The organism is Alteromonas sp. MmMcT2-2 (assembly GCF_022348305.1).
In the GTDB taxonomy this organism is placed as follows: Bacteria; Pseudomonadota; Gammaproteobacteria; order Enterobacterales; family Alteromonadaceae; genus Alteromonas; species Alteromonas macleodii.
Genome location: NZ_JAKRFA010000009.1, coordinates 1 through 57671 on the forward strand (window position 1 = coordinate 1; position 57671 = coordinate 57671).

General features: G+C 45.7%; 50 protein-coding genes and 1 riboswitch (1 of these 51 running past the window's edge). Of the genes, 27 read left to right on the plus strand and 23 right to left on the minus strand.

The window, feature by feature from the left end; genetic code table 11:
* Positions 1 to 96 precede the first annotated feature (96 nt).
* From MHM99_RS07540 to MHM99_RS07560, 5 genes are all read right to left on the minus strand, one after another.
* A complete protein-coding gene (locus MHM99_RS07540) occupies positions 97 to 600 on the minus strand; it encodes a hypothetical protein (protein WP_239218778.1) in 504 nt (167 codons plus the stop codon).
* 351 nt (positions 601 to 951) lie between these two features.
* Entirely contained in the window at positions 952 to 1620 is a 669-nt protein-coding gene (locus MHM99_RS07545) for a hypothetical protein (RefSeq protein ID WP_239218780.1), read from the minus strand.
* A gap of 604 nt (positions 1621 to 2224) precedes the next feature.
* On the minus strand, positions 2225 to 3103 hold the full coding sequence (locus MHM99_RS07550; RefSeq protein WP_239218782.1) for a nuclease-related domain-containing protein: 879 nt from the start codon (positions 3101 to 3103) through the stop codon (positions 2225 to 2227).
* Between the two features lie 87 nt (positions 3104 to 3190).
* Positions 3191 to 6484: a DUF3427 domain-containing protein gene (locus MHM99_RS07555; protein ID WP_239218784.1), complete on the minus strand. Its 3294-nt coding sequence runs from the start codon at positions 6482 to 6484 to the stop codon at positions 3191 to 3193.
* Positions 6484 to 7098, minus strand: coding sequence for a class I SAM-dependent methyltransferase (locus MHM99_RS07560; protein WP_239218786.1), 615 nt, complete (start codon positions 7096 to 7098; stop codon positions 6484 to 6486). Before MHM99_RS07560 ends, MHM99_RS07555 begins: the two co-directional genes overlap by 1 nt.
* 191 nt (positions 7099 to 7289) lie before the next feature.
* On the opposite strand from MHM99_RS07560, the gene MHM99_RS07565 reads away from it, so the two are divergent.
* Positions 7290 to 9383, plus strand: a complete 2094-nt coding sequence (locus MHM99_RS07565; RefSeq protein WP_239218788.1) for a TonB-dependent siderophore receptor — start codon at positions 7290 to 7292, stop codon at positions 9381 to 9383.
* A 167-nt stretch (positions 9384 to 9550) separates the two neighbouring features.
* Positions 9551 to 10072 carry a hypothetical protein gene (locus MHM99_RS07570; protein ID WP_239218790.1) on the plus strand — a complete coding sequence of 174 codons (522 nt, stop codon included), beginning with the start codon at positions 9551 to 9553 and terminating at the stop codon, positions 10070 to 10072.
* Positions 10073 to 10145: 73 nt separating this feature from the next.
* Here MHM99_RS07570 and MHM99_RS07575 read toward each other — a convergent pair whose 3' ends face one another.
* Positions 10146 to 11366 carry an acyl-CoA dehydrogenase family protein gene (locus MHM99_RS07575; protein ID WP_187446326.1) on the minus strand — a complete coding sequence of 407 codons (1221 nt, stop codon included), beginning with the start codon at positions 11364 to 11366 and terminating at the stop codon, positions 10146 to 10148.
* A 213-nt stretch (positions 11367 to 11579) separates the two neighbouring features.
* Here MHM99_RS07575 and MHM99_RS07580 point away from each other — a divergent pair, with 213 nt between their 5' ends.
* The 4 genes from MHM99_RS07580 (at position 11580) to MHM99_RS07595 (ending at position 16115) form a co-directional block, all read left to right on the plus strand.
* Entirely contained in the window at positions 11580 to 12503 is a 924-nt protein-coding gene (locus MHM99_RS07580) for a LysR family transcriptional regulator (RefSeq protein ID WP_075177690.1), read from the plus strand.
* A gap of 137 nt (positions 12504 to 12640) precedes the next feature.
* The gene (locus MHM99_RS07585) at positions 12641 to 13402 is read left to right on the plus strand and encodes an MBL fold metallo-hydrolase (RefSeq protein WP_239218792.1); all 762 of its coding nucleotides are present in this window, start codon (positions 12641 to 12643) and stop codon (positions 13400 to 13402) included.
* 212 nt (positions 13403 to 13614) lie between these two features.
* Entirely contained in the window at positions 13615 to 15000 is a 1386-nt protein-coding gene (locus MHM99_RS07590; protein ID WP_239218794.1) for a YcjX family protein, read from the plus strand.
* A 2-nt stretch (positions 15001 to 15002) separates the two neighbouring features.
* Positions 15003 to 16115, plus strand: a complete 1113-nt coding sequence (locus MHM99_RS07595) for a YcjF family protein (protein ID WP_239218796.1) — start codon at positions 15003 to 15005, stop codon at positions 16113 to 16115.
* Between the two features lie 99 nt (positions 16116 to 16214).
* Here MHM99_RS07595 and MHM99_RS07600 read toward each other — a convergent pair whose 3' ends face one another.
* The 11 genes from MHM99_RS07600 to hemC all read right to left on the minus strand — a co-directional run bounded on the left by MHM99_RS07600 (position 16215) and on the right by hemC (position 28650).
* The gene (locus MHM99_RS07600; protein WP_014947791.1) at positions 16215 to 17441 is read right to left on the minus strand and encodes a threonine/serine exporter family protein; all 1227 of its coding nucleotides are present in this window, start codon (positions 17439 to 17441) and stop codon (positions 16215 to 16217) included.
* A 229-nt stretch (positions 17442 to 17670) separates the two neighbouring features.
* Positions 17671 to 18804: a 2-iminoacetate synthase ThiH gene (thiH, locus tag MHM99_RS07605; protein ID WP_239218798.1), complete on the minus strand. Its 1134-nt coding sequence runs from the start codon at positions 18802 to 18804 to the stop codon at positions 17671 to 17673.
* A complete protein-coding gene (locus tag MHM99_RS07610) occupies positions 18801 to 19571 on the minus strand; it encodes a thiazole synthase (protein WP_239218800.1) in 771 nt (256 codons plus the stop codon). Before MHM99_RS07610 ends, thiH begins: the two co-directional genes overlap by 4 nt.
* 1 nt (position 19572) lies before the next feature.
* Positions 19573 to 19782, minus strand: a complete 210-nt coding sequence (gene thiS / locus MHM99_RS07615) for a sulfur carrier protein ThiS (protein WP_239218802.1) — start codon at positions 19780 to 19782, stop codon at positions 19573 to 19575.
* Positions 19779 to 20573 (minus strand): HesA/MoeB/ThiF family protein, encoded by a 795-nt coding sequence (locus tag MHM99_RS07620; RefSeq protein ID WP_239218804.1) that lies wholly within the window; start codon positions 20571 to 20573, stop codon positions 19779 to 19781. The genes thiS and MHM99_RS07620 overlap by 4 nt, the downstream gene beginning before the upstream one ends.
* Positions 20566 to 22167, minus strand: a complete 1602-nt coding sequence (gene thiE / locus MHM99_RS07625) for a thiamine phosphate synthase (RefSeq protein ID WP_239218806.1) — start codon at positions 22165 to 22167, stop codon at positions 20566 to 20568. Before thiE ends, MHM99_RS07620 begins: the two co-directional genes overlap by 8 nt.
* The gene (gene thiC / locus MHM99_RS07630; protein WP_239218808.1) at positions 22164 to 24074 is read right to left on the minus strand and encodes a phosphomethylpyrimidine synthase ThiC; all 1911 of its coding nucleotides are present in this window, start codon (positions 24072 to 24074) and stop codon (positions 22164 to 22166) included. Before thiC ends, thiE begins: the two co-directional genes overlap by 4 nt.
* A 274-nt stretch (positions 24075 to 24348) precedes the next feature.
* Positions 24349 to 24460, minus strand: a riboswitch (TPP riboswitch).
* A 111-nt stretch (positions 24461 to 24571) separates the two neighbouring features.
* Positions 24572 to 25747, minus strand: a complete 1176-nt coding sequence (locus MHM99_RS07635) for a heme biosynthesis HemY N-terminal domain-containing protein (protein ID WP_061438950.1) — start codon at positions 25745 to 25747, stop codon at positions 24572 to 24574.
* Positions 25744 to 26916, minus strand: coding sequence for a uroporphyrinogen-III C-methyltransferase (locus MHM99_RS07640; protein ID WP_061093914.1), 1173 nt, complete (start codon positions 26914 to 26916; stop codon positions 25744 to 25746). The genes MHM99_RS07635 and MHM99_RS07640 overlap by 4 nt, the downstream gene beginning before the upstream one ends.
* A complete protein-coding gene (locus MHM99_RS07645) occupies positions 26917 to 27648 on the minus strand; it encodes a uroporphyrinogen-III synthase (protein WP_061093915.1) in 732 nt (243 codons plus the stop codon). It abuts the gene before it with no gap.
* Between the two features lie 63 nt (positions 27649 to 27711).
* Positions 27712 to 28650: a hydroxymethylbilane synthase gene (gene hemC / locus MHM99_RS07650; protein ID WP_061093916.1), complete on the minus strand. Its 939-nt coding sequence runs from the start codon at positions 28648 to 28650 to the stop codon at positions 27712 to 27714.
* 196 nt (positions 28651 to 28846) lie between these two features.
* Between hemC and MHM99_RS07655 the strand changes: the two genes are divergently transcribed.
* Complete coding sequence (locus MHM99_RS07655) at positions 28847 to 29908, plus strand: GGDEF domain-containing protein (RefSeq protein WP_049587575.1); 1062 nt, start codon at positions 28847 to 28849, stop codon at positions 29906 to 29908.
* A 194-nt stretch (positions 29909 to 30102) separates the two neighbouring features.
* Here the strand turns inward: MHM99_RS07655 and MHM99_RS07660 are convergent, their stop codons facing one another.
* The gene (locus MHM99_RS07660; protein ID WP_061093917.1) at positions 30103 to 30774 is read right to left on the minus strand and encodes an alpha/beta fold hydrolase; all 672 of its coding nucleotides are present in this window, start codon (positions 30772 to 30774) and stop codon (positions 30103 to 30105) included.
* Between the two features lie 207 nt (positions 30775 to 30981).
* On the opposite strand from MHM99_RS07660, the gene gmk reads away from it, so the two are divergent.
* The 13 genes from gmk to MHM99_RS07725 all read left to right on the plus strand — a co-directional run bounded on the left by gmk (position 30982) and on the right by MHM99_RS07725 (position 44957).
* A complete protein-coding gene (gene gmk / locus MHM99_RS07665) occupies positions 30982 to 31623 on the plus strand; it encodes a guanylate kinase (protein ID WP_014947804.1) in 642 nt (213 codons plus the stop codon).
* Between the two features lie 169 nt (positions 31624 to 31792).
* Positions 31793 to 32065, plus strand: coding sequence for a DNA-directed RNA polymerase subunit omega (gene rpoZ / locus MHM99_RS07670; protein WP_014947805.1), 273 nt, complete (start codon positions 31793 to 31795; stop codon positions 32063 to 32065).
* A gap of 142 nt (positions 32066 to 32207) precedes the next feature.
* On the plus strand, positions 32208 to 34319 hold the full coding sequence (gene spoT, locus MHM99_RS07675; RefSeq protein ID WP_061093918.1) for a bifunctional GTP diphosphokinase/guanosine-3',5'-bis pyrophosphate 3'-pyrophosphohydrolase: 2112 nt from the start codon (positions 32208 to 32210) through the stop codon (positions 34317 to 34319).
* Positions 34320 to 34343: 24 nt separating this feature from the next.
* On the plus strand, positions 34344 to 34730 hold the full coding sequence (locus tag MHM99_RS07680; RefSeq protein WP_014975316.1) for a RidA family protein: 387 nt from the start codon (positions 34344 to 34346) through the stop codon (positions 34728 to 34730).
* Positions 34731 to 34733: 3 nt separating this feature from the next.
* Complete coding sequence (gene trmH / locus MHM99_RS07685; protein ID WP_168462689.1) at positions 34734 to 35441, plus strand: tRNA (guanosine(18)-2'-O)-methyltransferase TrmH; 708 nt, start codon at positions 34734 to 34736, stop codon at positions 35439 to 35441.
* Between the two features lie 194 nt (positions 35442 to 35635).
* Positions 35636 to 37708 carry an ATP-dependent DNA helicase RecG gene (gene recG / locus MHM99_RS07690; RefSeq protein ID WP_168462727.1) on the plus strand — a complete coding sequence of 691 codons (2073 nt, stop codon included), beginning with the start codon at positions 35636 to 35638 and terminating at the stop codon, positions 37706 to 37708.
* On the plus strand, positions 37701 to 38477 hold the full coding sequence (locus tag MHM99_RS07695) for a class I SAM-dependent methyltransferase (RefSeq protein WP_168462690.1): 777 nt from the start codon (positions 37701 to 37703) through the stop codon (positions 38475 to 38477). The genes recG and MHM99_RS07695 overlap by 8 nt, the downstream gene beginning before the upstream one ends.
* Before the next feature lie 9 nt (positions 38478 to 38486).
* On the plus strand, positions 38487 to 38960 hold the full coding sequence (locus MHM99_RS07700) for a peroxiredoxin (protein ID WP_061093922.1): 474 nt from the start codon (positions 38487 to 38489) through the stop codon (positions 38958 to 38960).
* A gap of 411 nt (positions 38961 to 39371) precedes the next feature.
* On the plus strand, positions 39372 to 40181 hold the full coding sequence (locus MHM99_RS07705) for a hypothetical protein (RefSeq protein WP_014947811.1): 810 nt from the start codon (positions 39372 to 39374) through the stop codon (positions 40179 to 40181).
* A gap of 9 nt (positions 40182 to 40190) precedes the next feature.
* Entirely contained in the window at positions 40191 to 41225 is a 1035-nt protein-coding gene (locus MHM99_RS07710) for an extracellular solute-binding protein (protein WP_168462691.1), read from the plus strand.
* Positions 41222 to 42742 (plus strand): iron ABC transporter permease, encoded by a 1521-nt coding sequence (locus tag MHM99_RS07715; protein ID WP_014975321.1) that lies wholly within the window; start codon positions 41222 to 41224, stop codon positions 42740 to 42742. The genes MHM99_RS07710 and MHM99_RS07715 overlap by 4 nt, the downstream gene beginning before the upstream one ends.
* Positions 42742 to 43773, plus strand: a complete 1032-nt coding sequence (locus MHM99_RS07720) for an ABC transporter ATP-binding protein (RefSeq protein ID WP_168462692.1) — start codon at positions 42742 to 42744, stop codon at positions 43771 to 43773. Before MHM99_RS07715 ends, MHM99_RS07720 begins: the two co-directional genes overlap by 1 nt.
* A 2-nt stretch (positions 43774 to 43775) precedes the next feature.
* A complete protein-coding gene (locus MHM99_RS07725; protein ID WP_061093925.1) occupies positions 43776 to 44957 on the plus strand; it encodes an NAD(P)/FAD-dependent oxidoreductase in 1182 nt (393 codons plus the stop codon).
* Between the two features lie 182 nt (positions 44958 to 45139).
* Here MHM99_RS07725 and MHM99_RS07730 read toward each other — a convergent pair whose 3' ends face one another.
* On the minus strand, positions 45140 to 46168 hold the full coding sequence (locus tag MHM99_RS07730; protein ID WP_049587122.1) for an Abi family protein: 1029 nt from the start codon (positions 46166 to 46168) through the stop codon (positions 45140 to 45142).
* 870 nt (positions 46169 to 47038) lie between these two features.
* On the opposite strand from MHM99_RS07730, the gene MHM99_RS07735 reads away from it, so the two are divergent.
* Together MHM99_RS07735 and MHM99_RS07740 are read left to right on the plus strand one after the other, a co-directional pair.
* Positions 47039 to 47326 carry a hypothetical protein gene (locus MHM99_RS07735; RefSeq protein ID WP_049587119.1) on the plus strand — a complete coding sequence of 96 codons (288 nt, stop codon included), beginning with the start codon at positions 47039 to 47041 and terminating at the stop codon, positions 47324 to 47326.
* 10 nt (positions 47327 to 47336) lie between these two features.
* Entirely contained in the window at positions 47337 to 47537 is a 201-nt protein-coding gene (locus MHM99_RS07740; protein WP_152910877.1) for a hypothetical protein, read from the plus strand.
* 89 nt (positions 47538 to 47626) lie between these two features.
* Here MHM99_RS07740 and MHM99_RS07745 read toward each other — a convergent pair whose 3' ends face one another.
* The 3 genes from MHM99_RS07745 to MHM99_RS07755 all read right to left on the minus strand — a co-directional run bounded on the left by MHM99_RS07745 (position 47627) and on the right by MHM99_RS07755 (position 51991).
* Positions 47627 to 50017, minus strand: a complete 2391-nt coding sequence (locus MHM99_RS07745) for a DEAD/DEAH box helicase family protein (protein WP_049587117.1) — start codon at positions 50015 to 50017, stop codon at positions 47627 to 47629.
* Positions 50018 to 50714: 697 nt separating this feature from the next.
* A complete protein-coding gene (locus MHM99_RS07750; RefSeq protein ID WP_239218810.1) occupies positions 50715 to 51386 on the minus strand; it encodes an OmpW family outer membrane protein in 672 nt (223 codons plus the stop codon).
* A 137-nt stretch (positions 51387 to 51523) separates the two neighbouring features.
* Positions 51524 to 51991, minus strand: coding sequence for a hypothetical protein (locus MHM99_RS07755; RefSeq protein ID WP_168462695.1), 468 nt, complete (start codon positions 51989 to 51991; stop codon positions 51524 to 51526).
* Positions 51992 to 52215: 224 nt separating this feature from the next.
* On the opposite strand from MHM99_RS07755, the gene MHM99_RS07760 reads away from it, so the two are divergent.
* From MHM99_RS07760 to MHM99_RS07770, 3 genes are all read left to right on the plus strand, one after another.
* A complete protein-coding gene (locus tag MHM99_RS07760; protein WP_061093934.1) occupies positions 52216 to 52524 on the plus strand; it encodes a hypothetical protein in 309 nt (102 codons plus the stop codon).
* Positions 52525 to 52674: 150 nt separating this feature from the next.
* On the plus strand, positions 52675 to 53862 hold the full coding sequence (locus MHM99_RS07765) for a diguanylate phosphodiesterase (protein ID WP_239218812.1): 1188 nt from the start codon (positions 52675 to 52677) through the stop codon (positions 53860 to 53862).
* Positions 53863 to 54058: 196 nt separating this feature from the next.
* The gene (locus tag MHM99_RS07770) at positions 54059 to 55618 is read left to right on the plus strand and encodes a diguanylate cyclase (RefSeq protein ID WP_168462697.1); all 1560 of its coding nucleotides are present in this window, start codon (positions 54059 to 54061) and stop codon (positions 55616 to 55618) included.
* A gap of 41 nt (positions 55619 to 55659) precedes the next feature.
* Here MHM99_RS07770 and MHM99_RS07775 read toward each other — a convergent pair whose 3' ends face one another.
* A complete protein-coding gene (locus MHM99_RS07775; protein ID WP_187446599.1) occupies positions 55660 to 56544 on the minus strand; it encodes an ArgP/LysG family DNA-binding transcriptional regulator in 885 nt (294 codons plus the stop codon).
* 177 nt (positions 56545 to 56721) lie between these two features.
* On the opposite strand from MHM99_RS07775, the gene MHM99_RS07780 reads away from it, so the two are divergent.
* Both MHM99_RS07780 and MHM99_RS07785 read left to right on the plus strand, forming a co-directional pair.
* Positions 56722 to 57324: a LysE family transporter gene (locus tag MHM99_RS07780; RefSeq protein ID WP_239218814.1), complete on the plus strand. Its 603-nt coding sequence runs from the start codon at positions 56722 to 56724 to the stop codon at positions 57322 to 57324.
* 115 nt (positions 57325 to 57439) lie between these two features.
* Positions 57440 to 57671: the 5' portion of a multidrug efflux SMR transporter gene (locus MHM99_RS07785; RefSeq protein ID WP_014947823.1), read on the plus strand. It continues 86 nt past the right edge of the window; 232 of the gene's 318 nt are visible here — the first part of the coding sequence; the start codon lies at positions 57440 to 57442; its stop codon lies off the right edge, out of view.

A 57671-nucleotide genomic window follows, 5' to 3' on the forward strand; every position in this document is an offset into this window, starting at 1 on the left:
AGTTTGAATTCTTTCGAGTAGCTTTTTCGGGTTTTCATATACACTCCAGTTGAGATAATTATCTCTTAACTGGGTGTGTGAATCTATTGGAGCACGTCACGAGCCGTTGCGCTTCTTCAGGTGTCTCCGGATGGTATTTCTATCCGCGCCAAGTAACTTTGTAACTTTGGCTGTCGGGGAGGTGATAGTGGGCAGTTCTAATAAACCATCTTGTAAGTGAGGTGGGCAGTTAAGAGCAAAAGCATAAGCCGCACTCAAAACCGATGAATATTCAGTGCTAGTCAGCAACTTGAATAAGATGTATTCCCAAGATAATTCTGTAATAAGACTGTCAGCTACATCGTCAACGGAGAGTAAATGGATTTTCGCATCGCGAGGGCAAGTTTCTATATATGACCAGCCTGAGAACAGTGCAAAACGGCCTTGTGGTAACTTGGTTGCATAAGGTAGTTCTTGGAAAGCGGTCGTCATTCTGGAATAGAATTTTCGCGAACCGATATAGCGACAAATGGCTAAACAATCATACGCACCCAAAGCAAGATCGTGTATCTGAAGCTTGCTGACACTGACATGCTTTACAGCCCCGACAATTCCATTCATAAGTGACTCTCCAACAGCGTAATAAACACTATTGTAAGGAGTTTTAACTCAAGAAAGCCGGACTGAAGAGAAGCATAACTTCACTTTCTTTTTTGCTCAGAAGAAACTAGGTATTTTTAAGGGGTTTTTTATCTTAATTTGGGTAAAAAAGTTTTGAAAACGTCTTGGTCTTAGAAGGTATATGACTTTTGCCTTCTCGCTTCGTCGCCTTGAATGTGATGAAAAATAATGTGTCATTTTTTCGTCTGAAGATAATAGTGCCCTTCGCAGTGCGTTAAATGTTTATGCAAATTTGTCCCTTGAGTAAAGGTGGATGGAGGCGCTTTGTTAGAATTTAACGGGCTGTTCAATTCAAGGCGGTAGACCAACTTTTGCACGAACCATAGCTTCCAGGTCGAAGAGCGATGCATCAGGCATACATGGATATGTTTTAGCTTTTGAGCATAACAAAGCTAACTGTTCTTCTATTGTCTCGTAGTCTCTCTTAAAATCAAGATTAATGCCAAATGGAGCTTGCGTGATAATTTTTTGTACACGAGAATCAAGAGGTATGGTCCAAACTGAGTAACCTCGATATTGCCAAAAATTTCTACTTTGCTTCGGGCCAATCCCTCGTATATCAGTTAATAATTTTGCTGCAGAACGTTCGATTTTCAATCGCTCCTCTCTCTGATCAACGTCTACAGATAAAATTTTACGTTGGTACAACTTAATCCTATGCCAGTTTGTCTCGTCAGAAAGCCATTCAAAAGCTTCGAGTAAAAATTGTACTTTTTTGCGATTATCAGTGAAGCCCTGAACGTACTTCGCAATATTAGTTTCGTTTGAACAAACCTCGCTCCACTTAAGGTATGGTGAGCCTAAAGCAATTTTAGTTCTATTATTACCGCCAGTTGACCTTTGCCGAGTCGATAAAATTGAGACCATTAAACCTTGCCAAGCCCCATCAATATTTTTTCTTCTCTTTCTTCCTTCAGTATTTCTCAAATAGCGGGTCTTGAAGAAGGAGTTATCTGGCAAAGAATGCCCCATCTTTTGTAGTTCTTAACAACTCTTACTGAATCTTTCATTTGATAATTGCACCCTAATAGAAAATTGTACACAAACATTTTGTCACTTCGGAAAAATACATCTTTCACATACTACTGCACGGATAAAAATTTAATTTATATGAGTCCTTCAGACGACGGGACTAAAGCCAAGCTCACCGTTAGTTTGAAAAGTTAATCAAGCAAACTGTTGCCGGCGTAGACTTTGAGTACAGACTAAAAAAGCAGATCGAAGGATGAAGCTTTCTGAGCCAAAAATAAAACTTAACAAGCATGAAAACTACTCTAAATAAGTTGTTCGGAAACATCCCGCGAACGGTTCGGGTGGTCGATATATGTTCAATTTGAACATATATTTTGGACGACTTGTTGTGACTTGACCGTGACCACCGGGGTTAATTGTTGTAAATTGAACTCAGGCTTAATGGGGGTTAAGTTATTGATTAATTGTGTGAAGTCTGTTTTCGCCGGTTATCCCCGAACTATGCCGTTTGGCGTTAATGCTCTCCGGAGGCAAAGGTCATAGGCTCAAGTTTGTAGCAAGTATCTCTAGAGGTAAAATGACCAGTTACGTATCAAAATAGATCCGACCCTCGCATTGTTAAAGCTTCAAGTTGATGGTTAATACGATCTAGAGATGAATTGTCTAATACGGTTTTTTTAGACAAAGCATAGTGTTTGGTTAATGAGTTATGATTCATAATTGGAATAACAGGCTTTTGTTTATATTCTATGAACCAGCCAGGAATAACTACTACGGGACTAGCTACCACACTCATACCGGTGCTTTGAGTTAACTGCTTACTTAGCCAATCTGCTTGTCGCTTTGCTTGCTCAACCGTCGACGTATCTGTGTAATGTGGGAACTGAATTTTTTCGCCCTCTACGGTTAGTTTGTGAGAACTCTTAGAGTTTTTTACGTTTGGTTTCCGCCTTCCTTTAGTTTCGATAGCTAACACACCTCCAGGGAACGTTAGTACATGGTCAATATTGAAATTAGGTGCCTGTACGTCGTGAAAAACTCGTACTCTATTGTCTGATATTTTCGACAAAGCGAATGAAACTGCCCACTCGGCTTCTATTCCTAATCTGGCGATTCTAATTTTACTGAAGGCTCTTAATGCTTTGGACAGCGAATAAATAGCGGCTGCAAAAAAGATAATGCCGTATATCAACCAGTTCTTTGATACGTCCACGAAACCTAGCAGCTCAGCAATTGTTGGTAATGAAAAAGGCAGTTGGAAATATAAGGTTGAGAGTAGTGCATATACCAACATGTCTAGCGAAGAGTCTCTATGCTGCTGCAACAATGTAAAGGCAGGGATTCGTGCCGTACGTGCATAGTCAAAAGGTATACGTGATTTTTTATCTGTAATCTTGTTGTAGCAAGCGGCGAAAAGTATCACTAACGCGAAGGGGAAAAGAGATATCGTCATTACGAAAAATATTTCCATGTACAGTCCTTGTTTCAAAGTACTTTAAAATTTTAAGTTGAAATGATGAGTCCGCGAACCTTTGCATTTACCTAGATTATTCACAATTCAACTCAATAACTCCCAAGTCACATTCATCGGTTTTTCACTCTCATGACTTATATATTTCACCTCGCCATAGAACATAAAAGGTGAGGCTGTTCTCCCTCTCAATTTACTCTCTCGAACGAAAAGATAAACGCGGCTACCCAATTTCTGATGTTGAATTATTTCTCTGCCACGCTTATTACTTGGTGAAGTGCTGTTTTGCGACTGCCAATGAAAATGTTTATCGTCAATAAAGTAATCATGGTATTGATGTTCGCTGCCTTTCCCTTGTTTGTTTAGGGTAACCAACAAAATTTGAACACTCTTTTCTTTGAGTACGACATGACCCGATTGCCAATTTCCAGGGTTAAAATCTTCATTAAACAGTGGTGGGATCTCTTCACGCATTAGTTCTTGACCTACAAAAAGCTCAAGCGGGTCGACTTTTCCTTTTAGACGCGCGAAAGTCACCATTTCTTCACTTGCCATGAGATCATCATAATCTGGATTAGCTGCTCTCAATATATAAGAGCCATCTGGATTTTTGAGTACTTTTCTCAGCAAGTACTGATTGTCGCCAGTTTCATCCTGCCTTTCGATGGCGACTATTGTATTGCTAATACTACCAGCATTATTTGGTGTAATTTGCTCTAAAAGCAGGTAGTCACCATCATAAATAGGGTTCTTACCGCCGTTCATGGAATTACCAGATGCACGAGCGATGAAATGTCGAGAGTTGTCTATATTTCCATAGCCATATGGTGCATTTACAAGTTCGGACGCCTCCGCGTTGCCCGTTTTGAAATGCCCGCAAGCTATTTTGATGTCAGGGAAAAAGGGAAGCTGCACTTTCTCGTGAAACTGAACGATATTATTGGAAGAAGGGGCCGTTATAGCTAACTTCTTATGTCTGTATTTGGCAAGACGTTGGTTATTAATCTCAACGGTCATTGCTAAAAACAAATCATGTTGAATTGCTGTGATACTTTGTTTGAAATGAAATTGCTGATTGCTAATGTTAAACCATGAAACCTTCGATTCAGGCTCTTCAGTACACCAAAACTTAATCGGATTACTGCGCCAATGGGCTCGCCATTCTGATTTATTTAACGACGCCAATTGTTGTTTGCTTCCCGGTAAATCTAAAATCCATTCTGGGTTATCTAAAAACCACTGTCGTGCCCACTCTGCTAAATCATCAACACTTACCTGAGATTGAAAAGCTTTATGCTCAATTAACGTGGCGATTAATACTAACTTGTAGCACTTCGAAGTACGAGTAACAGCTAGATCTTTAAACCACTGTAGGTGCTCTTCAAGCACTTCCAGTTCGTCAGCTTTGAGGTCGCCCTTGCTATCAACAAACTCCCACCATGATCCCCTATTTCGTCTAAGCTTTTCTAAGCTCGCGCCTGACTGATAGAGCTCTGTATAAGTAGGCCTTCTACCTAAGGTTTCTTTTAACTTATCGTATTGGATATCAAGCTCGTCTTCAGATAGGCTTGTTAGGAAATCGATAAATTCTAAGTCAAAGTTTACGTAACAACCGGCTGGAAGTAGTTTATTGGCATTTTTTGCAAGGTCGACCATTTTTTTACGGCCTTGCGAGCCATCTATAATGCTAGCTAATAACATTTCTGGGCGGTTTAAAAAGCTATGGTGATTACCCACAAAGTCTAAAATAATAAGCCTATCCTTTCCTTCGCTTTTACGAAGGCCGCGCCCCATTTGCTGTAGAAAAAGTATCTTCGATTCAGTAGGCCTGAGCATTAATACGGTATCTATCTTCGGTAAATCGACGCCTTCATTGAATAGGTCTACCGAAAATAATATTTTAATTTTACCGTTGTTAAGTTTCTCTAAGGCTTCGCTGCGCGTAAGTGAAGAGTCCGAGTGAACACTCGCTGCTGCTACACCTTGTTGATTAAAGTAATCTGCCATGTAATCGGCGTGTTTGCGCGATACGCAAAAAGCCAGTGATACATCTTGAGACTTTGACTTCCACTCAGTGAAAACATGTTTTGCGCGGCCTTTGGTCGCTAATTTATTAGATAGCTTTTCGGGGTCGAATTTACCATTGCGCCAGGGCAGGTGCTCGTAATCTACTTCTTTGTCGAAAATACCGAAATAAGAAAAAGGGCATAGCACATCTGCTTTTACGCCATCGAACAGGTCTTGCTGGTAAATAAGATTGTTGTCACATAGTTCGAGGATATCGCTACCGTCAGTCCTATTCGGTGTTGCGGTTAAACCTAACAAAAATGACGGCGTGAAATGCTCTAATAATCGTTGATAACCACCCGCAGCGGCATGATGAAACTCATCCACAACGATATAATCAAAAGCAACAGCTGGAAACTTAGCTAGATGAGACGACTGTCCAATTGTTTGGATAGAGGCAAATAGAAAGTCATATTCTTCATCCTTTTGCCCTCCACTGTATCGACCTACCTTTTTGTTTGGGTGTATCTTAAGAAAGCTAGCCTCTGCTTGAAGTAATATCTCTTCTCGATGTGCTACAAAAAGTACTTTTTTTGCATTTATCTGCGCAACATCAAAAGCCGCTAAGTATGTTTTACCCATACCTGTTGCTAGTACCACTAGACCTTTCTGAATCCCTCCTTCTCGAGCCTGCTCTAGTGCTGCTAGTGCTGTTACTTGGTGCACTCTTGGCTCCGGAATTTCATGCTCTTTTTCATCTGGTAAAGATGCAGCAGAGTGAGTTGGTGTAACAACTCTTGCAGTGTTGTACCTAATTTCGTAATCAGCTATTAGGTCATAAGTTAATGGCTTAACTTGAGGCAAAGTGAAGAGGTAGCGATACTGCTCTCGAATTTCCTCAATTCTAGCTATCGCTTCTCTATCGTTGTCGTTTGGATAGTCAATTCGGTAGTTCCACTCAATACCGTCGGTAAGTGCAGTTTTACTGATGTTGCTAGAGCCAACAAACGCTCTGGCTGAGGTTAACGTTTTGCCACTATTTTTGACAAAAATATATGACTTTAAATGAAAGCTGGTGGCTTGCTTACTTTCAAAGATTTGAATTTCAGCACCTCGTTCCTTAAGCAACATTAAACGCTTCAAGGCTTGTGGTTCAGTTATGTTCATATAGTCTGAAGTCAGCAATGACAACTTTACATTGCGCTCTTCCGAATTCATCGCATCTTCAATGTCTTGAATGATAAGGCTCAGGCCCGACATACGAATAAACGAAACTGCGATTTCTATACTTGTCGCATTTTTTAGGGCGTCGCGAATTTCATGTAGAAGGTACTGCTTGTTTCTACCGGTAACCAGATAATTTGAGGCAGTCATTATCCCCTCACCACTTCAACCGTAACCCACTTTACATCATCACGCTGCAAGCCATCTTGGCTTGGAACAGGGTTTAAATTGCGTGCAGTTAGTCCGTTGCTTTGCGCTAAAGTCGCCAATTCCTCATAACTGACAGGGTGCATGGGCCTTGCATCATCATTGGAGCCGAAACGAAGGCTTATATACATGATTCCATTTTCTGAAAGTAAATCAGCTAAACGGTTTAACGCGAGTGGCCTTTCAGATTCTGGTAAATGCATCCAAACAGCAGAAAGCAGTATTAGGTCGTATGTTTTTGGCGCTTGGGGTAGGGTGGTAAGCGCAGGTAAGCTGGCGTTACACCATGTAACACTGTTATGTGAATTGGCTTGTGCTAGGTTTCTTAGCTCATTTGCAGGCTCTACAGCTATTACTTTCCATCCTTTTTCGGCTAACCAATTTGCATCGCGGCCACCCCCAGCGCCTACGTCTAACGCAAAGCCTGCTTCAGCTTGCTGTAAAAATGCTTTCCAATCAGTGTGCACACTTTCTGCATCAACCGAATTGTATAAGTCGAAGTAATGCTGCGCTTTTTCACTGTAATGCTTAATGGTGTTTTTTGTACTGCTAGTCAAAATGTCGATGCCTCCCTGATCTGAGGTACAGATTATCGCATTCCCACAAACGCAGCTACCTTTACCATTTTGTGAAATCTCTTTTTAGAAACTTAAATAGCAATAATTATCATTCAAATTAGCTTTAATTTATCTTATACTCCCCCGCCGTAAAGTTCTTAACCCTTCATAACCAAATAACAGAGAAAACCATGAAACTAAGCAGTTTATTTGCACTAACGCCTATCGCGTTTGCTTTGTCGGTAAATGCGCAAACAACTCAAAGCGATACAGTAGAAGTTAAAGAAGCAGACGTAGAAAAAATTCGTATTGTAGGTGTTCGCCAAAACCGTGTTAGCCGCGGTGCAACTGGCTTAACCATGGAAATCAGTGAAACGCCTCAGTCTATCAGTATTCTTTCTGAAGACCTTATGCAGTCGTTCGGTGCGTTCAACATTAATGACGCACTAAAGCTAGCGCCTGGTATTAACGTAGAAGAGTGGGAAACTAACCGTACTAACTACACAGCACGTGGTTTTGAAATTAAAAATACCCAAATTGATGGTGTAGGCCTGCCTAACGACTGGGGTATTGTTACCGGTTCGGTTGAAGCTTACGGCTACGAAGAAATTGAAGTTATTCGTGGTGCGAACGGCCTGCTTACTGGTGTAGGTAACGCGTCAGGTACCATCAACTATGTGCGCAAACGCCCTACTAACGAAGAAGGCGGCGAAGTGGGTGCAAGCGTTGGCTCTTACAACTTCAAGCGTGTTCAAGGCGATTACTCTATGCTGCTTACAGAAGACGGCAGCTGGGCGGCGCGTGTAGTAGGTAGCTTTGAAGATAAAGAGTCTCACCTAGATGGTCTAGAAAACGATCGCGGCTTTGTATACGGCGTTATTGACGGTCAGCTAACGGATAACGCAACGATAACCTTCGGTTTGTCATACCAAGACGCCAATACCGACGGCAACACGTGGGGCGGGCTAGTATTCAACTATACCGACGGTACGCAAGCTGAGTGGGATATTAATGACACCACTACGCAAGAATGGACCAAGTGGGATACTGAAACCACTAACGCCTTTGTTGAACTAGACTATGAGTTCGACAACGATTGGCAATTGCTACTTAGCTATAACTTCCGTGGTTACGAAGATGAAAGTAAGCTGTTTTATGCTTACGGTGCCATTGATAAAGAGACTGGCCTTGGTTTAGTTGGCTGGCCAGGTCGTTACGATTCTGAAATTGACTCTCACCTGTTAGAAGGCCGTGTATTCGGTGATTTCGAGCTGTTTGGTCGCAGCCATGAAGTTAACTTTGGTGTAAGTCACGCTACTAGCGACGACGTGTCTTTTGTTCATGCGTTTGACTACGCTACTACTCCTGCATACGGCCCAACACCAGCATTCCCATACGGCTTGGATGCGATTGCTGAGCCAGAGTGGTTAGGTGTGTCTGAGTACTCAAATATTGAGCAAACACTAACACGTTACTTCGGCTCTGCTCGATTCAGCGTAACAGACGCAATGCACATCATTGCTGGTTTTAACGCGATCGACTTCGAGCGTACTGGCCAAAACGCGGGCGCGGTTATCGATAACTCAGAAAGCGAAGCCAGCCCTTATGTTGGTGCGACTTACGCGGTAACAGAAGATGTTAATGCGTATGTGAGCTACTCTGACGTATACCAGCCACAAGAACAGTATGACGTAAACGGCCAATACCTTGACCCAACTAAGGGTAAGAACTTTGAAGCGGGCTTCAAGGCACAGTGGTTCAACGACAGACTACTAACAACTTTCGCTTACTTCACCGCTGAACAAGATAACTTGGCAGCATACGCAGGTACTAACCCTGAAACTCTTCAGTACTACTACAAAGGCGTATCGGTAGAGTCTGACGGTTTTGAAATTGAGCTAGCGGGCCAGTTAACTGATGATCTGCGCATTAACGCGTCTTACACCAACATTGATGTAGAAGACGAGCAAGGTAACGACGCTAACCTATGGGCACCACGTGATGTAGTGACGTTCCAACTAGGTTACACCGTACCGCAAGCGCCAGAAATTGAAGTAGGTTTTGGCGGTAGATGGCAGTCTGAAATCAGCAACGTAGACTACAATGTTAAGCAGGGCGCTTACTTCTTAGGCAACGTTTATGCTTCACATGCATTTACAGAAGATTTCACCGTTCGCATGAACATCAATAATATCTTCGACAAGAAGTACATTAACAGCCTACATACGGTTGGTTACTACGGTGCGGGAATCAACGCTCAGTTGAGTGCATCATATACGTTCTAATATGAACCAAAACATGAATGACAAAAATGCGGCATAGGCCGCATTTTTTGTTTGTGATTCATCATTAATGAAACAGTTTGCTTAGACTCTTAATTTAAATTTTTATTAATTGATTAAAATTAGACCAGTTGCTATTGTTTTAGAACGTTCAGAAGATGGAGTTTCAAATGAATAAACACTTAAACAAAGTGTTCCCAAGTACCGTTAAGTTGTCAGTACTAACGTTAGGTATTTTTCTTGGCGGCCACCTCGCCGCACAGACCGATAAACAAAGCTACGAAACAATCGACGTAGTAGGTGAGAAAACTTCTCCTCAACTGAAACGCGCATTCGACAAGCAACGTTTCGAGTTCCTAGAGTTGTATAACAGCATTAATGAGGTCGCAAAGTTCGACGTAATCTGTAAATACCACAAGCCAATTGGAAGCCAAATTGCCCGTAAAAGTTGCGAACCGCGTTATGTGAAAGACTTTCGTTCAATGATGATGCAAGTCTCGTCTACTGGCCCGGGAATTGATTTTAACCGCTTACCCAGCGATGACCATATTCGCTTTCTTACTAACGACACGAGAGAAGATGCATTCGAGCATGTTGCAGCGTTGATTGCCACCCATCCAGAACTATTTGATAGCTTTACTAAACTAGACGCTATTCACCAGCGCATTGAGCAGCGTAAAGAAGGCAACTAGCGCTGTCCAGTTTAGCTGTTTAACCTATAAAAAATGCGGCTTAATGAAGCCGCATTTTTTGTATCAATTATAACTACTGATACTTCTTAAGCTCTAGTCGTGACACCATGCCTTTATGCACTTCGTCAGGGCCATCAGCTAAGCGAAGGGCTCTTGCACCAGCGGCAAATCGCGCCAGTGGGAAGTCGCTACACATACCCGCACCGCCGTGAATTTGTAGTGCCATATCCACCACGCTTTGTAGCATATTCGGCACCACCACTTTAATGGCTGATATTTCGGTCATAGCGTGCTTTACGCCTAAGTTGTCAATTTTCCAAGCGGCGTGGAGCGTGAGTAAACGCGCTTGCTCAATAGCCATGCGTGCATCGGCTACGCGTTCTAAGTTGCCACCTAAGCGTATGATTGGTTTACCAAACGCAACCCGTTCGTGACCGCGTTTAAGAGCAAGCTCTAGCGCTTTTTCTGCCATGCCGATAGCGCGCATGCAGTGGTGAATACGGCCCGGGCCCAAGCGCCCTTGTGCAATAGCAAAGCCTTTGCCTAAACCCATAATTAGGTTGTCTTTGCTCACGCGCACATTATCGAAATGCATCTCCCCGTGGCCGTAAGGCGCATCGTAATCGCCGTAGGCATCTAGCATGCGCTTAATGGTGATCCCTGGTGTATCAAGCGGCACTACGACCATACTGTGGCGACTGTGCTTGTCGTTATCGGGGTTAGATAAGCCCATGAATATGGTTATAGCAGCGTTAGGATGGCCTAACCCTGTCGACCACCACTTTTTACCATTAATGACTACGTCATCGCCATCTTCAATAATGGTGGCGGCCATATTGGTGGCGTCAGACGAAGCAACATCAGGCTCTGTCATACCAAACACCGAGCGTATTTCACCTGCTAGCAATGGTTTAAGCCATTTCTCTTTTTGAGCGTCGCTACCGAAGTGATACAGCACTTCCATATTGCCGGTATCAGGCGCATTACAGTTAAAAATCTCTGGTGCAAAGAGGTATTTTCCCATGCGCTCTGCCATAGGTGCATATTCAAGCGTGGTTAGGCCCTGACCTAATTCAGCATCGGGCAAAAATAGGTTGGCTAGCCCAGCTTCACGCGCTTTAGCTTTAAGCGCTTCAGTACCAGGGTGCAGCTTCCAGCTTTTCCAGTCACCGTGATTATTTTCTTTATGGTGAAAGTCGTAAACTTCATCTTCAATTGGCGCTAAATGCTCGGCTATAAAATTATCGAGCTTCTCTAGTAAGGCTTTGGTTTTGTCGTTATGTGAAAAATCCATAGGGCACCTTTTTACATTCGTTGAAATTGTACTAATTAAATATAGAGAGTATTTGCTTTGCATCTCGCACTTGGGTCGCCGCAAGTTAAAATGTAGGGACTGTCTCTAAAGCGTGCGATAACTGTTCGTTAAACGCATAGTAGAGAAAGTTGTTAAGTGAATGAAATGAAATATAATCCTTAAATGGTGTGAATCTCATTCATGGTGGTGGCAATGTTCGAAAACAGACAATTCGAGAAGTTGGATCTAAACCTGCTAAAGGTTTTTGAAGCGCTTTGGCAGCATAGGAATATGACCCGCGTAGCTGAAGCGCTCCACATTACGCCATCGGCGGTTAGCCATGCCATGCGCAGGTTTAGGGATATTTTGGGCGATCCACTTTTTGTTAAAGAAAAACAAAGCATGTTGCCTACTGCGGCCTGCGAACGGTTAGCGCCCGCTATTCTTAAAGCCCTAAGCGATATCCGAAAAGCATTGGGGGAGTTTGCCGACTTCGACCCGTTACACAGCCATCAGCGCTTTGTTATTGCCATGCAAGAGTCTCTTGAATTAGGCGTTTTACCTGTCCTGCTTTCAACCCTTGAAAAACAAGCACCTAATGTCGAAATAGTAAGCACTCGCTTACATCGAGATACAATGCTGGCAGACTTAACAAATCGAAATCTACACCTTGTTATTGATATTGGTCGCGCCGTCGCTGCGCCCATCTCTCACTCACTATTGCGCCGCGACACCTACAAGGTGCTTATGAATAAGCAAAACCCGTTGGCACAAAATATAGATAAGAAGAAGTATGTGGCGGCACGCCATATAACGGTGTCGAACCGGGCAAAAGGGGCGTCGGTAGAAGAAATTGCGCTGCAGCAACTAGGTATAAGCCGTCCTTCATTATGGCGTTGCCAAAACTATCGCGCCGCGGCAGATGTGGTGGCTAGCACTAACGCTTTGTTAACTTTGCCAGGCTCTGTGGCTGATGCGGTAAGCGATGATAACCTGATTAGCACCAAACTGCCGTATCAGCTTCCCGCGTTGGAAACACACCTTTACTGGCATAGCCAGCAGGAAGGCGAGCCCGGGCTAATGTGGTTACGCAATTTAATGCTACACTTGTTCGCTGAATCTGGTCTTACCAGATAGGTTCTGATAGGATTCAGCGCTATAGGCATTATCACGCAGCTCACACTTTGCCAGCGATTGGCGGGGTTTAGTGCTAGCGTACATGAGGTATGTCAGATAGCACGGTTGGCGCGAGCTCGGGTGAAAAGGAAGCAGTAATGAAAATTCACACATTAGCAGGCTACATACAGCATATCTATCTTGTTGAAGACAGTAACGGGCTGCTATTGCTTGATGGCTGTAGCCGCGCCGATGTAGACAACGTGTGTCGATACATTACGCAAACCTTAGGTCGTCCGTTAAGTGACTTAAAGCTGATTGTGGTTACACATATGCACCCAGATCACGCCGGAGGCGCCATTAAACTACGTGAACGTACTGGTGCGCAGGTGGCATCTCATCCCAAAGCGATTAATTGGTATGCTGGGTTTGCCGGGCGTACTGCTCACGGCATAGATTTGTTGCTAACCTGGTGGGTGGCCAATCGTATTGGCAAGCCAAGAATGCTTATTTGGTACAACCCAATACTAGCGCCAGATATGACGCTTGCCGACAATCAGTTACTGCCCGGTTTTCCTGACTGGCAGGTTATGTACACGCCGGGCCATACCGACCACGATTTAACGCTAAAGCACATTCCCACGCAGCAGGCTTACATTGCCGATGTATTGGTACAGGTGAAAGGTGAACTAGTACCGCCATATCCGTTATGTCACCCAAACCAATACCGCGAAAGCTTAAAGAAGCTGGCCCAGTCACATATTGATACATTCTTTTGTGCTCACGTTCCGCCCACCAAAAAGTCGGATATCGATTTTGAACACGTTATTGAGAACGCGCCGCGCAAACCTAAGAATCACTGGCATTCCAGTAAAAATCGCATAAAGAAAAAGCTATTCAATAAGACTCGCGAGCATTAGTTTATTAGCCGTCGTTAGCGTTACTTATTTACGAAGCGGCGTGTTTAGCTGGCACTGCCCTTGCTTTTCCCTCTTAATAACCACATTAATCCTATAGGCATATCTATAATAACGAGAGGGCAATAATGTATAGGCCGCACTCTCTGGGTATTATTTTTAAAGGTTTAGGTTTAAGGGAATAGGAACTGCAAAGGCAGAATACAAACAAAATAATGCAAAAAAATATCGCTACGCTTTTTGACAAGACTCGGGCAATGGCGTCGCTAACTGGCGACAAACTTAGCAGTGTGTTTAACAAAGAAACTCACAGATTCACCATTACTGGGCTAAGTCGAAGCGGTAAATCTATGCTGTTCACCAGCCTTATCACTATGCTGAAAAGCCGTAGTGAAGAGGGCTATGCGTGTTTGCCTTTGCTACGTTATTTGCCGCCATCCCAAGTGCTTGATATGCGCATAGAGCCCATTGAAGGCTACAAACCGTTCCCGCATATACAGAACATTGCTGATCTTGAAAACGGCCAATGGCCTAAGGCCACCGAAGAAGCATTCGGTTTTAAGCTGGTGGTGCGTTTAAAAGAAACCGCCTCATTGAAGCGTCATGTACTGCCTCATAGCGATGTGGTGTTTGAGTTTATTGATTACCCTGGAGAATGGGTGACCGACATTCCCATGCTAAGTAAAACCTATGCACATTGGTCAGACTCTGCGTGGGCTCAGCTTAGCAGTGGGCCGCAGCAGTATTTTGCCAACCAGTGGAAAGCGTTTGTTAATCAGTTTGATTTTGAGCAAGAGCCAACCGAACAACGTATTCAGCTGCTGGTTAATGCCTATCGCGATTATTTAGTAGACGCGAAGGCCAACGGCATATCTCTTCTTCAACCGGGCAGTTTTTTATTGGAATCGAGCGACTTCGATTGGCAGGCCTTTGGTTTTACGCCGCTTCCGACTAGCATCACCAGCGATGTATCACACCCTTGGTTTAAAATATTCGACAAGCACTTTGCTAAATTCCAAAGTGGGTGGTTAACGCCGCTGAAGCAGTCCATTTTCAAAGAAACCGACAAGCAGATAATTCTTGTCGATTTGTTTGAAGGGCTTAACCACAGCAGACAGCATTTATATCAGTTAAAAGAAACTCTGAGTCATTTGGCCGACACCTTTGTGTACGGGCAAAGCACGTGGTTTTCACGCAATGTGCTGAAAAAAGAACAAATAGGCAGAGTGGCGTTTGTGGCCACTAAGTCTGATTTAGTGCCTGTAAGTCAGCGCGCTAATTTACTTAATTTACTTACCCAGATAACCGAAGGGGCGAGAGCACGGTTTGACGGTAAACCCATACAATTCGAGCATTTTTTAGTGTCTAGCATGCAAGTAACCGACGAAGGTAGTAACGACGATGCTATTCGTTATAAAGACACTGATGGCCGCTATGTAGAATCTACGTTCGAACCTATTCCCAGCACACTGAAAGAGATGGAAGAGGGCAGCCATTTTCCAGTACCTGATGTGAGTGTGCCTAGCGATTTTAAGGCGCGTATTTTAGCGGGTAAGGGCGTAGATAGATTGCTTCAGTTTTTACTGGGCAAAGGAGAGTAAGAATGAGCGATAAACCTTATACATTTGACGAAAGCCCAGAAGAAACAAGCCAGTCTACGCTTAGAAGCGATGCAATTTACGGCGGTGTCGGTGAGGAAGAGCAGCATAATGCGGTGACTGGATATGGTAAACCTAATAATGACCATGAAAGTGATGCGGTAACAAAACCGCAGTACAAAACCAAAGTTAAAACACAAACCTTAGACATAGCGCAGCCTGAAACCAAACTCCCGCAACAAGTTACCGAGGATGTATGGGAAGTGGATACTAAAAAAGGTGGCCTGTCGTTAGGTGCGGCAACATTAGGGTTTGGTGTGGTTTCATTAATTGGCTTTTTCGTTTTTGAAGCTTATACCACCCTTGCGGCAAATGTTTCTGAACACCCCATCGGTACGGGCGTACTGGGCGCGCTATTAGTTGGGTTTGTTAGCTGCTTTAGCTTTTTGAGTTTTAAAGAGTGGCGAGGCTACAAGCAAGTAAATACGGCGATGGAAGATGCAAGCGTTATCCGAGATTTGCTGGCTAGTAATGGGACAGAGCCTTCAGCGCAGAAAGAGCCTTCAGCGAAACAAAATCCATCAGCGGGAACAGAAGCATCGCCACAGAAAATTGATCGCGTGCTAAGCCAGCACGGCAAACGCTTTTCGCGAGGGTCTTACGCAGCGCATTGTTTCGACCGTTATAAGCAGCAGCTTCAAGACGATATGTCAGGCCCAGAACGATTAGGCCTGTACGAAGACACGGTACTAAAACCTGTTCAGGAAAAGGCGCACAAGGTGCTGAATAAAGAGTCGGTGACCGCCGGAAGCCTTGCTTTTATAAGCCCCAATAATCTTATTCAAACTTTTGCTGTGGTATGGATTAGCTTTCGTACCATTCGTCGAATGGCCCGCGTGTATGGACTAAGACCAAGTACAGCAGGCAACTGGAAGTTGCTTAAAGTGTTGGCGCAAAACATTGCGGCGCAAGGCGTGTTTGACTTAGCTACCGACGAAGTTGCCAATCAAATTGGCGGCAGCTTGTCGGCGAAGTTTATGGAAAATTCTGCTGAAGCGATTGCTGCGGGCGCGCTCAACGCCCGTTTAGGGCGAGCGTTGATCAAGTTACTTAAATAGCGCGTCTTGCCTGCTTGTTAGGCTGCGCTATTGATTTTGCGCAGCCTAGCGGTACCAGCCGCGCTCTAACGCGAAACCTTTTAGGTTACTGTATTTACGTTATAGCGCCTTTTTAGTGGGCACCACCACGTTAGCAAAGATTAATCCCGCCACTAGCGACATAAAGATAAGAAATACTTCCTGTCCCAAATGGTCTGCCTTCACAAAGTCTTGGCCCGTCATAAACGAGTTCAAGCCAATATAGGTCTTAGACCCCGGCACCAGCACTATAAGTCCGTGCATAGCCACAATGGTCGCGGGTTGGTTAGCAATGCGGGTGAACGCATTCGCAAAAATGCCTAATGCAAACGCACCCACGAACGCGCCCAGCCCAGGGCTCATGTAATCAGAGCTCCATGCGGTAGCACTGTAGGCAATAAATGCTGCTGCCAATGCCCATGGAATGTGTTTAATACGCGTTCTGAATATTGCAACTAGGGCAATACACAGCAAGAATACCGCTAGCCAAGTAGCCCAGTAAGGCAGCGATTCTGCAGGGGTATACACGTTTTCACCAAATGCACTAAAGCCCACTGACACACCCAAAAAAGCACCGAAATACAGCTTAAACAGCTGCATGATGGCGTCCATGGTACGAGCCGTGCCCGACACCATGTTTCGCGATGAAAGCTCGGCAAGGCCCATTGTCAGCGCTAGTCCGGGTACAAATACAATCACCGATGAAAGCACAACCAGCGGAATGTTAATGCCAGGGTCAACGTATTGACCAATAGCACAGGCAAGAATGCCGCCAACGAACGCGGTGACAGGCTCTAGCATCAAGTTTACGCGTTTAGACTGCTGTGCCCATAAGGTCCAAAGATAAGCCACAATACCCAAGGCACCCGACCAGCCAATTTCACTCCAGCTTGCACCCATTAGCATAGCAAACGCGCCGGTGGCCATAGCAAAGGCAACGCCTGTCACCCATTTACCATAAGGGCTGCCCATGGCATCTATTTCATTTAAGCGCTTGTCAGCTTCACTTAAGGTTAATTTGCCCGACAGCAGTTCGCTGGCCAGTTCATCGGTGAGCGACAACGCGTTCATGTCTAGCTCGCCTGGAAGCAAACGCGCAGCGTGGTTATATTCGTCTTCGTGACGGTCACTCCAGATAACAAAAGTCAGTGAAGTTGGCGTTGAAATAAATGAAGCGTGTACGCCTAAATACTTAGCGACTTCACCTAGGTAAGCTTCAAGTCGGAACGCAGGGGTACCGTACTTGTGCAGCATTTTGCCTAGCTTCACTATAAATCTACGAATTTGAATAAATTCAACGGTATCCAACGCACTGCCCTTTAGTTTTGATAAATCTAATATGAGATAAATGAGACAAAAAAGCCAGACGCATAGGTAAAGTGTCTGGCTAAAATTTGGGCGGATTGTACGGAGGGTTTTGCACGAAAGCAAAACAAATTTTCTCTTATTTTCCCTTACAAAAACTAATCGATTAATCCATTAAAAGTACGCTCTTTTAGCGCGAGTTTTCAAACGAAAAATACAGATATTCTTGCGCTTAAACACGTTCTGTAAACGGCATCCAGTCTTTCCATACGGGTTCCAGTCCTTTCATTGAAAGTGCGCTCACGACATCTGATACAGATCGGTTATCGTCAATATCGAATTGATTTAGTGCCTTCGATGGGGCGCTGTAACCGCCAGGCTGTGTTTGCGAGGCAGCACTCATAGAGGTTATGCCAAGCGGCATTACGCCATCCCGAAATATCGCCGACTCTCGGGTAGACAGCGAGAGTTCTGCTTGTGGGTTAAAAATGCGGTGTGCGCATATTAGCTGCAGCAGATCTCGCTCGTTAGGGAGTTTACTGTTGGTTTGGGCATTGCCCCCGGTGCTGTTACCTTCACAGCTACGAAGACGCGGAAAAGCAATAGATACACGGCTTTGCCAGTAGTGTTGCTGTATTAACTTGCCGTGAAGGGCGGTCATGGCGCTATCAACCCGCCAGTCGCCTAAACCAAGTAGTGCGCCAATGCCTATTTTATCAATGCCGGCTTTTCCTATGCGATCGGAGGCTTCTAAGCGCCATAAGAAGTCCTGTTTTTTTCCTCGAGTGTGGTAATTAGCGTAATGCTGGGGTGAGTAGGTTTCTTGATACACTAACACTGCGTCTAAGCCCAGGTGCTTCAAGGTTTCATATTGCTCGCGCTTTAAAGGTTGTACCTCCATCATAAGATAGCTCACCTTTTCGCGAATGGCGCTTAGTGTTTGCTCAAAATATTCCTTCCCCACTTTGGTTTCATGTTCGCCAGTAACCAGTAACACCTGTGAAAAGCCTAAATCTTTAATAGCTTCAATTTCGGTCAACACTTCGCTTATAGACAGGGTTTTGCGCTTTATTTTGTTGCTCATGGTAAAGCCGCAATAGGTACATTCGTTGGCACACAAGTTTGATAAATACAAAGGTACAAACAGCTGCATGGTATTGCCAAAGCGATGGCGAGTCATTGCTTTAGCGCGATAGGCCATGGCTTCTAAGTACATAGCGCCAGCGGGAGAAATCAGCGCCATGAAGTCGTCTAAAGAAAGTGTATTTTTACCTAGCGCTCGTTCTACGTCGCCCGCTGTTTTGCTGTTTATCGACATAGCCACATGCGACAAGTCTTGCTGCATTAATGCCTGCGCTACCTTCATACCGCCGGCTCCAAAAAGGCGGTAAGCGGGCTAGAGGCTTGGGCAAAACTGCTGGTAGCACCAAGTCCAGCTTCAAAGGCTTTTCGCCCCGTTTCTACGGCGCTTGCGAAAGCTGCTGCCATAGCAACTGGGTCTTTAGCAGTGGCGATGGCCGTATTCACCAGTACCGCATCTACTCCCAGCTCCATGGCCGCCATAGCTTCGCTTGGCTTACCAATGCCTGCATCTACAATGACGGGTATCGACGCTTGCTCAACAATAATTTGCAAAAAGGGTTTGGTTTGTAAGCCCTGATTACTGCCAATAGGCGCGCCCAATGGCATAACGGCAGCGCAGCCTACCTCTTCTAAGCGTTTACATAAAACGGGGTCTGCTCCGCAGTAAGGCAAAACGTGAAACCCTTTTTTAACCAGTGCCTCTGCGGCAAGCAGGGTTTCGATGGGGTCGGGCAACAAGTAGCGTTGGTCTGGATGAATTTCCAGCTTCACCCAAGGGCTACCTAATGCTTCGTATGCAAGTTCAGCGGCGAATATGGCTTCTTTTGCGCTCTTCGCTCCCGACGTATTCGGCAAAAGAGTAACGCCCAATGCTTTTAATGCTGAAAGCGTTTCATCTTGTGAGCTATGGCTGGCGACACGCTTCATTGCCAAGGTCACCATGCTGCTCTTGGCTGCCTGTACTGCGCTTTTCATGGTATCTGGGTTACTAAATTTGCCGGTGCCAGTTAACAGGCGGGAAGGGAAGGTGTGATTTGCGAGTGTTAGCATTTTAGCCTCCTGCCACTAGGGTAAATATATCCACGGAATCGTTGTTACTTAAATACGTCGTCGGCCATTCTTGCTTGCTGACAATAGCCGCGTTTTTGGCAATGGCAGTGCCTTCGTCTTTCAATTGTTTAAGGGCAATTAATTCACTAAGTGATATAGGAGAAATCACGCTCATTGGTTGATTGTTCACGTTAATGTTAATTTGGGTCATTGGCATACCTCACAAGAAGAAGAGGGGGGAAGCTTGAAACTTTGCAGCGTACCTTGGCCTGCATGGGCGTTTACGTAATGGCCCCATTTAATATCGGCATCGAAGCCTCTTGCCAGAAATAACAAGGCTTGGGTAGCTTGGTGGCACGCTGCCATGCCTACTACTGGGCCCAGTACGCCTTTGCTAACGCAATCCTCGCGTACGGCAACATTATTCACTAAACACTCGTAGCAACCGCAGGTGGCTGAGTTTTGAGGCAAGTTTAGCGCTTGCCAGGTAAGCCCACTGGCTGCGGCAATAAAAAGCGGAATAGAGGCGCGAAACGAGGCCAGGTTTATCTGTCTTCGTACCGTCACGTTGTCGGTACAATCCAGTACGCAGGTGGCTGATGCAATTAACGTTGGTAAGTTGTTACTATCAGCAAATAAGCTTTTAAACTGTATGTTTAAATGCGAGTTCACTTTACGCAGTTCATTGTAAAGCGACTTGGCTTTAAGCTCGCCCAGGTGCATTTCGTTGTAGCTTATCTGGCGCTGCAAATTACTAATGTCGACGGTGTCACCATCTATAAGTGTAATACTGCCCACGCCTGCGCCTGCTAAATAGCGGGCGGTTAAGCTGCCTAATCCACCTAAGCCAACGATAACAGCGTGAGCATTCGCCAAATTAAGCTGTCCGTCGTGATCAATGCAATCGAGTAAGAGTTGTCTGCTGTAGCGACGTATATCCTGATGCGCTAACTGCTGGCCCACTGAGTGACTAAGTGAATGAGTAGCTGAATGACTAAGCAAATCCAGCCTCCTGAACCAATGCTTGGTAGGCTTTCAGTGGGTGTGCTGCTTGAGTGATTGCACTTACCACAGCAATGCCGTTAACGCCGGTTTTAGCTACATCGCCTATGCGCGACAAGTTAATACCGCCAATAGCAACGGTGGGAATGCCATCGCAAAGCTGCACATATTTTTCTAATCGTGCTACACCTTGGGGCTTTGAAGGCATGTCTTTGGTATTGGTGGGGAAAATATGACCAAGGGCAATGTAAGACGGGTTTAAAGCGCGAACACGCTGAATTTCAGCGAAGCCGTGTGTTGATATTCCAAGCCGTAAACCCGCACTACGGATGGCGTTTAGGTCTGCGGTGTCGATGTCCTCTTGTCCCAAATGAACACCGTAAGCTCCGAGTTCTATGGCCAGCTCCCAATAGTCATTAATGAATAATTGGCAGTTGGTGTGTTTCACCAATTCTATTGCCTCTTTTATTTGCTGACGAATGTCTTCTTGGGAGCCTTGTTTAACCCGAAGCTGCATAATTTTTACGCCCGTTGGCCAGAGGCGGGCTATCCATTGCACACTATCCACTACAGGGTAGATGCCTAAATGAGTATGAGTAAGTGCAGGAAAGTGGGCTTCTTTACAAGACGAGGCTTCAAGAAGGGTATCCTCATCCCGTTTTTTTTCATTAGCAGTGGCGCCACGTTGGTGAAAGGTCACCAGCGGAAAGCTCTCTGGTTTTGCGGGAAAACCGTTGGTTCGTGCAAAGTAGGCGGTAAATTCGCTACTTATAGCATTTACGTTAGCCGCTGAGCATTGCTTCGGAAGTGTATGGCTACGAACTTCGCTGACGTAAGCATTAGCAAGCGTAAGTGCATCTTCAATGCAGTAGTCGTGCACAATGAATGCCGCTAATGCGCTGGCTAACATACAGCCTGTGCCGCGAAGGTTGCCGTTAGCGTATTTCGGCTGGCTAAAACGAAGAGTGTGAGAGGCACAAACAAAAATATCGCTCACGTTTTTTTGCCAGTGGGCGTGACCACCCTTAACGTAAACGCTCCTTGCGCCTTTACTCCTTAGCCGATTGATTGCAGTTAGCAAGCTCGCTTCATCAACAACTGGTAAATGAGTGAGCCACGCAAGCTCATCGATATTTGGCGTAACGATATCTACCGTATTCAACAGTTCGTCAACTACGCTTTCGCTTAACTCACTCAGCACCCCACCTGACGAGGTTGACAGTACAGGGTCCCATACAACGAAGGGGCGAGGGTTAGACGTTTTTTGAATACGTGCACACAACAACAGCGCTTGCTCATCATTAGCAATAGCGCCAATTTTAATAGCGCGTGGCGGGGTATCTTCAAACAGCACCTGCCACTGCTGATTTAATGCCGACGCGTACATGCTTTCCTTACTAAACATGATTGAGTTGGACTGCACGGTAAGCTGTGTAGTGAGCACACAGGCATGGATGTTCAGATCGGCCAATGTAATGGCGTCGCGGGTAACACCCGCACCACCGCTACAGTCAACGCCTCCCACACACCACACTACAGGAAGTGCAGTGGTGAGGTTGTTGGATGCAGGACTTATGGACGCTTTCGCCATCATGGTAGCTCTACCTTGCTATCTGCAGTGTGATAAAGCTCTGCGCCAGACTGATTGAATGCCTGGGCCATGTCTTTCATACCTTTTTCTTTCTCAAACTCTTGCTGCTCTGCTTGTTTAGCCACATCGCGCACTTCCTGAGAAATTTTCATGCTGCAAAATTTAGGGCCGCACATAGAGCAGAAATGCGCAACTTTGCCAGACGCCTGCGGCAAGGTTTCATCGTGATAAGCGCGCGCGGTATGCGGGTCGAGAGCTAAATTGAACTGGTCTTCCCACCTGAATTCAAAGCGTGCTTTCGACATGGCGTTGTCGCGAATTTGTGCACCTGGGTGTCCTTTTGCCAAGTCGGCAGCGTGGGCTGCAATTTTGTAGGTGATCAGCCCCTGTTTAACGTCTTCTTTGTTAGGTAGGCCCAAATGCTCTTTAGGTGTTACATAGCACAGCATTGCGCAGCCATACCAACCAATCATGGCGGCACCTATACCTGAAGTGAAGTGATCGTAGCCAGGAGCGATATCGGTGGTGAGGGGGCCAAGGGTATAAAACGGCGCTTCGTGGCAGTGCTTAAGCTGCTCTTCCATGTTCGCTTTAATCATATGCATTGGCACATGTCCCGGGCCCTCAATCATTACCTGAACATCGTACTCCCATGCAATTTTCGTCAGCTCACCAAGGGTACGTAATTCAGAGAACTGCGCGTCGTCGTTAGCGTCAGCTACGCTACCAGGGCGCAGGCCATCACCTAGCGACAGCGCCACATCGTACTTAGCGCAAATTTCGCAAATATCGTGAAAGTGCTCATACAGAAAGCTTTGCTGGTGATGGCTTAAGCACCACTTTGCCATTATCGAGCCGCCGCGCGATACAATGCCGGTTACCCGCTTTGCGGTAAGGTGTACGTACTCAAGCAGCACGCCAGCGTGAATGGTGAAGTAGTCTACGCCTTGTTCGGCTTGCTCAATTAGGGTGTCTTTAAACATCTCCCACGTTAAGTCTTCGGCTACACCGTTTACTTTTTCTAGCGCTTGATAGATGGGGACGGTGCCAAGAGGAACAGGACTGTTTCGCAGCAGCCACTCTCGTGTTTCGTGAATATTTCTGCCGGTAGATAAATCCATGATGGTATCGGCGCCCCAGCGCGTTGACCACACCAGCTTTTCTACCTCTTCTTCAATGGACGAGGTGACTGCTGAATTTCCAATGTTTGCGTTAATCTTTACTAGAAAGTTACGCCCTATAATCATTGGTTCCAACTCGGGGTGATTGATGTTGCATGGAATAATGGCGCGGCCTGCGGCCACTTCCTGGCGTACAAATTCAGGCGTGATGGTATCGGGTAAATTCGCACCAAAGTGTTCGCCTTTGTGCTGCTGCGTCAGTTCGGCATCTTTAATGGCTTGGCGACCCATATTCTCGCGAATGGCAATGTATTCCATTTCAGGGGTAATAATGCCCTGTCTTGCGTAGTGAAGCTGGGTAACATTTTTGCCTGCTTTTGCTTTTAGTGGTTTGCGGCTGCGAATAAAGCGGAAGTCTTCGGTAAATATGTCGTTTTCACGCTCTTTTGCAAAGCTTGACGAAACGCCCTCTAATTCAAAGGTATCGCTACGCTCTTCAATCCACGTTTGGCGAAGTGGGCTTAAACCTTTGTGTACATCTATGTTTTCTAGCGGGTCGCCATAAGGGCCAGAGGTGTCGTACACAGGAATGGGCGGGTTAGGCTCTAAAATAGGGTTGTCTTCGGTTCCACCCACTAAACTGTCGTGTTGGTGAATAAGGCGCATGGCCACACGAATATCGTCACGGCTGCCACACTCGTAGTGGCGTGTTGAATTTGGGTAAGCTTCGCCCGCAAGTTCATTAATGAATTGTTGTGCTTGTTGGCGCTGTTCGCGTCTGTTCGACATAGCATTTTACCTTTTAAGTTTAGGTTCTAAAAATGCTTGTCAGGAGTGAAGGAGAATACAAAGTGTAAGTGTTGAAGGGGATAACCCCGTTACTTTAGCGAGATTGTTGGTAAAGGTTTTGGTGATTACAGCCCTTTACTCCGTTGATGTTGACTTGGGGATAAACTTGAACAGTTTACCTTGAGTGACGAGCAGCACCGTCATGGGTGTGTCTGTATCATCAACAGCAAAACAACTTCGCTTCACAACGCTAAACCACGGTTTAACCTTGTGCACATTGTATTTTCTTGTTCCCTTCGCAGGTATTAGCCTGATCAGGTTCTACGGATCCCACTTTCGCGGTCTCAGCTTACTGGGTTAACAGTGAAGCACTCCGACAAGTTGTTTAAGTCAATTCGGGTTGTGGTTGAAACAACCCGAATTGAGAATTCCTTTTTACTATATCTTCAATTTTACGGGTAATACAAGTACTACCAGAAAGCTAAATGAATATTCATCTAGCTGGCTAGCTGCTGACCTTCCTTGTAAAGCTGAAGCGCAGTGGCTGTGTCGTGCTTGCGTTCGCTAATTGCAGACAGCAGCAATAAGTCTTCTTTGCGCGACTTCATTTTGGTGGCTTTAAGCAGGGCTTTTTCCGCCAACACATCATCGCCTGAGTTAAATGCAACTTGACCTAGCGTGGAGTATAGCGACACGTTTTCTTCGTCTTGCTTTATCCAGCTTTCAAGCAGTCGTAGTGATGGCGATGCATCAGGAATATTAAGCTGCGTGAACAGCGGAAACAGGGCGCTATTCGGGCCACGTTTTTGCCATTCAACTAGCAAATTCTGTGCGTCGGCATGCATACCTTGGTCAAGTAACTGTTGAATGTAGGCCGCGCGGTAAGCATCGTCGTGACGAAGCTTACGAGGTAGGGTTTCCCAATACGATTTAAGCTCGACAGCACCTTGTTTGCTGGCAATTTCGGCAAACTTACCTTTGGCGATGCGCTGGCTCCACGCAGTGTAGTCTGCTTTGGGCAATACTTTACGCCAGCCTGACAAATTCTCTTGAAGTACTTGCCATTTACCTAGCTTGGCAAGAATTTGCGCTTTTAACTGCACAACCTGCTTGTTCTCGCGCTCTTGCTCGTCAAGTTCGTTAAGTTTCTCTAGTGCCGCATCGTATTTTTCTTCAGCCATATCAATACGCGCGTGCATGACCGTTGCGGCTACTTTCGCTTTTGGAAAGTCAGTTGCCTGAACGAGGAAATAACGGGCTTTGGCTAAATCGTTATTGGCAAAAGCAATTTGCGCTGACGCCAAATAGTTAACGCCTTCGAAATCGCCGTTGGTGGTTTTGCTTAGCGCCTTTTGAGCCGTATCAAAATCACCTGCAGCCATTGCGTGTAAGCCGTCGTAGAACGCACGCTTACGTTTGCGCTCACCTAAGGTGCCGAACCATTTATGTGAACCTGTGATCAGGCTTAACGCCCACAATACCAGTCGGGATAGTACGTACCAGGCAATGACGGCACCAATCACTAAAATACAAAAGCTAATCACCGTCATTTCAACAGCGGTGTTACCCAGTGATATGAGTACGTAGCCCTTATCGCCTAACAACATCGGGCCAACAATGAGTGCAACAACAAATGCGGCTAATACCGCAAGGGCAATAGCTAACCATTTCATAGTGCACTTGCTCCTTGTCCGAACACTTGCTTAACGCGGCTATCCAGTAGACGCTCTAGTGGTTTTTGTGACGCTAGCTCTGTAGGTATTGGGCGCGATACGTCGGTAGCAATGAGGTTTTGTAGTGCATCTACAAAACCCGATACCTGGCTTTTCTCTGTGTCGAACTTTTCAATAATTAACGTTTGAGCGTATTGAAGCGACTGGCTATAAAGCCCTGCATCGCCCTGAAGCGCGGCGGTTTGCGCGTGCATAAGCTGCAGACGAAGCTGCTCTTTTGCTAGGAACTGGGCTTCTAGTGAAAGCACTGGTTCAACCGGGCCTTCAATGGTTTTTATGGTAAGAAAATCGTTCACCAGTGAACGCCACACCTTTGCAAGGTTCTCCTGCCAGTCGTCAGCTGACTCCGATAAGGTCGTGTCGTCTGCATTGGCGTCTTCTGGTTTTTCGAAGGTATCAAGTGGCAGTTTATCAATTTGAGCAATCATACCCGTAAGCGCGAGGGCGACGGAACTTTGTGATACAGGGTTAAGCTGTTGTAAGGTTTGAATATCTTCAGCAAGATTTGCGCGAACCGGAAGTACCGATGGGTCGGCCAACGACTTTAAGCGTTTATCTGCGTTAACTAGCAGCAAAATTGCTGTGCGTACGTCGTTTTCTAACCAAAGCTTTCTGCCTGCCATGCGAACTAAGTAATCAGCTTCAGCAATAAGCCAGTCTGCCGGGCGGCGACCTTCCATATTATTTAGTTGTTCAAGAGTCGACTCAGCTTGCAGCGTCAGCTTTTCGTTTTGCGCTTTTAATTCGGCTACCGTGCTTTCTAACGTCTGGTTGGTACGAGCTACTTTGTCGATAGAGGCAACAAGACCAGCGCGCTCACGCTCAATAGTGTTTAGCTGAGAGGTCGTCGTTTGAAGTGCAGATTCAGAGTCCTTGCTTGCCGACTGTTGCTGCATGTAATACCAGTAACCTGCGCCAGCCATACCAAGCACAATAAGGAAAAGTATGATTACAACAAACCACAGTAGACCATTTCCCGACGATTTCTTTTTAGCAGCACCAGACGGTGTTGATTCACTGTGCGTGGCAGAAGATTCGATAACGTCTTTTTCAGCTTCCACTTTCACGAGTTCCTCTTTTTGTGGGCTACTTTCATTGTTGTTGGCCATTCAATACTCCCAGTTATCCTTTACCCAGGCGATGAGTGCCTGATCGGTGGCTCGCTGACAAACCGCTACCTCTTCAATGCCTTGGCTAGTGAGGGTTTTGGCAATTCGGTCGCTCACTGTTAACCATTTAATAGATCTAAGTGCTTGGCCAAATTGCGCAATTAGTTGCAGTGCCATTGCTTCGCTTGTAGCGATAATGCCGCTAACTTCGCCCATTTTCCACCGCTTTGTGTAAATTGGGCTTGTAAGTTGCTCTCTTTTATAAACGCAAAAGCTATTCACTAAAATACCTTTTTCGTCTAATCCAGTGGCTATGGCGTCGCGCCCACCTTCACCCTTAATGATAACGACATGCTGACAGTTTGCCTCATTAAGTTGGTGCATTGCCAGTATACCTTCGGATGTATGGGCTTCGGGAATAGCAACCTGCGCCGATGAAAACGCCTGAAGTCCCGCTTGTAATTTTCGTGCAGTGGCATCGCCCACAGCTATGATCAATGGTAATTCGTTAGCCGTTTCGCGTAAGCCTTCAATAACGGTGTCTACAGCATATACGCTGGTAACAACAATTGCGTTTACTGCATTTGACGCTAAAAATTCTGCAGCAGCTTTTCTTTCAGACGAAATATCAATGATGTTAGACGTGGCAATACCTACCGCGTCAATTCCGGCTTTTTCAAAGGCAGAAGCGCTTGCTTTTAACTTCGGCAGTGGGCGTGTAAACAGCAACATACTATCGAATTTTCATCCTTTTATTTTACTGCGTAAACCTGCACGCATTCGACAAACTATAACTTAGTTATAAAGCGCCTTTAAGATTTCACCGGCACCTTGCTCAAGAAGGGATTCCGCTACTTCAACACCAATATCTGCGGCTTTTTCTCGCGACGCTGTAGCAGAAGCAAAGAGCAGTTCTGAACCATCTGGCTTACCAACCATACCGGTTAGTGTCAGCACATCGCCATCAAGCGTGGCAAAGCTACCAATAGGTACTTGGCAGCCGCCTTCCAATCTCTCGTTCATGGCGCGTTCTGCGGTAACACGTGTATTAGTGTCTGTATGGTTCAACGCCTGTAGCAGCTTAATTAGCTCTTCATCGTTGTTACGGCACTCAATGCCTACGGCACCCTGCCCAACGGCGGGTAGTGAAATATCAGCAGGTAACGGCATGCGAATACGAGATTCCATTTCAAGGCGAATAAGGCCAGCAGAAGCTAAGATAATAGCGTCGTACTCACCTGCGTCTAGCTTGGCTAGGCGAGTATTCACGTTTCCGCGCAGGTCCTTAATGATAAGGTCAGGGCGATACTTGCGAATTTGGCACTGTCTGCGAAGGCTAGACGTACCTACTACTGCGCCCTGGGGCAGGGCATCTAAACTGTCGTGATTATTTGAGACAAAAGCGTCAAACGGGTTTTCTCGCTCACAAATAGCGTGAAGGCCAAAACCTTCAGGAAATTCAACCGGTACATCTTTCATAGAGTGCACGGCAATATCGGCACGGCCTTCAAGCATGGCAATTTCAAGCTCTTTTATGAAAAGCCCTTTACCACCTATTTTCGCCAGAGGTGTGTCTAAAATTTTGTCGCCCTGCGTGCTCATAGGCACAAGCTCAACGTTCATTGACGGATAATGCTCCAACAATTTTGCCTTCACATACTCTGCTTGCCAAAGCGCTAAAGCACTTTTTCTAGTAGCAATTCGAACGGTGCGGGTAGTGTTGAGGTGACTCATGGCTATTCCAAACTATATAAAAAGAAACTAAAACGATGTATCACATAACGTCATACGATATACCCCGTAGTATACGCATTTTCTGTATTAATGTTTGAAATTAGGCGCAGTTTTCTCCTTGGTTATTATTGAACATTCAGTCTATGCTGAAAGGAATAATGGTTAATTAGTTTTAAATGCGGAGATAAGTCTTTTTATGGACAGTTCGTCGTTGCGTCAATTACTTAGAAGTGCTCAGCAAGATGAAGCGGAAGCAAAACGAAGGCGCTTAACGCTATATTTCATATCTTATGTTGGTGGCACCATTATGGCGTTTATGGCGTGGATCAACATGGGCACAAACAACCCATTGCTCGTTGGAACGCTGGCGGGGTCAGCTGCTTTTGTGTACGCCAATGTGGCGTTATCCCATATGTTCCCTCGCGTCGATGTCTTCTATTATTTAGCAGGCTTAGTGGTAGCATTTACCATAAACGGCTTGGTTTATACCGGCGGGCTCAATAACACTGGGCTTTATTTTATTTTTCCCCTGCTTTTTATTCAGATAGTTGTTGTGCGTTTCAAGCCCGCCATGGTTTACGTAGCAGTAACCATGGGTATCGCTATTTTTATGCTCTACAATCAAGAAAAAATAGTGGCTGAGTACCCAGCAGAACATGTTTCCCGCTTCTTAATCGCTACGTTCTGTTTTATTTGCGTCGCCTTTATAGGTGAAAATTTCTGGCATCAAAGCAGAAAAGAAATGTTGCGTGAAAATTTAGAGCGCATGCGTCAGGCTAATACCGATCCGCTTACAAAACTTCCTAACCGGCGATTCCTTGAGGCTGTTTTTTTTGAACGCGCAATGCAAGATCCCGGTGCTCATTTCCCTTTAAGTGCGGTGGTGGTAGATATTGACCATTTCAAAACAATCAACGATACCTATGGCCACGATATTGGTGACGAAGTGCTTATACACATCACTCGCCTAATGAAAGAAGCAGTAAGAACTACTGACGTGGTGGCAAGAACCGGTGGTGAAGAGTTTTTGGTCTTATTCCCTCATGCGACGTTGAGCCAAGCGGTAAAATTAGCAGAAAAAATGAGGAAGGTGGTTGAAGCTAACCCGTTTGTAGAAGGTGATGTTAATCACTCGATAACCGCAAGCTTTGGTGTAGCCACAGCGCTTACTGATACAAACTTGCACGCTTGTTTGAAGCAGGCCGATGACAACCTTTACAAAGCTAAAAATGCGGGGCGCAACAGAGTCGTCGAATAGTTTTGGAATAAACGTGAAATAAAGAAGAGACGGAAGGCGCGACTTTTTAATCGACAGACGTGTACCCACTCACGCTAAGAAGAAAGCTGGCTTTTGTTGCTTCACCAGCTTTTTCTTTTGTTTAAATACCAGAGGCTGTTGATCTTTATTATATGAACGTAATTTGCAGCAAGGGCTAACAGGCTCTTAAGGCATTACCCTAGAACTTTTTGAAGCCAAGCACTTATGTCGTTAAGCTCTTGCATACAAACATTGTGCTGCATGGTGTAAGTCTGCCACGTGGCATTAAAGCCACTTTCGCTCAGCGTTTTGAACGCAGCATTGCCCATAAATACCGGCACCACTTCGTCTTGCTCACCATGTGCCATCATAATTGGCGTTTCGCGGTTTGTGTCTTTTGATTCGCTTCCAAGAAGTGATGGCTCGCACATATAAGTAGATAGAGCGATAACACCTGCAAATTTATTGGCATATCTAGGTGCTAAGTGCAGAGCAATAACACCGCCTTGAGAAAATCCTGCAAGTACAATACGTTCGCTAGGAATGCCACTTTCAATTTGTGCTTCGATAAGCGCTTCTACCTGAGCAGCCGACTCTTTTACACCCTCTAAGTCCGCACGGCTTTCAAAATCTAACGATTTGATATCGTACCAAGCGCGCATTCTCATGCCGCCATTGATAGTCACAGGGCGTTCTGGAGCGTGAGGAAAGAGAAATTTAACCGCCATTGATTCGGGCAGTTTTAGCTCGGGCACAATAGGCGCAAAACCATGGCCTGAATCGCCAAGACCGTGAAGCCAGATAACGCAGGCATCAGGCGTAGTGGATGGGTTTATCTCTACGCACGGCAGAAGTTGCTGAGTCATGCTTTATTTCCTAGTTTTGGGGTCAGAGTACATTTAGGGCCAGAAAAAGTACTCTGACCCCATTAATTTTTGCTGTGGTAACCCATCGGCATAAGCTTGATAGAATGAACCAAGTTTTCACTATGCAATGAAAGGTACGGCACAACCGCTTAATATGCTATCATTGCCACTTGAAATCACCACATTTTGAAAGAATTTTAATACCCTATGGCTTCACTACTCGGCAACTTATTCATTCTTGCAGCTCCTTCTGGAGCAGGAAAATCAAGCCTTATAAAGGCGCTAATGGAAAAGTATGAAAGCAATACAGCTACGCCAATGCAGGTGTCTGTATCTCATACAACACGTCAACCTCGTCCGGGTGAAGTCGACGGCGTGCACTACCATTTTGTGAGCCGAGAGCAGTTTGAAGCGCTGATTGAACAGGGTGTGTTTTTTGAATACGCAGAAGTATTTGGCAATTATTACGGCACATCCCGCGTGACAATTGAACAAACTTTGCACCGTGGCATTGACGTATTTTTAGATATCGATTGGCAGGGCGCGCGCCAAGTCAAAAAGCTTATGCCAGACACATGCGGTATTTTCATTCTTCCGCCTTCACTCGACGTGCTAGAGCAGCGTTTAAATAATCGCGGTCAAGACAGTGAAGAAGTCATTGCAGGGCGTATGGCGCAAGCCGTAGCTGAAATGTCTCATTTCAATGAATTCGATAGTGTAATTATCAACGACGACTTTGCGACTGCGTTAAACGATTTGGAAGCCATCGTTACAGCACAGCGACTTCGCACGGGAAAACAACAAATGCGCCATCAAGTGCTATTGGACGAACTGCTCGGTAGCGCGTAAGCTTAACTTAACAATACGTGTTTTGTTTTAGCATCGAACGATCGCTGCATAAATTGCATGATCTGACTGCTTCAAATTCAAACAAAACGCTAGGATCGCGCTACGTATCTGTGTATACTACGCGGCCGTTTTTTGAATAACTTGCTCAACCTAATTTTCGGAGAAATACATGGCTCGCGTAACTGTAGAAGATGCCGTAGATAAAATTGGTAACCGCTTTGACCTAGTGCTTGTTGCTGCACGCCGTGCACGTCAAATTGCCACTGAAGGCAAAGATCCTATGGTTGACGTTCAAAACGATAAGCCAACTGTTACAGCACTTCGTGAAATTGAAGAAGGTTTGGTAACGGCTGCTACGCTTGAACAAGCAGAACTTCAAGCTCAAGAGCAGCAAGAACATGCTGAATTTGCATCAGTAGCAAACATCCTATCTGATCAATAAAACCTCTTTTTAACGGTTTTATCGGTATTTTAGCGCCAGTGCTTTGAAAAAAGCACTGGCGCTTTACTTTTGGCGTATTGGCTTCTTGCACAATTAAACGTATTCTTAGGGTTGTAACGTTAGATAAGGGTCACGCTTCACTGTGTATTTGTTTGAAGGTTTAAAGCAGAAAGTTTTAGAGTACTTACCAGCCGACCGCGTTCAGTTGGTACAAGAATCTTTTGTGCTTGCGCAAGAAGCGCATGACGGACAAATGCGTTCAAGCGGCGATCCGTACATTACTCACCCAGTTGCCGTCGCCGGTATTTTGGCTGACATGCACCTTGATCACGAAACGATCATGGCGGCACTCCTTCACGACGTTATTGAAGATACCCATTACAGCAAAGAAGACTTAGCCGAAGCTTTTGGCGATACCGTTGCTGAACTGGTAGAAGGTGTTAGTAAGCTAGATAAACTCGCGTTTAGCACTAAACAGGAAGCGCAGGCGGAGAACTTCCGTAAAATGATGATGGCCATGGTGCAAGACATCAGGGTTATTCTTATCAAGCTTGCTGATCGCACGCACAACATGCGCACGCTCGGGTCATTACGACCAGACAAGCGCCGCCGCATTGCGCTAGAAACGCTAGAAATCTACGCGCCAATCGCCCACCGCTTGGGTATTCACGACATTAAAAATGAGCTTGAAGATTTAGGTTTTCAGGCCATGTATCCTATGCGTCATCGCGCACTAAAGTCTGCTGTGCGCCAGGCCCGCGGTAATCGTAAAGAGATTATCGAAAACATTCGCGAAGAGCTGAACACTCGTTTAGACGCCTACCAAATTGAGTCGAATGTATTGGGTCGCGAAAAACACTTGTATTCCATTTACCGCAAAATGAAAAACAAAGAACTGATGTTCAATGAGGTAATGGATATTTATGCGTTTCGCATCGTTGTTCAATCGGTAGATAACTGTTATCGCGCCCTTGGTGCTATGCATGGGCTGTACAAGCCTATTGAAAACCGTTTTAAAGATTATATCGCTATCCCTCGAACCAACGGCTATCAGTCGTTGCATACGTCATTAATTGGCCCGCACGGCATTCCTGTGGAAATTCAAATTCGAACCCAGGAAATGGACCAAATGGCAGACAAAGGAGTGGCGGCGCACTGGCTTTACAAAGAGCCTGGCGATAATGGCACCACTGCACAGCTTCGAGCGCGCAAGTGGATGCAAAGCCTGCTTGAGCTTCAGCAATCGGCCAGCTCATCCTTTGAATTCATCGAGTCGGTAAAAACCGACCTGTTCCCTGATGAAATTTACGTATTTACACCAGACGGACGTATTATCGAATTGCCAACGGGCGCAACCGCCGTTGACTTCGCTTATGCCGTGCATTCTGATGTGGGTAATACCTGCGTAGGTGTGCGCGTAGAGCGCAGAAACTTTAGCTTAAGCAAGCCGCTTGAAAACGGTCAAACCGTGGAAATTATTACCTCGCCGAAAGCGAAGCCTAATGCAAATTGGCTAAACTTTGTGGTGAGCGCTCGTGCGCGTACCCGTATTCGTCAGTATCTGCGTAAACAGCATTCTCAAGAAGCGGTGAACATGGGTAACCGTCTACTTCGTCATGCGTTAGGCAGCGTTAAACTAGACGATATTCCAAACGAAGATATCGAACGTGTGGTAGCCGAAACCAAGCACGCTAATTTTGACGACTTGCTAGTAGATATCGGCCTTGGTAACGAGCTAAGCGCAATTGTAGCGCGCCGTTTATTGGGTGAAAGCACAACAGACTTATCAGACAAGAAAGGTAATGTGGCTATTCGCGGCACAGAAGGCCTGCTTGTTCACTATTCTCGTTGTTGCCATCCTATTCCAGACGATGAAATTGTAGCGGTATTGAGCCCCGGCCGCGGCATGACTATTCACCAAATTGGGTGTAATAATATTCGCAAGCTAACACGCGAAGAACCTCAACGCGTATTGCCCATGCAGTGGGACGACAACCCGCAAGGCGAATTTAAAGCGTCATTGCGTATAGAGTTGTTTAACCATCAGGGCACACTGGCAACTTTAACGAACACCATTTCAGGGTGCGATTCCAATATCATTGGTCTGCAAACTGAAGAGAAAGAGAGTAATATCTACTTTATTGACCTTGAACTTACCACGCACAACCGTGTGCACTTGGCTCGCGTAATGAAGAAAATACGTACTATGCCGGAAGTTCAAAGAGTGTCTCGTCATAGTCAATCACGACACTAATTACTACATTATTTAGGAACTACTATGTCTAAGTCTATTATTCAGACCGATAAGGCACCTGCTGCTATTGGTACTTACAGCCAAGCGGTTAAAGCAGGTACTACCGTTTATCTTTCAGGTCAAATTCCTCTTGTTGCTGAAACTATGGAAATGGTTTCTGACGACTTTGAAGCGCAAGCTGTACAAGTTTTTGAGAACATTAAAGCGGTGTGTGACGCTGCGGGCGGCACTACAAACGACTTAGTGAAGGTGAACATCTTCCTTATCGACCTAGGTCACTTTGCAACGGTTAATGAAATTATGAGCCGTTACTTCACTAAGCCTTACCCAGCACGCGCAGCCGTTCAGGTGTCTGCATTGCCTAAAGGTGCACAAATTGAAATTGATGGTGTAATGGAACTGCCGGAGTAAGCCATGTCACCTGAGCGTTACCAGCGCATAAGACAAGTGCTGGAAAGAAGGCAAACTGATCTTACGGTTTGCCTTGAAAATGTACACAAGCCGCATAATGTATCTGCAGTAGTGAGAACCTGTGATGCAGTGGGTATTCATCGCGTTCACACCGTGTGGGAAAAGAAATACCAGTTTCGTCGCGGCACCGCTATGGGCAGCCAACAATGGGTGCGTCAAACCAATCACGATAATATCAACGACGCGATGACTGAACTAAAAGGCCAAGGCATGCAGGTGTTGGTAACCCACTTATCTGATACCGCTGTCGATTTTCGTGATATTGATTACACCAAGCCTACGGCTATTTTGTTTGGTCAAGAGAAATACGGTGCCTCTGATGAGGCGAAAGCCGTTGCCGACCATGACATTGTTATTCCTATGATGGGCATGGTGCAGTCGTTGAACGTATCGGTAGCCGCAGCGCTAGTACTTTACGAAGCCCAGCGCCAACGTACTATTGCAGGTATGTATAACACCCAGCAGTTACCAGAAGAAGAGTGCCAAGCATTGGCCTTTCAAAATGGTTACCCGCGTTTGTATAAACTTTGCCAACGCAAAGGTTTGCCTTTGCCTGCTATTAACGCCATTGGTGAAGTGGATGCCGACGATAGCTGGTGGAAAGAAATGCAGATCACAAAAGCAGAAGCAAACGCGCTAGAGGCCGACTAGGGCCTAACCTATTGGTTGCACTTTTAGTTTTGCTCTTACTTGTATAGGGGCCAGCGTAAAAAACTGGCCTAAAGCGTACTCGCCAACCCCTCAACAATCCTTTACACTTCTTTTCCTATAACATGTTGAATAACACCAGCTTGTGCCAATTCAAAGGTTAAATAGTTAATGTTCCAAAAGAAGGATATCGCTTGATGCAAGCACTGGCCACTACACCCATTACTGCGCTTAAAGGCGTAGGCGCAAAGGTGGCAGAAAAGCTTAACAAAATAGGTTTGTTTACCCTTCAAGATATTCTGTTTCATCTTCCTCACCGCTACGAAGACAGAACCCGTATTTATAGCGTGGCAGAGTGCCGCCCGTTTACCCATGTAAGCGTGCAGGGCCAGGTAATGAGCGCCGACATTCAATATGGCAAGAAGCGCATGCTGGTGGTCAAGCTTAGCGACGGTACGGGTACCATAACCTTACGCTTTTTCCACTTTGGTGCGGTGCAGCGTTCAATCATGACACCAGGCAACACGGTGCGCTGTTTTGGAGAAGTGCGTACTGGCAAGTGGGGCATTGAAATGATGCATCCCGAATTTAAATTAGTGGATGAAGACGCGCCACCATCAGAAGAATCACTAACGCCAGTTTACCCCACCACAGACGGTGTTAAGCAGCTAACCCTTCGTAATTTGACTGACCAAGCTTTAAAGCTTTTGGATAAAGGGGCGCTGGCCGACTTACTGCCCGACGGTATTTACGATGACCAAATTAGCCTTAATGAGGCGCTTCATTTGGTGCATCGCCCACCACCCGATGTAGACGTACACGAAATGGAAGAGGGGTTGCACCCTGCCCAGTATCGGTTAATTCTTGAAGAGCTGCTGTCTCATCACCTTAGTGTGTTGAAAGTGCGAAAGCTATCAGATGCGCAGCCTGGCATTCCCATTAAGGTGAATCAGCCGCTTATCGATAAAATGCTTGCCCAATTACCATTTTCCCCCACAGGTGCTCAGGCTCGCGTGGTGCAAGACATTCAAAAAGATATGCAGCATGCGCGCCCCATGATGCGCTTGGTTCAAGGAGACGTTGGCTCTGGTAAAACCTTGGTTGCCGCACTGGCAGCGCTATCAGCCATTGGTGCAGGGCATCAGGTAGCATTAATGGCACCTACTGAGCTGTTGGCTGAACAGCATGCCAATAACTTTCGTGGCTGGCTAGAACCTTTAGGTATTGAAGTAGGCTGGCTTGCCGGCAAGCTGAAAGGCAAAGCCCGCAATGAAGTATTAGCCCGCTTAGAAGCTGGCGATATTCAAATGCTGGTGGGTACTCACGCCATCTTCCAGGAAAGCGTGAACTACCAGCAGCTAGCGCTGGTTATTGTGGATGAACAACACCGCTTTGGTGTACATCAGCGTTTGGCCCTGCGCGATAAAGGCGAACAGCAAGGTCGCTACCCTCATCAGCTAATTATGACGGCAACGCCTATTCCAAGAACGTTGGCAATGACAGCCTATGCTGATTTAGACACCTCTATAATTGATGAGTTGCCACCGGGCAGAACACCGGTGCAAACCGTGGTATTACCCGATACACGCCGCGCCGATGTGATAGAGCGCGTACGTCAGGCCTGTAAAGAAAACGGCCGCCAAGCCTACTGGGTGTGTACGCTAATTGATGAGTCGGAAGTGTTGGAGTGTCAGGCAGCAGAAGACGCTGCGGTTACCCTTCGTACTGCGCTGCCAGACCTACACGTTGGTTTGGTACACGGGCGTTTAAAGCCTGCTGAAAAAGCGCAGGTTATGGCCGACTTTAAAGACGGAAAGCTGGATTTATTGGTAGCGACTACCGTTATTGAAGTAGGCGTAGACGTACCTAATGCCAGCATCATGATCATTGAAAACCCTGAACGATTGGGTTTAGCACAGCTTCACCAGCTTAGAGGCCGAGTGGGGCGTGGTGCGGTAGAAAGTCAGTGTGTACTTATGTACCAGAGCCCACTATCGAAAACCGCTACTCAGCGCCTTGGCGTATTGCGCGAATCTAACGACGGGTTTTATATTGCCCAGCGCGATTTGGAAATTCGTGGCCCGGGTGAATTTATGGGTACTAAGCAAACGGGAATGGCCGAACTTAAAATAGCAGACCTAGTACGCGACGCCGCTCTTATCCCTAAGGTTCAGGAAATTGCCTATACCCTTTGGGACAAATACCCCTCTCACGCTCAAGCCATCATTAATAGATGGATAGGGCATAAGGAGCAGTACGGTCATGCTTAATCATGTGCCTTTAATTATTTGTGATGACACCAATAGCGATGACGCTGCATTAATTAGTGCAATCAGCGAAAAGTGGGGTTTTCCTGTTGTTAGCAGCAGTGAAAAGCCTAGCGAAGGCTTGTATTTGCAGGTACAAAACGGCGTGCTAGGGCTTGCCGACGCAGGTGAGAAAAAAGTGAATCCGGTAGAGGTTGATTTTGCTTCGCCGGCAAGTTTGTATCGCAAGCAGTACGGCGGTGGGCGCAAAGAGCCCATTGTTAAGGCCATTGGTCTTAAAGGCAATGAAGCATGGCACGTAGTGGATGCAACGCCTGGGCTAGGTCGTGATGCCTTTGTTTTGGTAAGCGTTGGCTGTAAGGTCACAATGATAGAGCGATCGCCTGTGGTTGCCGCCTTGCTTGAAGATGGTATTCGCAGATTAGCGCTTAGTTTTCCGGAACTTGCAGCTAAAATGTCGCTTCAACATGGAAATAGTGCTGAGGTAATGCAATACTTCACTGGTGAGAATGTGAACGCTATTTACTTAGACCCCATGTTCCCGCACAAAAAGAAGTCAGCCTTGGTGAAAAAGGAAATGCGGCTGTTTCAGCAACTGCTTGGTCATGACCCAGACGCAGATGCGCTGTTACCGCCAGCACTAGAGCTAGCCACGCATCGGGTAGTGGTGAAACGCCCAAACAGTGCAGACGTGCTGGCAGGAATAAAAGCATCAATGGCTATTGAAAGCAAAAAACACAGATTTGATGTGTATTTGTGTCACAAAATCTAGGAGAGTAGCATGATACAAATTGGGGGCACTTTGCCTGAAGTAGATTTTAGCCTTTTAGTAAATGGCGAGATAACCAACCCAGGAACTAACGAGTTGTTTTCAGATAAGCGCGTCGTATTGTTTGCGGTACCCGGTGCATTCACGCCGACCTGTTCTCAAGCCCACTTGCCAGGCTATGTAGCGCTTGCTGATAAGCTTAAAGCCAAAGGTATTGATAGTATTATTTGCTTAAGCGTGAACGATGCATTTGTTATGGATGCATGGGGCAAAGCAAGCAATGCTGAAGAGATCATAATGCTGGCAGACGGCAATGGTTTCTTTACCAAGCAAATTGGCTTAGACATGAACACGGGCAATTTCGGCGGCTTGCGTTCGTTACGTTATTCAATGCTTGTGGAAGATGGCGAAGTGAAAAAGCTAAACGTTGAAGACCCAGGTCGTTTCGACGTTAGCGATGCGCAAACCATGCTAGATAGCCTGTAACACCGAAATTACTGCGTTAATAATATCAAGAGCCCGCAACTAAGGTTGCGGGCTTTTTTCGTTCAGATGTTTGTAAAGATTCGTTAATACCAGTCCGCATAGATAATTACCAGCGCCTTCTGAGTGGGCAACTATCTATGCGAATTGGTATTCTTTACTTATGTGTATGCTGGTCGGGATTTTCATTAAAATGTAATCTATGTATGATCTGGCGCTCTGTAAATAGCGTTGAATATCAGTACGTTCAGTGAAGGTTAATGAACTAACATGCAGTATTCTGTGTCGAAAGTGCAGAAAAAATAAGGGCTAACACACTACGTTACTTAGCATGTGGGCTCGTTCAGTTACCTTTACTTGATTAATGATAATAAGTATCATTTGCGTGAAAAGACAAACGTTTTAGGAATAATTATGACAACAACACTGAAAAAAATGAGTGCTTTGGTACTGGCTTCTGCGGTCACTTTCTCGATGCTATCTTCTCAGGCGCTTGCTAACGGTGCCATTGGCGATCACGTGAACAATCTTCACGCGCACATCGGCGAATATACGGAAGAGGTACATTGGTTAGAAAGCAAGTTTGGCAGTGTTGTTGATGCGTATGAAGCAAAAGATAAATCGCTTAAGACCGATGCACTGATTGAGTATTGGGAAGAGGTTGATTTTCACTCTGCTATTGAAACCCAGTATGTGCCTATTTACGCCTCTATTTGGCAAGGTATTTATGGTGTGAAAGTCGCCATTGATGAAGGCAAGCCTGTTGCAGACGTACGCGTAGAGCAAGAGAAGCTAAATCATGCCTTGTGGCAGGCGTTAGGCGCAGTTAAACTTGCGTCCCAGTATCAAAAGAAAGGCTTAGTGAACAAGGTTCAAACCACCGAAAAAGAACCTACCACAGGCCCTGAAGTTATCGACGATATTAAAACACGTCTTGATCGTGTTGTTGCTAAGTACGCGGAACAGCTTCACGAAGTAGCAACTACACTCGTTCACGATACTTACCTTCAACGATTTGAAGGTGTGGAAGGTGACTTGATTGCGAAAAACGCAGCTTTGGTTGAAGACTTGGAGAAAGACTTTAACGTAACGCTTCCACAAGCTATCTCAAAAGACACTGGCGTTGATTCAGTTCGTAAGGTCGTAGAGTCTATGCAGGCCAAACTTGACCGCGCTCGCGCACTTTTGGTTGAAGTAGAACAAAGTCGTAAAGACGTATTTTAAGGAAGGTGTATGCAACGTAGAACATTCTTACAAGGCTTAGCAGCGGCCGGTGCATTATCTGGTTTGCCGTTTAGTTTTGCTCACGCTATGACACAAACAGGCAGTGTGTCAGTTGAGTCACTGCCTAAATTAGAAGGTGATCTTACACTTTACTTAGGTCGTGGTGAAGGTGGCTTGTACGAGAATGTTCTTAAGGCCATCGAAAAGCGCAACCCAAAGCTTAATCTTAAAATAAGACGCGGCGGCTCTGCGGCATTAGCCAACACCATCGTAGCTGAGACTAAGGCAGGCGTTAAACGCGCCGACCTTTTCTGGGCCGTAGACACGGGCTCGATTGGCATGGTTACTGATGCTGGTGCGGCCAAGCCGTTGCCAGACGACCTTACTGCGCAGCTGCGCGAAGATTTTCAGTACCCGAGCTGGTCACCGGTAACAGGTCGTGTGCGTACACTGCCTTATAACACTGAGCGTGTTAAACCGGAGCAAATCCCTGAAAGCGTTATGGCGTTAGCCGACAGCGATTTAAAAATTGGCTGGGCGCCAGCCTACTCATCGTTTCAGTCTTTTGTCACTGCAATGCGCATTTTAGAGGGCGATAAAGCCACTAAAACATGGCTTAAAGGCATTAATAAGCACTCGAAAAAGTACGCAGGTGAACTTGGTGTAGTGATGGGCGTTGAACGTGGTGAAGTCGATATTGGCTTTGCGAATCACTACTACACCCTTCGCCTTAAATCAGGTAAGCCGAATGCAAACGTAGCGCTTGCGTACAGTAAAAGCGACGCAGGATGCCTAGTAAATGCGTCTGGTATTGTGACATTGAGCGACGGCGACTTGCCGGTTAACTTTATTCGTTACCTGCTTTCGCACGAAGTTCAGTCTTATCTTGCTCGCGAAGCCTACGAAATACCTCTGGTTCAAGGGGTTGAACAGCCGCAAGGCTTAGCTGACCTAAGCACGCTGTCACCGCCTGAAATGGACCTTCGTAAACTGGCTGACTTACGCCCTACACTTAATCTTATGAGGGAAGTTGGCGTACTGTGACAAATTGGCCAAAGTCGTATCCACTGGCACTTCTTATCGCGCTGATGGCTTTATTGCCCGTCGGCGTTTTGTTTTCTCTAGCTCAAGATAGTGCGCAACTTTTCGATACCCATAACCTAAGGGTACTAGCGAACACGGTGTCATTGGTGGTACTTACCATTATTGGCTCTGTACTTATCGGAGTACCGCTTGCCTTTTTAACCGCTTATGTGCAGATGCCATTTAAGCGGTTTTGGCTCATTTTACTTGCCGCGCCATTAGCACTACCAAGCTACATTGGCGCATTTGCGATGTACTTTTCATTTGGCACAGGTGGCGAAATTGAAAACGTACTGGGAATTAGCACGCCACCTATCAGCGGCCTTTGGGGCTCTGCGCTGGTCATGAGCCTTTATACTTATCCATTTGTCATGATGACAACCCGTTCAAGCTTACTGAGTTTAGATGCAAGCTTAGTTAACGCGGCGCGTACGTTAGGGTTAACCTTAGGCGCAAGCTTATGGCGAGTGGTTTTACCGCGTGTTGTGAATAGCGTTGCCGCAGGGGCACTCCTTGCTGCACTTTATGCGTTATCCGATTTTGGTACGCCTGCAATAATGGGTTTTGACACTTTTACCCGTGTTATCTTTGTTGAGTATAACGCCTTCGGTCTTAGTCAAGCCGCTATGCTGAGCCTTCAGCTTATGGTTATTGTTGGGCTTATTCTATTTATAGAAAGTCGTATTAGTGGCGCTCAAGAGCGCCCAGGTAAGCATTTATCGTTGTTTCCTGCTCGCTGGCAGCGAAACCTAATGTTGCTGGCTACTATGCCGGTGGTATTTATGGCTATTGTGCTTCCCCTTGCTATTTTTACGCTGTGGTTAGTGCGAGAAGGCGCCGGCGGTTTTGAATTTAGCTATGCGTGGAACTCAGCTCATGCGTCATTTATTGCAGCGATTGTTGCTGTATTACTCGCCATTCCGGTGGCTCATGCCGCTATTGCCGGAAAAGCTGGACGCTTTATGGAGCGCATTACTTATTTTGGCTTTGGGGTTCCGGGTATCGTAATGGGGACGGCCCTTGTTTATGTTGGCCTGCAGTTGCCCGCGCTCTATCAAACGTTAAGTCTGCTTGTAATGGCTTATGTACTGCGCTTTATCCCACTTGCTGTGGGAAGTGTAAGAAGTACGGCTGAGAATATTGATTCAGGTCTGGTAAAAGCCGCTCGTGTGCTAGGCGCTAGCCCGCGTGAGGCATTTATGCGAATTACGCTGCCGTTAACCCTTCGTGGTATGATAGCGGGCGCAGCGCTTGTGTTCTTAGAAGCCATGCGCGAACTACCTGCAACGCTTATGTTAGGACCTACAGGATTTGAAACCTTAGCTACCTATATGTGGCGTGTTTACGAAGCGGGTTACTTTGGCCGCGCAGCCGTGCCGGGGCTTTTACTTGTTTTATTATCAGGTGTGGGATTAATTCTCATGCTGTCGGGCGAAAGAAAAGCCCAGTTTACCGTTACCGAGGATGATCGTTCGTAATGCTTAGTGTAAATAATTTGTCTGTGAATTATGGGTCTACCCGCGTTGTCGACAAGTTAAATCTTGAGCTTGGACAAGACGAAATCCTGATGCTGGTGGGGCCAACCGGCTGCGGTAAAACCACCATTTTGCAAGCGTTGGCTGGGCTTATTCCTATTTCAGAAGGGGCTATGAGCCTAGGTGAATGGGAAAGTACAGCAAACAAACATGTTCCGCCTGAAAAGCGTAACGTGGGTATGGTGTTTCAAGACTTTGCGTTGTTTCCTCATCTTACCGTTCAGCAGAACGTTTGCTTTCGTTTAAAAGACACTAAGCTTGCCGATCATTGGCTTCAATTATTAGGTTTAGATAACTTCCGCGATGCAAAACCTGCACGTCTTTCTGGCGGTCAAAAGCAGCGCGTTGCGCTAGCAAGAACGCTAGCTCACGAGCCTTGTTTTGTATTGCTAGACGAACCCCTTTCAAACCTTGATGCTGCGCTAAAAGACAGCTTGCGCTGGGAAATTCGCGATGCCTTAAAAAAAGCAGGTGTGCCTGCTATTTGGGTAACGCACGATCAGGAAGAGGCGCTCAGCGTAGGCGATAGAGTAGGCATTCTAAATAAAGGCGTACTAGAGCAATTAGACACACCTGAAGCCTGTTACTCTTCTCCTGCCAGCCGTTTTGTGGCGCGTTTTATGGGCGAGGCGAGCTTCTTAAGTGCGTCGTTTGATAGCAGCGCAGCAAATACAGACAAAACAGTGGTTACCGATATTGGTAATGTGCCAGGCACGCCGCTTCAAGGTGCAAGCGGCAACGTAGACTTGTTGGTACGCCCTGACGATTTAAGCTTAGATGCTACACTTAGTGAAACTAACTGTACGGTTGAATGGGTACGCTACGAAGGCGAAAGTCGGCTTTACGCGGTTGTCTTAGATTCCGGCGACGAGCTTAAAGTACGAGTAAGCCACGAAAATGCTATAAAGCCCGGTACTCGCGCCTTCGTACAGCTAATAACCACACATCCATTGGCCGTTTTTCCTAGAGGTTAATTGTGATCAAGCGCGATGTAATTGTTATTGGTGCAGGAGCTGCAGGGCTCTTTTGTGCGGCGCAGGCCGGCGCGCGCGGACGCAGCGTAGAAGTGCTTGATCACGCCAAAAAAGTGGGCCGAAAAATCCTGATGTCCGGCGGTGGCCGCTGTAACTTCACTAACATGTATGCAGGCCCTGAAAACTTTCTTTCGCAAAACCCTCACTTTTGTAAGTCGGCACTAAGTCGCTATACCCAATGGGACTTTATTGGCTTGGTTGCCGAGTATGGCATTGCCTACCATGAAAAAACCTTGGGCCAACTGTTTTGTGATGATAGCGCCAAAGAGATCGTCGATTTACTGCTAAATGAGTGCAACAAAGCGGATGTGACGATTACTACTCGTTGCGACATTCTAGGTGTCGAAAAAACTGAAAGTGGGTACTCACTTACAACCTCGAATGGCGAGTATGAATGTGAATCCCTTGTAATTGCTACCGGCGGTTTAAGCATGCCAAAGCTAGGAGCCACGCCATTTGGCTATAAAATAGCGCAGCAATTTGGTCTTAACGTATTACCTACTCGCGCAGCACTTGTTCCTTTTACCTTGCACGATAAAGATAAAGACACACTGGCAGAGCTTAGCGGTATCGCAGTTGATGTATATGCCAGCTGCAACGACACTACGTTTAAAGAGGCAATGTTGTTTACCCACCGAGGGTTAAGCGGCCCTGCCATGCTCCAAATTTCCAGCTATTGGGAAGCGGGTGACAGCTTAAGTATCAACATGCTACCTAACGACGATGCTACGGCGCTTCTACAAACTGCACGCACAGAGACGCCAGACGCATTGCTTGCTACCTGTTTAAATAAAGTATTTCCAAAGCGTATGGTGCAGAGCCTTATTGAGTATCATAGTTGGCGTAACGTGCCGGTGAAACAGCTGACTCACGGCGAGTGTGACGCCATTGCTGACACCCTAGAGAATTGGCAAATAAAGCCAAACGGCACAGAAGGATATCGCACCGCCGAAGTTACTATAGGCGGTGTTGATACCAATGACCTATCATCAAAAACCATGATGGCGAAAAACGTAGAAGGTCTGTACTTCATTGGCGAAGTGGTTGACGTTACCGGTTGGCTCGGTGGCTTTAATTTCCAGTGGGCATGGAGCAGTGGTTGGGCAGCAGGGCAAGTGGTTTAGAATGAACCGGCTTAACTAAAACGAAGACAAAGTAGCCTTATAGACCTCTGAATAAAACCCATTCGATTTCTATAAATATCAAATTAAAACGAAGACATTCTAGTATGAATAATTTTACTGAATCTCACATGGACTTTGCAAAACCCGTATTTCATCGAGATGTTTTTGATGTCTCGCGATACTTAACTACTGAAGAATTCGTGGTTGAGCCAATCATCTGGAAAGCCCATAGGAAATTTTGGCACTTCGGGATGAAGTGTAACTAGCGCTTTTACTTTATTATGCCATTGACTATCTGGACTAACCTGCCTCATTAGGTGACCTAACATAAGTAACACCATATAAATACGACGCTTAGGCTGAACTTGGCTGGGCTCAAGTCTGTCTGGCAACTGCCAATTATCACCATTTGGAATCTTAGGCTGAACAGACAATTCTCGATTCCAAAGTCGACTATGATGTGCGCAACAATTCCTCACAAAGTTTAGCGTATGCAACCAACTTTCAAGAACCTCTTGAGGTAAGTCAAATCTTCTAGCGATATCTTTACGGTCATTATCTTTTGCTAGCCCTCGATATAGGTGAGATATACTCCCAAGAGTTAATTCTTCCACCATCGCCCAACCTGGCATTAACTTAGGAGAATCATATGTATGTTGGTAGAAGCGGGCATAATTCTCTCGGACTCTTCTTTCAATCCGCCGATCTTTAACTTCGGCAGAAACGGAAGTTCGTTCAATCTTTTTTACATCTCTCTGAAGATCGTTGGATTCTTTTGATTGCTTATCTTCGATTTCTTTCAACAGTCGTTTGTGCTGGTATGAGGATTTAAATAATGATTCATTCAAGTACCAGTGGGAGCCACTACATATATCATCAGTTTGATGCTTGTTAGCCATAACGTTATTCAAGGTAGCTCGGATTGCAACTTCTACTCTCTCAATAGCGTCCATAATGAGCAGCCGCAATTCTCTATCAAAAGCGTACAAGTCCACTATTTGTTTAAATTCAGTTCCATCTTTGAATTGATGATCTACAACTTGTTCGTTTATATTCTTTTGGAATGGGCGCATATATGCGCTAAGGCGAAAATAGCTTATTACTTCTAAATATCTTTCCGCACGTTCTGGATTTTGAATGGTTAGACCGCGGTGCTGAAGAATGCCGATTTGTTCTGTAATACTAACCGCGGGTTTGTTGAATTGATTCATTATGCCTTATCTTCCATGACGTAAAATTCAGGCATAAAAAAGCCCGCACAATTTGAGCATTGTTAAGAGGCTTGGCGGGCGTGTTGCTTATAATAGTAGTGATATGCATGCCGCCCGTCAACCACATTCATCTATTATCTTCAAAGTATTAACTCACAACACAACGAAAATTTCAAACATAACCTCATGTATATTAAAGCAAAACAGTAATCCCTATTCAGCACAAAAAATTCATTCTGATACAACGGTCGCACCTGCAAACACAACACTGTCCCAATCACACCACGATCTTGTGGCTCCTCCTTCCCTCTCCTCTTTTAACGCGTCAGTCGTGGCCTTCAAATGGGCCTATTGACCAGCCGTTTATCCGAGTCCATGTTAAGTTCTAGCGTAATAACAAGCACATAGCCGCAGACCACAGTCCGTGCGGGAGTTAGTATCAAAGTGATACTAACTCATTGTTTATAAGAGACTATTGATCTAATCCTTACCTTATACTAGCGTAAAGAGAGATACCACTGACACGATAGCATGACGTGCTCACTTACCCCGATGGTTGGCTACTTTACACACTAACCGCTAACAACGCCGCTCCCCAGGTTTGTCTAGTCACGCTCTTCAATGACAATTCGATTAGCGTTCACTGCGCAATACAAGGTGCTGTACCTATCCATACGAAAGAAGGTAGCTATCATTGGACGGCCTCAAATGGGGAGATCTCGATACTGCATCCACTCAAAGAGGGCTGCGTGCGCTCATTACAACGGGTGTTATTGGACAGCGAACTGGCAAAGTGGCGTGCGGCACACGTGACCGTGCAACGTATCCGGGTCAGTGATGTTTCCCTCGACCCAGCATAAAGGAGACACCATGACAGTGTATTGCAATTTTGTATGGAAGGTGGGTGCAGACACGGAGCCTCGCCCTCTGCTGACCCAGTTTGCGCAGGAACACTTTCACGCCCATGAGGCCGTGCCCATCGATACCACTCAATATGGCATTGATCATGGCTTGAATGATGTGCGAGCAGTCTTCAAACCGGAACAACGTTGGATCGCTTTCTGCTGTCGCTATCAGCATGATGTGGTCGCGACTGAAGGCAAAGTCCTAGCATTCGCCCAGGCCCACGGCCTGACGGTCGAGCGCATGCGAAAGTAAGGACATGCCGATGCCGTCGTCGTTTGCCGCTGATTTGGTCTTTACGATCATCCCATCGCCGACCACCCGCTTGGCTGCCACCCATGTCGGGGTAGAAGTTCTGCATGTGCCTACCGGTTTAATTGTCCGCTCCGTGGTATTGCCGTCACAGCATCTCAATCAACAAGCCGCTCTGGCGATTTTGGCGAGCCGATTAACGGCTCATGATTAGGGGTAATGTATCGTAGGTATCAACGAGAAAAGAATTAAAAATACCACGGGGTACACTTCGAATTATGCAGCCAGTTAGATAAACATGGATTAGCATTCTGGGTCAAAGAAGCTTGTTAGTTGTGCCGCTACCGATCTTTTTGACACTGTACCCAACGGCCTTATATCCATTGGCACGCTTTTTCCACATTCGTTGTAACATGGGAAAGTCATCAACATAATCGTGCACCGTGACCTCTGTTTTATTTGGGTGGTGACGCTGAATACGGCCAGCGTACTGGGCAACAATCCCTTTCCAGGAAATTGGGAGGGCCAAAAACAAGGTATCCAGATAAGGCAGGTCAAAGCCTTCCCCCACATATTTACCCGTCGCAATGATGACAGTCCTTTCAGGTAATCCCTCTGAATCAGTTCAATCCGCTGTTTACGGATCTTAGTACTCACACCACCATGCAGCTCAATGGTATTGATGCCTTGTGTATTTAATTGCTCGCTGAGTATTGCAATATGTTCTTTACGTTCACTGAGCACCAGACATTGACGCTTGGCTTCTATTGCCTGGGCAATGCTGCGCGTGATGAGCTGATTTCGAGACGCATTATCTTGCAGGTATTGATACAGTTGGGTGATTTTTACCGGCTCCGAACCATCCACCCAAGTCGCTGGAAAAGCGATTTGGGTGTCGCAGCAATAGGCCGTTTGACTGAATGTTAACGACGCTGGTTTAGACTCAAATAACACCGCACCAAGTTGAAAATACATTAGCTTTTCCAACCCATCTTGTCTTTTGGGCGTCGCGGTAAAGCCAACCAAGAATTGAGGCGCGACGTTCTTTAACAACGTTTCATAGTTTGAGGCCGGAATGTGATGGCATTCATCGACAATAATTTGCCCATAACTATCTACTTTGTCATGAATATCAATGCCATTTCTACTGATCAGGCTTTGATACGTCGCGACGTCGATCCGTCCGTTTAATTTATCCTTCCCGCCCAGGAGAGATCCCATCTCAGCGTCTTTGAGGAATATCTTGCATCGCTCAATCCATTGTTCCGCCAGCGCCTTATTGTGCACTAATACCAATGTATTGACTGCGCGTTTGGCGATTAATGCCAGTGCAACAACGGTCTTACCAAACCCCGTATTCGCAATGACCAGTCCATGTTCATTCTCCAGTAAGGCTTTTAGCGCTTTCGCTTGCTGGCTGCGAAGCGTGCCCTCAAAACGCAGGGCCGGGAGTCGCTGACCAGCATAGCGTTTATCCTGATATCGGATAGTACAAGCCTGTTGTTCCAGTAACGCTTCAACTTGTCCTTTTAGTCCTCTGGGCAGGTGCAGATAGCCCGATTCAATGTGCGCCGCACACAGATAGCGAGGTACGCCAATCGTTGAAAATCGCATCGCCTGGCGTTTAAAAAATTCAGGATTGGCAAACACCGCTAACTTCTTTAACGTTGCGACCAGTTTGTTGGGTAAAACCGCAATAGCAATATACAGCTTGTCAGCCACGACGATGTCGATTGTCGCGGGGCAGTCGTCAATTTTGGGCGTATTAAGGGTCGTCGATTTTTCCCAGGGTTTTAACTCGGCGACTTGCGGTTCCACGTCCACATAATCGGCGAGACGCTCGAGTAGTTGCCGTATAGTGTCAGGTGATAGTTTGCCCGTCGCCGCCAGTGCTTGCCATTGATCTTCGACAACACCCCCGTCAGTATCAATAAAGCAGGCGTTTCCCGACAAGCGAGGCTGCTTTTGTAACGGTAATGCAATGAGGTTCCCCATCCCGCCGCTGGGTAAGACATCTTGGTTGGGAAACATGCGGTCAAAACAGTCAAAGTTAAGGGCCGGGTATGTGTCCATGGTCAGATTGAGCAACGCTGTGCCCAATTGGCGTGAGGATTTTGCGTCTGTCGCTTTTTCAAAAAAGAGCCATAAATGACCGCCTTGTCCACTACGGGAACGCTCAACTAAGTAGCCAATAGACAGTGACTCACACACGTTTCGCAGTGCCGATATTGCCTCAAACCAGTCCGTTTTATCGAAGTCAAACGCTAACAGGTAACATTCATTTTGCGCCGTTAACGGGTAGATCCCAATCGTGCGTTGCCCTCGAAGATGGGCATTAATGGCACTGTCATCAAAGCGATGGAAGGCTTGGTGGGCACATTCTGAACATGCCGTTTTGGGCTTGTTGCAGATCCCAGCTTGCCATTCATTGGCACAGGAAGGGCTGTATCCGGCTTTGCCTTGCTTAGACTCCCAGCGGAAGGGGTAGACATCTTCGCGTCCTCGAAAGTATTGCTTAAACAGGGCAACCTTGGCCTCGGGTGTCTCAGATTGACTGAAGTACTGTGCTTGATGCGCCATACTTTGTTGCAAAAGCGCACTACGTTCATTAAGCAACGCCGTTTTTTGTTCTTCCAATCGCGCCAGCGCTTCGACGATTTGCGCCAGCCGCGCCTGGGCTCCCAGGATTGTCATGCTACTCAAGCTCCATTATCGTTTGGCATAGGCCCGTTGTGGGAAAGGAGCGCTTCACGGTTTAAGCAAGTGTGCTCCACCTTAGACTTGGAGCTTATCACGAATGCGCTATCCCAGCGCTGAGGCATCCATTGCGTTTCTTGGGGCAGCGCCAGAGGGTGGTCGGTGAGTTTGCGAAAAGTGCGATAACGGGCACGTTCAGGGGGAAAAAGACCGTCAACCGCGATTTTGGCCGTCATGGCGCATAAAGAAGGAATATGTTTAATAAAAAATATCCAGATTTACAAGAGTGTGATGAACATGTTGGTGGAACAGTCTATACAGGTAGACACTCATACATTCAGTCCATTAAGTGGGAAGATTTTATAAAGAGCCCTACTCTATACCTCGATATTACTACCGAAATTAGAGACGACCTAGATCGCTATAACATTTCAAAACTTGTTACTGTTGAAGAGTAATCCAACGAAAACTGGACTAAATAACAGAAGAGAGAGCAACATAGCGGATTAAAAAACGAAGACAAAGACATAATCCATTAATATTCAACATTGTATGGATTTGTATGGTATTGATATAAGTTAGTTCGTCTTCGCTCTAATTTCATCTGTCTTCGTTATAATTACTTCAGCTCAAGAACCTCACCACGCTCCAAATTGTCGTACACTTTGCGGAAAGCAAAGAATTAAACGGTTACCTAAAACCGGTAACCTAGCGAAATAGCATAGACAAAGGGGTCAATTTCAATAGCGCTCACTGAGCCCCGGGTATCACCTAGGTTAAAGCTTGCTTCTGTGTCTATGTCTATCCAACGAACGGCGGCATTCAAAAACCATCTTTCGCTTAACTGATAGTCTATTCCCACTTGTGCGGCTAAGCCAAACGAGTTATCTAAAGATAAGTCACTAAGCCCTGCCTCTTCATTAGCTCCCGTAAATTGCTCGTCATAAATAAACGTATAGTTTAGGCCCGCACCCACATAGGGCTGAAAAGCACTTGATGGATCGTTAAAGTAATAGTCAACCGTCACTGTGGGCGGAAGGTGGGTTACTTCGCCTAGCTGGTTACCTGTTCCTAATGGGTTATCGATAGCGAAATTAACGTCATGTGTGAACGGTGTTGCGGCTAATACTTCTACGTTAACTCTATCCGTGATGAAATAGGCCGCGGTGAGGCCCAATTGCGTGTTGTTATCAATGTTCAGGCCAAAGCCCAAGTCGTCACCCACGTTAATGTTTGAAGACGATTCATCAGGTGCAACCGTGGCAAAGCCACCTCGGACGAGAATGTCGCCTTTTTCAAATGCAACTGCATTGGATGCTGAAGCAATAAAGGGAAGGGCGGTTAGTGCTAAAGCTAAGTTTTTCATCGTAGTCTCTCAGTCTGATAATTGAACACAGATAAGACTAAACAGACTTACTTAAAAAGAACTTTCTAGAAGATTAACGTTAGATTAAAAGCCTTCGTCAAATAAAAAGCTAAAAACGGCGCAGAATTGCGCTGTAATCAAAACGACATACCAATTGCCAGACCAGCAACCACTGCACTTTTATGATTTCGATGATAGTCGTAATGAAGCTGCGGCGATATGGTAACCCCCGATACTTCAAACTCATACAAAAAGCCTAACCGGGCTACCTCCATTTTATGGCTGCCGTGGAACTCAACGCCAGGGCCTATTTGTGCAATAAAATTATTGGTAATGTGCAGGTCAGCAACAAGCAAGTAGGTATAAGCGTCTAAGTCTTCAAACGCGTATTCAGCCACAAAGCCTACGCCTAAAAAGTCGCTCACACGGTATTCGTAATCGACACCTATTGTAAATGCGTTTCCGCACTCTTTTGTGTAAGTGGTACCTACCAATGCAGATAGATGATGGGGTGACGTTTCCCAATGATGAGCATTTCCCTTTGCAACAACAACGGGGGCAAATACCAAGGCAGCAACCAAGCCTAACGCTATTTGAACTCGCATAGTGATGCTCACATAAATTTAACGGTGACTACCTAGAAAGTTTCTTTCTAGCACTAATGAGAGCGTAGGCATCAAACGGCTATTTCACCAATGAACTTTAGTTGAAGTAATCGATAGGCCTAACTTAGTCGGCGTTAGGCGCATAGTTAAGCTTACATCTACCCATAACATCAAAATCTCGCTAAGGTGTCTGAATACAAGCCACCGAAGGAAAGAATAAGATAATGATTGATGAGAAACAGAAGGTACGTTTTTTAGATGCTTGTTCCGAACAGCTTATCGCGCTTTATACAGCCAGCAAAAACGGTAAAAAGGTCGATGCTGAGAAATATCGAGTACAAGGGTTTATGCACGCTGGCGAGCTTCTAGGGATAATTACCAATGAACAGGGCAAGGCGCTGATTGCCGACTTACATGTACAGGTTTTTGGTGAAACTATTGATGAGCGAGCGACAAGAAAACGTAAACTTAATGCGCTAAAAGAATCTGATCCCGATGCATATATTGAGATTCCCGCCATTGAAAGACGTTAATTTAAGTTAAGCAAAGTTACCTAAACCGACTTTGCGAGATTCTCGTTTCTAAGACTATACTTTGCCCCACACTATGATAAAAAAGCTGTAAAAAGAGGTTGCAGCTAGTTCGAAGCAGGGATGAAAACAAAGTTTAACAAGAGGCAACCCGTGCTTAAGCAGTTAGTTTACAGAAGTCAGTCGATGGTAAAAATTGATGAAAATGAACTTCTTAAAATAACAAACGATTCACTGCCATTTAATGCGAAAAACCACATTACAGGTATTCTTTTGTTTGATGGGGAATACTTCTTTCAAGTGCTTGAAGGAGATTGTGAGAAGGTAAACGGGCTTTTCGAACATATAAAAACAGACAGTCGTCACAGCAACATTATGAAAGTGACCGAAATGGTCATTCACAAACGCGATTTTGGAGATTGGCATTTAAGAACGCTTTCTGTCGCAGAAGGAAGCCGCTGCTATTGGTTACCTTCGGACATTAATATTAGCCGGGAAAGCCGGATATTTGCGCGTCTCCACAGCTTTGCTTCTGGGAAATGGCGAACTTGTTTAAGTGATAACGCGCGCAAAGACGTAAGAGCTAACGTTGCGACGTCAGAGAAAGCAGTTAAACCCTTCGAAAACTCTGACATTCAGTTTGCCTTTCAGCCTATTGTGGATACCTACAGAGCTCGTGTCTCTTCAATTGAAGCCCTAATCAGAAGTAACGATGGGAGATACCCTGAGACTATTTTGGAGGAGCTGGTTGGGCCGGAAAAGTACGATTTTGACCTGAAAAGCAAAGCTATAGCAATTAAGCAAGGCGCTGCGTTGCTATCTTCAGACCAGTCTTTATCCATCAATTTATGCCCCAGAGCGATTACCTCCACCGTCAACGTCGCAGACTACCTTCACGAATTGGTTAAACGCAATAAATTGAAACCACAGCAGCTTGTTATTGAAGTTACCGAAACAGAAATAATCAGCGAAAGTGACACATTTTACCAAGCAATAGAGCAGATCCGTTCACGAGGCATGAGAGTCGCTATAGATGACTTCGGCGCAGGGTACGCAGGGTTATCGTTACTCGCAGACTTCACACCAGACAAAATTAAATTAGATAGAAAAATAACGACAGGCATTCACGAAAGCGGGCATCGACAAGCAATAACCGAGGCTGTACTCGAGTTTGCCAACTCTATGGGAATTCCCTTGGTGGTAGAAGGCGTCGAAACGATTGATGAGTGGCTGTGGTTGCAGCATGCGGGTGTACAAAGATTTCAGGGGTTCTTGTTCGCAAAGCCCAAATTAAATGGTGTTAGTGGTATTGATTTTTCCTTCGACGGCGCTAGCAGCTAACTCCGCATAGGAAAAATATACATTTCTTGTCATTCCGCAGGATATTTTTCAGCGTTCTCACATTTTTAAACTAAGCTTAATGGGTGTGAGTTTTTATACCAGAATATAAATACTCATAACTCATCTTTGTGTAATAGCCGTACAGGGATATTTTTGCTACACGGATTTAGCTGCGGTACCAGTAGGAAGCAAATCTATGACATGTGGAGTGTCGCGTAATTTTGTTCGCTTGTTGTTTGGGTTGATTTTGCTGACGTTCGGCACGTTTGCCAATGCAGCGTGCGTCATTAATGCTGAAAATGGTACTTCTGATACTGATACCGATAGTGCTCTGTCTATCGTACTTAAAGAAGGTGCACAGCGACTTTCGTTAAGCTGCGATGTCAACGCGACTCACGTTCTCTATTTCCCAAGAAACTACCTTTCTTATAATCAGCTGTATGACAGCGAGATGCAAAAAGTCCCCAAGTTAACCGGCGCATTTGAGTCCTATGCAATAGATAATACCCATAAGCGTCTATTTTTGGATATTAACTCTCAGGTAGAGCGACCTGTCAGGCTAAATATCGCTACGTTAAATGATTTTCAGACGTTGGCGTCAATACATACCTTCACATTGAGCTTGTTCATCGGCTTTTGCTTAGCGTTAACCTTGTACGTTGGAATGCTGGGAACAAGTATGCGCAACTACGGCTTTTACTCCTACAGTTTCTATGTGCTCAGTGCGGCAATTTTCTTTTTGCTTCAAGAAGGGTTACTGAACATTGCGTTTCCCCATGTCGCCTTTTTCTCGAACTTTAAACTGCATCTGTTATTCGCAGGGATCACGGTATTTGCTGCGGTAAAGTTTCTTGATCAACTACTCGATTTCAAAGCACTGCTAAAAGTATGGCAGCGCCAGTTTATTCTGGGAATGGCGTGTTCGGCACTGGCACTTTCATTTGTGCAGATCATTCTGTCCACTTCTGATGCGATGAGAGTAAATAGTACGCTAAGTCTTATCACGCTGATAACAATGACCTGTACGCTATCAAGCTGTGTTTACGCCGCCTACCGCAAAGTACATTGCTCAAACTTAGTATTAATGGGTATTGCTGTCATGGTGTTTTCCATGATGTTTCGATTGGTTTTTTCAGACGTGTCAGCGTTTATGTACCGCTACGGACTTATTGTGGGAATAACTATTGAAGCGTTTATTTTTGCTATTGCCACGTCGAGAAAAGTAAAAAAGCTCGATGACGACAGGCTTAGTGCATTCAAACGTGCGTCTACAGATTCCCTGTGTAAAGTGCTAAACCGCAGTGGATGGGAAGGAATAGCACAAAGTCTGCTTACTAACTTCAACAAGGAAGGAGGATATTTGACCTTGCTATTTATCGACGTTGATAACTTCAAGGAGATTAATGATCATTACGGGCACCATTGCGGCGATAAAGTGCTGCAGGTTATTGCTAAAATTCTGCTGAGCCGATGCCGAGACCAAGATGCAGTAGGGCGCCTTGGCGGCGATGAATTTGTGGTGCTAAGCCACTGTTACAGTGAAGGACAATCTGAGCGCTTGGCTGCGCGCATAGAAGCCAGTCTTCTGGAAAGGGATATTAGAACCGATAACGTTGTTATTTCTGTTACGGCAAGCGTAGGCACATACATCACAAATGAACGCTGCAAAGATCTCACCACTCTGTTAAATAAAGCAGATAAACTGATGTACAGCGTTAAGGAGAAGCATAAAACGGCTCAATTGGCGTCTTCTTAATTAACCTTGCGGCAACGTATCACACACGCAGTGTGTTAGGGTCATTTAAGCTGCGCTTTCGCTATATTCTTTACGGCCTTGGTCAAGTCGGCAAGCGCTGCCGATTCAAGGGTTGTCCAATGCCAAAATAGCGGTACACCAAGCTCTTTTTGAGGGAATAACGGAACGAGATCGCCTTCGTTAACCTCTTGTTCAACTTGAAGCGTGGGTAGCAAAGCCCACACCACGCCATCAAGCGCCATTTTGACAAAGCCATGGGACGATGGATACCAATGACAAGTTGTAAAAGAGGGGGCTATGTTCAAACACTCTCGTTGATAATCAGTCAGCAAAGTCACATCGTATTCGTCGTACAGCAAGCCCGGTGTACTCATCACGCTCTGGGGTGATATTTCTTTATGCAGGTATCGCTCAATGAAGCGAGGCGATGCATAAAGTTGATAGCGCATAGTCCCCAGTCTTATAGATTGCCCACCGGTAACGGGTGTACCTGTTTGGCTGATACAAGCCATAACACGGCCTTGCTGCAATATATCTCGGGTTTGAGTTTGATCCGCATTAACAATATGAATCGGGTTGGCACGCTTATCACTAAACGCGGCCATTACTTGCGAGAACCAGGTGGCTAGGACATCGTTATTCACGGCAACGCTTATAGGTGCAGCCGACGCTTCTAATCCACTTTGTATATTCAGCGCTTCTTCTAATACGCTTACTTTTTGAATATGAGCCAGCAGCTCTTTTCCTAGTGGCGTAGCGCGAAGTGGCTTGGTGCGAACCATCACTGGGCCGCCCACATTCTGCTCTAGCCGTTTTATTTTTTGCGATACCGCCGATTGGGTGAGATTTAGGGCCTGTGCACCTTTTTCAAATCCGCCGTAGCGTAACACTTCATGAAAGCATCGAAGCGCGTCGTAATCCAACATTAGTGGCTACCTGTGAAAAGAAGGTTATAAGTATTAATTTGACTTATTCAAAACAAATATCATTAATTTAATTTAGTCTTTCAAGGTGTATAAAATCAAGCCAATTATTCAGCATGTAACCTTAAACCGCGTTACAGCTATGGCGTTTGAACTTATTTACACTAAGAGGCATTTATCATGTTGGCGGCAGCAACGAGTGGTTTCGTGATGGGCGGTACCCTAATTATTGCAGTAGGCGCACAAAACAGTTTTTTGATTGAGCAATCGATGAAGCGACAGTGGACAACCTTATTTGTCCTGCTGTTTATCCTAAGCGATGCTATCTCAATAAGCTTAGGTGCGATGGGCTTTGGCTTGCTGTTGCATGAATACCCAATGCTGGTGTCTATCACCAAATGGGCTGGTGTTGCGTTCTTATTGTGGATTGCTTTTAACAAAATAAAATCATCTTTGGCCAACGACGCGCTTGTTTTAGAAATGGCGAAAAAGCAACTGTCGTTCAAAAAAGCACTGCTCATAGCCTTGGCAGTAACTTGGTTAAATCCCCACTTTTATTTAGACACTTTATTATTGATGGGAAACTTAGCTAGTCAGTGGCAAGAAAATAAATGGTGGTTTGTGGGGGGAGCTATTGGTGCATCTGTAGTTTGGTTCGTAGGTTTGAGTACCTTAACCGCACGTTTTGCGCACCATATGCAGCGCCCTAATTTCTGGCGTTGGTTTAACCGTCTTAATGCTGCGGTATTAGGTATGGTAAGTATTCAGTTGGCGAGTTTGTAAGGCAAAAGCGCTAAATAGCAAAATATTACGACGCGTCGAGTACGCTTTATGATTTAAGACGGTACGCTACGCATCTGTGATAGTTGACGATGAGCGCGAAGAGAGGGATAGACTGGTGAGCTGGATTTATTTGATTGTGGCGGGCCTTCTGGAAATTGGTTGGCCTGTTGGGCTAAAAATGTCACAAGAGGCGGAAACCCGCGTAATGGGTATTTTACTTGCGGTTGGGTTTATGGCTGCCAGTGGTTTTTGTTTATGGATGGCGCAAAAACAAATTCCAATTGGAACGGCGTACGCTGTGTGGACAGGAATAGGCGCCGCGGGAACATTTTTAGTGGGTGTTATGT

Excerpts from the sequence above, each read along its gene's own strand:
- MHM99_RS07745 (WP_049587117.1), bottom strand. The coding sequence starts at position 50,017 with ATGACAATCCTGGGAGCCCAGGCGCGGCTGGCGCAAATCGTCGAAGCG.
- MHM99_RS07770 (WP_168462697.1), top strand. The coding sequence starts at position 54,059 with ATGACATGTGGAGTGTCGCGTAATTTTGTTCGCTTGTTGTTTGGGTTG.
- MHM99_RS07735 (WP_049587119.1), top strand. The coding sequence starts at position 47,039 with ATGACAGTGTATTGCAATTTTGTATGGAAGGTGGGTGCAGACACGGAG.
- thiS (WP_239218802.1), bottom strand. The coding sequence starts at position 19,782 with ATGACCCAAATTAACATTAACGTGAACAATCAACCAATGAGCGTGATT.
- MHM99_RS07540 (WP_239218778.1), bottom strand. The coding sequence starts at position 600 with ATGAATGGAATTGTCGGGGCTGTAAAGCATGTCAGTGTCAGCAAGCTT.
- trmH (WP_168462689.1), top strand. The coding sequence starts at position 34,734 with ATGTCACCTGAGCGTTACCAGCGCATAAGACAAGTGCTGGAAAGAAGG.
- MHM99_RS07700 (WP_061093922.1), top strand. The coding sequence starts at position 38,487 with ATGATACAAATTGGGGGCACTTTGCCTGAAGTAGATTTTAGCCTTTTA.
- MHM99_RS07575 (WP_187446326.1), bottom strand. The coding sequence starts at position 11,366 with ATGGATTTTTCACATAACGACAAAACCAAAGCCTTACTAGAGAAGCTC.
- MHM99_RS07695 (WP_168462690.1), top strand. The coding sequence starts at position 37,701 with ATGCTTAATCATGTGCCTTTAATTATTTGTGATGACACCAATAGCGAT.
- thiE (WP_239218806.1), bottom strand. The coding sequence starts at position 22,167 with ATGATGGCGAAAGCGTCCATAAGTCCTGCATCCAACAACCTCACCACT.
- MHM99_RS07590 (WP_239218794.1), top strand. The coding sequence starts at position 13,615 with ATGCAAAAAAATATCGCTACGCTTTTTGACAAGACTCGGGCAATGGCG.
- MHM99_RS07570 (WP_239218790.1), top strand. The coding sequence starts at position 9,551 with ATGAATAAACACTTAAACAAAGTGTTCCCAAGTACCGTTAAGTTGTCA.
- gmk (WP_014947804.1), top strand. The coding sequence starts at position 30,982 with ATGGCTTCACTACTCGGCAACTTATTCATTCTTGCAGCTCCTTCTGGA.
- MHM99_RS07775 (WP_187446599.1), bottom strand. The coding sequence starts at position 56,544 with ATGTTGGATTACGACGCGCTTCGATGCTTTCATGAAGTGTTACGCTAC.
- MHM99_RS07645 (WP_061093915.1), bottom strand. The coding sequence starts at position 27,648 with ATGTTGCTGTTTACACGCCCACTGCCGAAGTTAAAAGCAAGCGCTTCT.
- MHM99_RS07760 (WP_061093934.1), top strand. The coding sequence starts at position 52,216 with ATGATTGATGAGAAACAGAAGGTACGTTTTTTAGATGCTTGTTCCGAA.
- MHM99_RS07550 (WP_239218782.1), bottom strand. The coding sequence starts at position 3,103 with ATGGAAATATTTTTCGTAATGACGATATCTCTTTTCCCCTTCGCGTTA.
- MHM99_RS07565 (WP_239218788.1), top strand. The coding sequence starts at position 7,290 with ATGAAACTAAGCAGTTTATTTGCACTAACGCCTATCGCGTTTGCTTTG.
- MHM99_RS07585 (WP_239218792.1), top strand. The coding sequence starts at position 12,641 with ATGAAAATTCACACATTAGCAGGCTACATACAGCATATCTATCTTGTT.
- MHM99_RS07740 (WP_152910877.1), top strand. The coding sequence starts at position 47,337 with ATGCCGTCGTCGTTTGCCGCTGATTTGGTCTTTACGATCATCCCATCG.
- MHM99_RS07710 (WP_168462691.1), top strand. The coding sequence starts at position 40,191 with ATGCAACGTAGAACATTCTTACAAGGCTTAGCAGCGGCCGGTGCATTA.
- MHM99_RS07730 (WP_049587122.1), bottom strand. The coding sequence starts at position 46,168 with ATGAATCAATTCAACAAACCCGCGGTTAGTATTACAGAACAAATCGGC.
- MHM99_RS07705 (WP_014947811.1), top strand. The coding sequence starts at position 39,372 with ATGACAACAACACTGAAAAAAATGAGTGCTTTGGTACTGGCTTCTGCG.
- MHM99_RS07655 (WP_049587575.1), top strand. The coding sequence starts at position 28,847 with ATGGACAGTTCGTCGTTGCGTCAATTACTTAGAAGTGCTCAGCAAGAT.
- MHM99_RS07555 (WP_239218784.1), bottom strand. The coding sequence starts at position 6,484 with ATGACTGCCTCAAATTATCTGGTTACCGGTAGAAACAAGCAGTACCTT.
- MHM99_RS07780 (WP_239218814.1), top strand. The coding sequence starts at position 56,722 with ATGTTGGCGGCAGCAACGAGTGGTTTCGTGATGGGCGGTACCCTAATT.
- MHM99_RS07660 (WP_061093917.1), bottom strand. The coding sequence starts at position 30,774 with ATGACTCAGCAACTTCTGCCGTGCGTAGAGATAAACCCATCCACTACG.
- MHM99_RS07720 (WP_168462692.1), top strand. The coding sequence starts at position 42,742 with ATGCTTAGTGTAAATAATTTGTCTGTGAATTATGGGTCTACCCGCGTT.
- thiH (WP_239218798.1), bottom strand. The coding sequence starts at position 18,804 with ATGAAGGTAGCGCAGGCATTAATGCAGCAAGACTTGTCGCATGTGGCT.
- MHM99_RS07610 (WP_239218800.1), bottom strand. The coding sequence starts at position 19,571 with ATGCTAACACTCGCAAATCACACCTTCCCTTCCCGCCTGTTAACTGGC.
- MHM99_RS07680 (WP_014975316.1), top strand. The coding sequence starts at position 34,344 with ATGTCTAAGTCTATTATTCAGACCGATAAGGCACCTGCTGCTATTGGT.
- MHM99_RS07755 (WP_168462695.1), bottom strand. The coding sequence starts at position 51,991 with ATGCGAGTTCAAATAGCGTTAGGCTTGGTTGCTGCCTTGGTATTTGCC.
- MHM99_RS07595 (WP_239218796.1), top strand. The coding sequence starts at position 15,003 with ATGAGCGATAAACCTTATACATTTGACGAAAGCCCAGAAGAAACAAGC.
- recG (WP_168462727.1), top strand. The coding sequence starts at position 35,636 with ATGCAAGCACTGGCCACTACACCCATTACTGCGCTTAAAGGCGTAGGC.
- hemC (WP_061093916.1), bottom strand. The coding sequence starts at position 28,650 with ATGAGTCACCTCAACACTACCCGCACCGTTCGAATTGCTACTAGAAAA.
- MHM99_RS07580 (WP_075177690.1), top strand. The coding sequence starts at position 11,580 with ATGTTCGAAAACAGACAATTCGAGAAGTTGGATCTAAACCTGCTAAAG.
- MHM99_RS07635 (WP_061438950.1), bottom strand. The coding sequence starts at position 25,747 with ATGAAATGGTTAGCTATTGCCCTTGCGGTATTAGCCGCATTTGTTGTT.
- thiC (WP_239218808.1), bottom strand. The coding sequence starts at position 24,074 with ATGTCGAACAGACGCGAACAGCGCCAACAAGCACAACAATTCATTAAT.
- MHM99_RS07640 (WP_061093914.1), bottom strand. The coding sequence starts at position 26,916 with ATGGCCAACAACAATGAAAGTAGCCCACAAAAAGAGGAACTCGTGAAA.
- rpoZ (WP_014947805.1), top strand. The coding sequence starts at position 31,793 with ATGGCTCGCGTAACTGTAGAAGATGCCGTAGATAAAATTGGTAACCGC.
- MHM99_RS07750 (WP_239218810.1), bottom strand. The coding sequence starts at position 51,386 with ATGAAAAACTTAGCTTTAGCACTAACCGCCCTTCCCTTTATTGCTTCA.